At 46.7% G+C, this 57,671-nt stretch carries 46 protein-coding genes and 1 tRNA gene (2 of these 47 cut by a window edge); 44 read left to right on the top strand and 3 right to left on the bottom strand.

The window, feature by feature from the left end:
- The 13 genes from U5R06_05390 to U5R06_05330 form a co-directional block, all read left to right on the top strand.
- On the top strand, positions 1–498 hold the 3' end of the coding sequence (locus tag U5R06_05390) for a glycosyl hydrolase family 2 (GenBank protein MDZ7722263.1). Its footprint begins 2,481 nt before the window's first position; 498 of the gene's 2,979 nt are visible here — the last part of the coding sequence; the start codon falls outside the window, past its left edge; the stop codon is at positions 496–498.
- Positions 499–512: 14 nt separating this feature from the next.
- Positions 513–1,841, top strand: a complete 1,329-nt coding sequence (locus U5R06_05385) for a sulfatase-like hydrolase/transferase (protein MDZ7722262.1) — start codon at positions 513–515, stop codon at positions 1,839–1,841.
- Between the two features lie 15 nt (positions 1,842–1,856).
- Complete coding sequence (locus U5R06_05380) at positions 1,857–3,446, top strand: arylsulfatase (GenBank protein MDZ7722261.1); 1,590 nt, start codon at positions 1,857–1,859, stop codon at positions 3,444–3,446.
- A gap of 32 nt (positions 3,447–3,478) precedes the next feature.
- Positions 3,479–4,096: a sulfatase-like hydrolase/transferase gene (locus U5R06_05375; GenBank protein MDZ7722260.1), complete on the top strand. Its 618-nt coding sequence runs from the start codon at positions 3,479–3,481 to the stop codon at positions 4,094–4,096.
- Positions 3,978–4,949, top strand: coding sequence for a sulfatase-like hydrolase/transferase (locus tag U5R06_05370; protein ID MDZ7722259.1), 972 nt, complete (start codon positions 3,978–3,980; stop codon positions 4,947–4,949). Before U5R06_05375 ends, U5R06_05370 begins: the two co-directional genes overlap by 119 nt.
- 13 nt (positions 4,950–4,962) lie before the next feature.
- Positions 4,963–5,403, top strand: coding sequence for a sulfatase-like hydrolase/transferase (locus tag U5R06_05365; protein MDZ7722258.1), 441 nt, complete (start codon positions 4,963–4,965; stop codon positions 5,401–5,403).
- On the top strand, positions 5,381–6,262 hold the full coding sequence (locus tag U5R06_05360) for a sulfatase-like hydrolase/transferase (protein ID MDZ7722257.1): 882 nt from the start codon (positions 5,381–5,383) through the stop codon (positions 6,260–6,262). The genes U5R06_05365 and U5R06_05360 overlap by 23 nt, the downstream gene beginning before the upstream one ends.
- Position 6,263: 1 nt before the next feature.
- The gene (locus U5R06_05355; protein MDZ7722256.1) at positions 6,264–7,721 is read left to right on the top strand and encodes a sulfatase; all 1,458 of its coding nucleotides are present in this window, start codon (positions 6,264–6,266) and stop codon (positions 7,719–7,721) included.
- A 28-nt stretch (positions 7,722–7,749) separates the two neighbouring features.
- Positions 7,750–10,137: a GH92 family glycosyl hydrolase gene (locus U5R06_05350; protein MDZ7722255.1), complete on the top strand. Its 2,388-nt coding sequence runs from the start codon at positions 7,750–7,752 to the stop codon at positions 10,135–10,137.
- 12 nt (positions 10,138–10,149) lie between these two features.
- Entirely contained in the window at positions 10,150–11,739 is a 1,590-nt protein-coding gene (locus tag U5R06_05345) for an alkaline phosphatase D family protein (GenBank protein ID MDZ7722254.1), read from the top strand.
- A 53-nt stretch (positions 11,740–11,792) separates the two neighbouring features.
- On the top strand, positions 11,793–13,361 hold the full coding sequence (locus U5R06_05340; protein MDZ7722253.1) for a sulfatase: 1,569 nt from the start codon (positions 11,793–11,795) through the stop codon (positions 13,359–13,361).
- An 82-nt stretch (positions 13,362–13,443) separates the two neighbouring features.
- Positions 13,444–15,348, top strand: coding sequence for a glycoside hydrolase family 2 TIM barrel-domain containing protein (locus U5R06_05335; protein ID MDZ7722252.1), 1,905 nt, complete (start codon positions 13,444–13,446; stop codon positions 15,346–15,348).
- Between the two features lie 174 nt (positions 15,349–15,522).
- The gene (locus tag U5R06_05330; protein MDZ7722251.1) at positions 15,523–15,924 is read left to right on the top strand and encodes a hypothetical protein; all 402 of its coding nucleotides are present in this window, start codon (positions 15,523–15,525) and stop codon (positions 15,922–15,924) included.
- 126 nt (positions 15,925–16,050) lie between these two features.
- Here U5R06_05330 and U5R06_05325 read toward each other — a convergent pair whose 3' ends face one another.
- Complete coding sequence (locus U5R06_05325) at positions 16,051–17,310, bottom strand: hypothetical protein (protein ID MDZ7722250.1); 1,260 nt, start codon at positions 17,308–17,310, stop codon at positions 16,051–16,053.
- Between the two features lie 260 nt (positions 17,311–17,570).
- On the opposite strand from U5R06_05325, the gene U5R06_05320 reads away from it, so the two are divergent.
- The 27 genes from U5R06_05320 (at position 17,571) to U5R06_05190 (ending at position 51,829) form a co-directional block, all read left to right on the top strand.
- Positions 17,571–18,968, top strand: a complete 1,398-nt coding sequence (locus U5R06_05320; protein MDZ7722249.1) for a T9SS type A sorting domain-containing protein — start codon at positions 17,571–17,573, stop codon at positions 18,966–18,968.
- A 241-nt stretch (positions 18,969–19,209) separates the two neighbouring features.
- Positions 19,210–22,476, top strand: coding sequence for a carboxypeptidase-like regulatory domain-containing protein (locus U5R06_05315; GenBank protein MDZ7722248.1), 3,267 nt, complete (start codon positions 19,210–19,212; stop codon positions 22,474–22,476).
- 74 nt (positions 22,477–22,550) lie between these two features.
- Positions 22,551–24,713, top strand: a complete 2,163-nt coding sequence (locus U5R06_05310; protein ID MDZ7722247.1) for a hypothetical protein — start codon at positions 22,551–22,553, stop codon at positions 24,711–24,713.
- Between the two features lie 34 nt (positions 24,714–24,747).
- Positions 24,748–25,746 carry a PorV/PorQ family protein gene (locus U5R06_05305; GenBank protein MDZ7722246.1) on the top strand — a complete coding sequence of 333 codons (999 nt, stop codon included), beginning with the start codon at positions 24,748–24,750 and terminating at the stop codon, positions 25,744–25,746.
- Between the two features lie 261 nt (positions 25,747–26,007).
- Positions 26,008–27,174 (top strand): sulfatase-like hydrolase/transferase, encoded by a 1,167-nt coding sequence (locus tag U5R06_05300; protein ID MDZ7722245.1) that lies wholly within the window; start codon positions 26,008–26,010, stop codon positions 27,172–27,174.
- 258 nt (positions 27,175–27,432) lie between these two features.
- Positions 27,433–29,355: a glycoside hydrolase family 127 protein gene (locus U5R06_05295; GenBank protein ID MDZ7722244.1), complete on the top strand. Its 1,923-nt coding sequence runs from the start codon at positions 27,433–27,435 to the stop codon at positions 29,353–29,355.
- 92 nt (positions 29,356–29,447) lie between these two features.
- A complete protein-coding gene (locus U5R06_05290) occupies positions 29,448–30,059 on the top strand; it encodes a hypothetical protein (protein MDZ7722243.1) in 612 nt (203 codons plus the stop codon).
- Entirely contained in the window at positions 30,028–30,663 is a 636-nt protein-coding gene (locus U5R06_05285; GenBank protein MDZ7722242.1) for an enolase C-terminal domain-like protein, read from the top strand. The genes U5R06_05290 and U5R06_05285 overlap by 32 nt, the downstream gene beginning before the upstream one ends.
- Before the next feature lie 46 nt (positions 30,664–30,709).
- Positions 30,710–31,522 carry a DUF1961 family protein gene (locus U5R06_05280; GenBank protein MDZ7722241.1) on the top strand — a complete coding sequence of 271 codons (813 nt, stop codon included), beginning with the start codon at positions 30,710–30,712 and terminating at the stop codon, positions 31,520–31,522.
- The gene (locus tag U5R06_05275) at positions 31,519–33,027 is read left to right on the top strand and encodes a hypothetical protein (protein MDZ7722240.1); all 1,509 of its coding nucleotides are present in this window, start codon (positions 31,519–31,521) and stop codon (positions 33,025–33,027) included. The genes U5R06_05280 and U5R06_05275 overlap by 4 nt, the downstream gene beginning before the upstream one ends.
- 32 nt (positions 33,028–33,059) lie before the next feature.
- Complete coding sequence (locus U5R06_05270) at positions 33,060–33,218, top strand: hypothetical protein (GenBank protein ID MDZ7722239.1); 159 nt, start codon at positions 33,060–33,062, stop codon at positions 33,216–33,218.
- The gene (locus U5R06_05265; protein MDZ7722238.1) at positions 33,215–33,634 is read left to right on the top strand and encodes a sulfatase-like hydrolase/transferase; all 420 of its coding nucleotides are present in this window, start codon (positions 33,215–33,217) and stop codon (positions 33,632–33,634) included. Before U5R06_05270 ends, U5R06_05265 begins: the two co-directional genes overlap by 4 nt.
- On the top strand, positions 33,567–34,658 hold the full coding sequence (locus U5R06_05260; protein ID MDZ7722237.1) for a sulfatase-like hydrolase/transferase: 1,092 nt from the start codon (positions 33,567–33,569) through the stop codon (positions 34,656–34,658). The genes U5R06_05265 and U5R06_05260 overlap by 68 nt, the downstream gene beginning before the upstream one ends.
- A 27-nt stretch (positions 34,659–34,685) precedes the next feature.
- Positions 34,686–37,547: a family 78 glycoside hydrolase catalytic domain gene (locus tag U5R06_05255; protein ID MDZ7722236.1), complete on the top strand. Its 2,862-nt coding sequence runs from the start codon at positions 34,686–34,688 to the stop codon at positions 37,545–37,547.
- A 348-nt stretch (positions 37,548–37,895) separates the two neighbouring features.
- Positions 37,896–38,345, top strand: a complete 450-nt coding sequence (locus tag U5R06_05250; GenBank protein MDZ7722235.1) for a hypothetical protein — start codon at positions 37,896–37,898, stop codon at positions 38,343–38,345.
- Positions 38,346–38,463: 118 nt separating this feature from the next.
- Positions 38,464–40,815 (top strand): hypothetical protein, encoded by a 2,352-nt coding sequence (locus U5R06_05245; GenBank protein ID MDZ7722234.1) that lies wholly within the window; start codon positions 38,464–38,466, stop codon positions 40,813–40,815.
- A 165-nt stretch (positions 40,816–40,980) separates the two neighbouring features.
- On the top strand, positions 40,981–42,462 hold the full coding sequence (locus tag U5R06_05240; GenBank protein MDZ7722233.1) for a sulfatase-like hydrolase/transferase: 1,482 nt from the start codon (positions 40,981–40,983) through the stop codon (positions 42,460–42,462).
- Positions 42,456–42,809 (top strand): hypothetical protein, encoded by a 354-nt coding sequence (locus U5R06_05235; GenBank protein ID MDZ7722232.1) that lies wholly within the window; start codon positions 42,456–42,458, stop codon positions 42,807–42,809. The genes U5R06_05240 and U5R06_05235 overlap by 7 nt, the downstream gene beginning before the upstream one ends.
- A gap of 6 nt (positions 42,810–42,815) precedes the next feature.
- Positions 42,816–43,934 (top strand): hypothetical protein, encoded by a 1,119-nt coding sequence (locus tag U5R06_05230; protein ID MDZ7722231.1) that lies wholly within the window; start codon positions 42,816–42,818, stop codon positions 43,932–43,934.
- On the top strand, positions 43,846–44,703 hold the full coding sequence (locus U5R06_05225) for a GH32 C-terminal domain-containing protein (GenBank protein MDZ7722230.1): 858 nt from the start codon (positions 43,846–43,848) through the stop codon (positions 44,701–44,703). Before U5R06_05230 ends, U5R06_05225 begins: the two co-directional genes overlap by 89 nt.
- Positions 44,704–44,768: 65 nt before the next feature.
- Positions 44,769–46,139 (top strand): sulfatase, encoded by a 1,371-nt coding sequence (locus U5R06_05220; protein MDZ7722229.1) that lies wholly within the window; start codon positions 44,769–44,771, stop codon positions 46,137–46,139.
- A 63-nt stretch (positions 46,140–46,202) separates the two neighbouring features.
- Positions 46,203–47,708, top strand: a complete 1,506-nt coding sequence (locus tag U5R06_05215) for an alkaline phosphatase D family protein (protein ID MDZ7722228.1) — start codon at positions 46,203–46,205, stop codon at positions 47,706–47,708.
- 155 nt (positions 47,709–47,863) lie between these two features.
- Positions 47,864–48,607, top strand: coding sequence for a hypothetical protein (locus tag U5R06_05210; protein MDZ7722227.1), 744 nt, complete (start codon positions 47,864–47,866; stop codon positions 48,605–48,607).
- 1 nt (position 48,608) lies between these two features.
- Entirely contained in the window at positions 48,609–49,589 is a 981-nt protein-coding gene (locus U5R06_05205; GenBank protein MDZ7722226.1) for a DUF4980 domain-containing protein, read from the top strand.
- A complete protein-coding gene (locus tag U5R06_05200; protein ID MDZ7722225.1) occupies positions 49,528–49,878 on the top strand; it encodes a hypothetical protein in 351 nt (116 codons plus the stop codon). The genes U5R06_05205 and U5R06_05200 overlap by 62 nt, the downstream gene beginning before the upstream one ends.
- Positions 49,781–50,287 carry a GH32 C-terminal domain-containing protein gene (locus U5R06_05195; GenBank protein ID MDZ7722224.1) on the top strand — a complete coding sequence of 169 codons (507 nt, stop codon included), beginning with the start codon at positions 49,781–49,783 and terminating at the stop codon, positions 50,285–50,287. The genes U5R06_05200 and U5R06_05195 overlap by 98 nt, the downstream gene beginning before the upstream one ends.
- 15 nt (positions 50,288–50,302) lie before the next feature.
- Positions 50,303–51,829 (top strand): sulfatase, encoded by a 1,527-nt coding sequence (locus U5R06_05190; protein ID MDZ7722223.1) that lies wholly within the window; start codon positions 50,303–50,305, stop codon positions 51,827–51,829.
- A gap of 698 nt (positions 51,830–52,527) precedes the next feature.
- On the opposite strand, the gene U5R06_05185 is transcribed toward U5R06_05190, so the two are convergent.
- Positions 52,528–52,824, bottom strand: coding sequence for a hypothetical protein (locus U5R06_05185; protein MDZ7722222.1), 297 nt, complete (start codon positions 52,822–52,824; stop codon positions 52,528–52,530).
- Between the two features lie 99 nt (positions 52,825–52,923).
- Complete coding sequence (locus U5R06_05180) at positions 52,924–55,152, bottom strand: glycosyl hydrolase (GenBank protein MDZ7722221.1); 2,229 nt, start codon at positions 55,150–55,152, stop codon at positions 52,924–52,926.
- A gap of 140 nt (positions 55,153–55,292) precedes the next feature.
- Between U5R06_05180 and U5R06_05175 the strand changes: the two genes are divergently transcribed.
- From U5R06_05175 to U5R06_05160, 4 genes are all read left to right on the top strand, one after another.
- A tRNA-Met gene (locus U5R06_05175) sits at positions 55,293–55,366 on the top strand.
- 78 nt (positions 55,367–55,444) lie between these two features.
- The gene (locus U5R06_05170; GenBank protein ID MDZ7722220.1) at positions 55,445–55,696 is read left to right on the top strand and encodes a GIY-YIG nuclease family protein; all 252 of its coding nucleotides are present in this window, start codon (positions 55,445–55,447) and stop codon (positions 55,694–55,696) included.
- 924 nt (positions 55,697–56,620) lie between these two features.
- Positions 56,621–56,902 carry a hypothetical protein gene (locus U5R06_05165; protein MDZ7722219.1) on the top strand — a complete coding sequence of 94 codons (282 nt, stop codon included), beginning with the start codon at positions 56,621–56,623 and terminating at the stop codon, positions 56,900–56,902.
- A gap of 205 nt (positions 56,903–57,107) precedes the next feature.
- On the top strand, positions 57,108–57,671 hold the start of the coding sequence (locus U5R06_05160) for a RecQ family ATP-dependent DNA helicase (protein MDZ7722218.1). The gene runs 1,452 nt beyond the window's last position; the window shows 564 of its 2,016 coding nt (coding positions 1–564); the start codon lies at positions 57,108–57,110; its stop codon lies off the right edge, out of view.

The raw sequence follows: 57,671 nt of genomic DNA, 5'->3' as shown, positions 1-57,671 counted from the left end.
GGAAGCATTGGACGCAGACTGGAATTTGACGAATGGCAGGAAAGTCAGGCCTGGCAGGCATTCAGCGCCTATGAATCCATGCGCAAAGAACGGCTGCTGGGATATGACGGTTTTTCATGGTGTTGTCTGCACGGCGGCCCCAACACGGCCACCTATTGGAAACCGCTCATTGATTTTTACGGTCATGCCAAGTTATCTTTTTACATCAACCGTATGGCATTTCAGGATGTACTGGCAGGCAGCGATAATGTCGATATTGTTTACGGACCGGACGACACCCTCAAGCCGGTGATTATGAATGTGGGGAAAGCGGTTTCAGCGGATTTGAGCATTGTGCTTAAAAACAAGGAAAATAAAGTAATCTATCAAACCACCTATAAATCCATTCAGCTTCCTAAAGGACGAACCAAAGTTGAACTGAATAGCTTCAATCTTGAAGAACTTCAATATAACGGATTTTGCAGTATTGAATATATTGTGATAACAAAACAAGAATAACAGAGGAAAACAGGATGAATTCAGTTACCCGCCGACGATTTATCAAAAACAGTTTTATCTCGCTTGCAGCAGGCAGCGCAATTTTCAGTGCATCAAAAAACCTTTCTGCAGGTCAAAACCGAAAACCGAATATTGTTATCTTTTTAACCGATGATCAGGGCAGTGTCGATGTGAATTGCTATGGTGCAAGCGACCTGATCACACCGCATCTGGATGCGTTAGCTGAACGGGGCACGAGGTTTTCCCAGTTTTATGTTGCCTCTTCTATCTGCTCCCCCTCCCGCGCAGCACTCTTAACCGGACGTTTTCCGCAGCGGGCACAGCTGCCCGGAAATGCCATCGGCGGTGACGGCATGCCTTCAAAACAAATCACTATGGCGGAACTGTTCAAAGAACACGGTTACCGGACCGGCATATTTGGTAAATGGCATCTGGGAACCGCCCTGCCTTTGGGTCCCAATGAACAGGGATTTGATGAATTCCTGGGTCATAGAGAGGGCTGTATTGACAATTATTCACATTTTTATTACTGGCGCGGACCCAATCGACATGATCTGTGGCGGGACGAAACAGAAATCTGGGAAAACGGCACCTATTTCCCGGATATCTGCGTCCGCGAAGCGACTCGATTTATCAAGGAAAACCGGGTGCATCCGTTCTTCCTGTATGTACCCTTTAATGTGCCTCACTATCCCATGCAGGCAGAGCGAAAATACGTCGATATGTATGATCATATCAATGATCCCCAACGCAAACGCTATGCAGCATTTGTCAGTATGATCGACGACCGCATCGGCCAAATCCTGCAGGTTTTAAAAGAGCAAAACCTGTTTGAGGATACCCTTGTTCTGTTCATGAGCGATCATGGACATTCCGTTGAAGAACGGGCATTCGGCGGCGGCGGCAGCGCCGGACCCTATCGGGGCCATAAAAAAACCATGTGGGAAGGCGGACTGCGGGTACCATGTATCATATCCTGGCCCGGCCATATTCCGAAAAACAGTGTGCGGGATCAACTCGCCTGCAGCATTGACTGGCTGCCCACTCTGGCGGATTATGCCGGAATCGGAACGCCGGATTGGAAGGTTGACGGAAAAAGTCTTGTACCAATGATTAATGATAAAAACGCAAAATCGCCTCATAACGTCATGCACTGGATGCTCGGACCGCGCTGGGCTGTGCGCAAAGGTGTCTGGAAACTGGTTTTTGATCAGGAGCTGTTCCTGGCCAATCTGGACCGGGATATCTCCGAACAATATAATTATATCAACGAATATCCGGAAAAAGCGGAAATGCTTAAAAGCCTGCATCAGCAATGGGCGGAATCCGTTAGTGAACAATAAATTAAAGAGGCAAACATGTCAAAGACATACAACCGGCGAACATTTCTGAAACAAGCCGCCAAAGGAACAATTGCAGCCACGGCATTGACTCTAAATCGTTCGATAGCCAATGATAAAAACGCTGAGGATCGTCCGAATATTCTATTCATTCTCGTCGATGATATGGGCTGGTCGGATTTGAGCTGTTACGGCAGTGAAATCAAAACACCCCATATCGACAAGCTTGCAGAAGGCGGCCTACGTTTCACGCAGGCATACAATACGGCCAAATGTTTTCCTTCGCGTGCTTGTCTGCTCACCGGTGTTTACGCCCAGCAATGCGGTATGGATGAAACGCATGCCGAGATCAAAAATGCGGTTACCCTGGGAGAGGTTTTGAAAACTGCCGGATACAGGACCCTGGCTTCCGGCAAACATCATGGTGATGAGAATTTGTACAACAGAGGATTTGATCATTATTACGGACTGCGTGACGGCTGCTGCAATTTCTGGAATCCGGGTGAAAAACGTCCCGGAGAACCTGAACCCGCTCGGAAAAGAGTCCGGCACTGGTGTGATGATGAAAGACACTATTACCCCTATACTCCCGATGACAATAATTTTTACACGACCGATGCATTCACGGACAAAGCCCTAACCTGGCTGGAGGAACCTGAAACGCAGGAAAAACCATTCTTTTTATATCTCTCATACACAGCGCCGCATTATCCGCTGCATGCATGGCCCGAGGATATTGAAAAATACGAGGGTGTTTATGATTCCGGTTACCAGGCCATTCAAAAGGCACGCTATCAACGCCAGATCGACATGAACCTGATTGATCCGCAGAAAACTCCGCTGCCTGATTCACCATTTCCCAAATTATGGAATGAGGTAAAGGGACTGGAGCGTCAAAAGGAAATAAAGCGCATGCAGATTTACGCGGCGATGATGGACCGGGTTGATCAAAACATCGGTCGTATGCTTGACAAACTTGACAAACAGGGCAAACTTCTGAATACACTGGTTATCTTTGCTTCCGATAACGGCGCCTGTGCTGAAGAGCTGAATATTCCCGGAGTATCAAAAGACATTAACGATTTTGGAACAGTAGGCAGTTACGAATCCGTCGGACAGGACTGGGCCATAGTGCAGAATACTCCCTTGCGATTCTGGAAAACTTACACACATGAAGGCGGCATCTGCACACCGTTGATCGCCCACTGGCCGGGTCACATCAGAAAAGGCGGATTTTACAGGGAACCCGTGCATTTTATCGATATAATGCCAACACTGGTCGAAATAACCGGAGCAAAGTATCCTGATACCTTTAAAGGAACCAGGATCACTCCCATGCAGGGTTCAAGCCTGAAACCCGCCTTTCAAAATTGTCCCCTTGATCGAGAAAAACCGCTGTACTGGAAATGGAAACAAGGCGGTGGCATGCGTGAGGGAGATACCAAAGCCGTTTTTTATAACAAAGAATGGGAACTCTATCATATTGAATCGGATCGAAATGAAACAATCGATCTGGCTCAAATGCGACCCGATGAGCTCAAAGAGATGAAGAAACGTTGGCGGAGATGGTACAAATCTGTCAAAGACAGTGTCACATCCATGCCGTGAAAAGTTGAATGATAATAAAACAGGGAGATATCATGAAACGAGTTGACAGACGTGAATTTATTAAAAAAGCCGGTCTTTTCAGCGCATCTCTGCTGGCAGTCGGATGCACAAAAAAACAATCGGTCAAACAACCGAATATCGTTTTTATCATGGCGGATGATATGGGCTATGGTGATCCCGGATGTTATAATCCCGATTCAAAAATCCCCACACCTCACATTGACCGTCTGGCTGAACAGGGTATCAAATTCACCCGGGCGCATTCACCGGCATCGTTGTGCATTCCGGCACGCTATGGACTGCTCACCGGACGATATCCGTTTCGATCGGAAAAGGAAATTCAAGGCTACAGTCCTCCTGCGCTCATAGAACCGGGCCGAATGACCCTTGCATCCATACTCAAGAAAAACGACTATCGCACTGCCTGCATCGGCAAATGGCATCTCGGATTTGAAAACATTGAGAATTTCAATTATGATGAACCGTTGAACGGCGGCCCCTACGACCTTGGATTTGACGAATTTTTTCGGCATGCACGCTTCACTGGACATTCCGCCTTATTATTATATTCAGGACAACAAAGTGGTGCAGGCACCCACGGACAGCATTGCTGCCCATTATACAGAAGGCGTTACCCCGATCCAGGGTGAATTCTGGCGGGCCGGCAAAATCGCCCCTGATTTCAAGCATGAGGAAGTGTTGCCGAAATTCACACAAAAATCCATCGAGTTTTTGCATAAACAGAAAAAAGACCGGCCGTTTTTCCTGTATCTGGCTTTAGCAGCTCCGCATACGCCCTGGCTGCCTTCCGAATCGTTCCAGGGACAGAGCAGGGCGGGAATGTACGGCGATTTTACCGCACAGGTGGATGATAACGTGGGCAAAGTGCTCAAGGCCATCGATGACCTTGGATTGACTGACAATACGCTGGTATTTTTTGTCAGCGACAACGGTCCGGTTTGGTACAAACAGGACGAAAAAAAGTACGATCACCAATCAACGTCTTTTTTACGCGGCATGAAAGCGGATGATTTTGAAGGAGGACACCGCATGCCGTTCATCGCCCGCTGGCCCGGACATATCCCGGCTGGAAAGACGACGGATGAAGTCATCTGTTTTACGGATATGCTGGCTACGTTCGCTGCTGTTGCCGGTGATACCCTGCCCCCGGATGCCGGTGAGGACAGCTATAATATTCTTCCGGTGCTGTTGGACAAGAGTTATCCAAAGCCCCTGCGCGAGGCGACTGTCATCGGCAAAGATGTTATCATCAAGGGACAATGGAAACTCATCATTGGTTCCGGTTACGGCGGCATTTCAACACGCTACTCGCCTGAACTGCAGGCCAAAAGCAAACGCGAAGAAAACAGCGGTAAACTGTTCAATATTGTAAATGATCCGTCCGAAACCCGGAATTTGTATGATGAATACCCGGATATTGTCAAACAAATGAAACAACTTTTGCAAACCTACAAGCAACAAGGAAAAAGTGTAACCCGATAGAAAAAGGAGTAACATGCATCGAAGACAATTTTTAAAAATGAGCAGCGCAGCTGCTGTATCAACACTGCTGCTCTCACAATGTGCAACTACTCAACGCCCCAATATTGTTTTTATCATGGTGGATGATTTTGGATACGAATCCCTGAGCTGCAATGGCAGTATATCTTATCAAACTCCACATATTGATCAACTTGCAGAAACCGGGGTGCGCTTTGAACATGCTCATTCGACACCGCTATGCACCCCGACGCGGGTGCAGGTGATGACGGGACAGTACAATTTCCGCAATTATACGGAATTCGGTTCGCTGCCGCCGGGAGAATTCACATTCGGTCACCTGTTTCAGCAGGCCGGATACAAAACCTGTGTTGCCGGCAAATGGCAGCGTCGCCGGCAAAATAGAGGACACAAAATATCGGGGAGAGGGAACATTGCCAAAAGATGCGGGTTTTGACGAACACTGTCTCTGGCAGGTTCAACACAAAGGATCGCGCTATTGGGATCCAACGATCATCGAAAACGGGGTATTGCACGAGAAGCTCCAGGGAGAGTTCGGTCCGGATGTGTTTACAGACTATATTACGGATTTCATCACACGACATCAATCCGATCCGTTTTTCGTCTATTATCCCATGGCATTGACCCATAATCCATTCGTACCCACGCCGCAGCAGAATCCGACCGATACGGAAAAGAATTCGGACGATCCCTCTCATTTTAAATATTTCGTCGAATACACCGATAGTCTGGTCGGACGTATTGTCGAAACATTGGATCGCTTAAACCTGCGGGAAAACACCCTGATTGTGTTCACCGGTGACAATGGCACCAAAAACACCGTGACGAGCCGTATGCCGGACAAGAGCATACGCGGCGATAAAGGCAATCCAACCGTCTATGGCACGCATGTACCTCTGGTTATAAACTGGCACAACGTGATCGCTCCGAATCAAGTCAATGAAAATCTGATTGATTTTACTGATTTTTTCGTGACCTTTGCCGAAGCAGCGGGTATTGAGCCGCCTGCGGATTTGCCGCTGGACGGCCTGAGTTTTCTGCCACAGCTTTTGGGAAAACCCTGTGAAACCCGGGAGTGGGTGTTCTGCCATTATGAACCCCGCTGGTCGCGATGGAAACCGGCTAGATTCGTACACAACAAAACGTGGAAGCTTTACGGCGACGGTCGGATATTTAATATCAAAAATGATCCTCTCGAAGAAAACCACAAGAATTATGAGGATCTGGATACAGCGACAAAACGAACCATCGATACATTCAAAAACGTCCTGAAAACTATGAAAGGAGCAAAATGATATGAATACAAGACGTCAATTCCTGAAAAACATGACCGGCGCTGCGGCAGCATTCATCGCAGCTCCATCCCTGCTGTCCAAATCCGGCAAACAGTCCCCGAATTTTATCTTTATTTTAACAGACGATCAGGGCTGGACCGGAACCTCTGCGCGCATGCATCCGATACGCCCGGATGCGGTCAGTGATTATTATATGACCCCCAATATCAAAAAACTGGCTCAACAGGGCATGCGTTTTTCCAATGGCTATAGTCCTTCCGCCTTGTGCTGCCCCACCCGCCGCAGTCTGCAGTTCGGACACACACCGGTGCGCCAGGGTGATGACGAGAGGTTTGCCAAAAACTATCCACCGGGAAATGACCGGTTAACCATCCCCCGTCTTTTGAAATCCATTGATTCCCGTTACCGGGCCGCTCATTTCGGCAAATGGGACCACCGCACTGAGCTGGTGCCGCAGGATATCGGCTATGACGACAGCGACGGCAATACCCGCAACACGCACGGCAGTATCGGATCTCCTTATACGAAAGAAACCAAATGGAAAAAATGGGTGCAATACTGGACCCTGAATGATCCCAAACGCATCGACACAATCACCACACGCGCCAATGATTTTATGGAACGCCAGGTGCGGGAAAATCGGCCCTTTTATCTGCAGCTGTCCCATTATGCGGTGCATGTGGCCATGCAATGCAAAGAAGAAACTCTGATAAAAAATGCGGATCGCCCCCTCGGCAACCGCCACCGCAATATCCCGTTTGCCGCCATGACCGAAGATCTGGATACGGGCGTCGGTCATCTCCTGAAAAAAGTGGAAGAACTGGGCATTACCGACAATACCTATATCATCTATATGGCCGATAACGGTGCTGTAGGCTGGTTTCCGCCCACAGCTGTCAACAAACTGTCGCATCATGACGATGTCAATGTGCCCAGTGAAAATTTCCCCTTGCGCAGCGGCAAATGGACATTGTTTGAAGGCGGCATCCGGGTGCCGTTCATTGTCAAAGGTCCCGGCATTGCACAAGGCTCTTTCAGCAGCGAACCGGTGGTAGGATATGATATTCTGCCGACCATCGCTGAGCTGGCCGGATATCGAAAAAAACTGCCGGATGATCTGGACGGTGTTTCCTTTAAATCATTGCTGGATAACAAAGGCAAGGGCGAACTGGAACGTACCCATGGCCTGGTGTTTCACCGTTTTGCGGATTATTATTTGCATACCGCCATCCGGGACGGCCGCTACAAGTTGATTAAATTTTGGAACATGAAGGGACATTACCAGGATACGCCCTTTTGGAAAAAGGGAAAACGGGTTCTGTTATTTGATTTGGACAATGATCTGAGTGAAAACCAGGACCTGTCCGATTCCATGCCGGAAAAAACCCGCGAGCTTGAAGAAAAATTAATGAATTATTTACAATCGGTAGATGCCGAGGTGTTGAAAAAATTTGGATGAATCAAAGAGGAAAACAATGGTATTGAAAATGAATCACCATTCTAGTCTACACTATACCTTTATTTTGTGTATAGCAATTCTGTATATTTTGGGCATGAACCCTTTATCGGCAAAAGACCCGGTCGATCTGGTTGATCCGTTTGTGGATTCAGCCAATTCCCGCTGGTTCTTTTTCTCATCCGCCTGCCGCCCCTTTGGCATGGTCAATCTCAGCCCGGATAATCTGGTTGAGGGCGCCTGGGGTAGCGGATATCGGTATAATGTCGACCATATTAAAGGATTCAGTCATATCCATGCGTGGCAGCTGGCAGGAATTTCCGTACTACCGGTTGTGGGCGATGTAGACCCGCGTCAGGGACCGCAAGTCTATGGTTCATCCTTTGCACATGAGCGGGAGAAAGCGACGCCGGGTTATCATCTGGTGCATCTGTCCGATTACAATATCAAAGCGGAATTGACATCAACAACCCGTGTGGGAATGCATCGTTATACCTTTCCAAAGGACAAACCGGCCAAAGTCATCCTCAATCTCGGCCGCCAGCTGGGTCCGGCAGAAATGATTGACGGCCAGGCTATCAGGATCAGTGACACAGAACTGGAAGGATATACCGTCAATGGTCCAACCATACGCCGTCCCAAATCCTGTCCTGTTTATTTTGTCATGCAGTTCAATCAACCGATAAAATCCCTGGACGCCTGGCAGCGTGACACGTGGTATACAAATATACAGGATGTATCAGGCGACAGCTGCGGAGCTTTGGTTCAATTTGGAATTCTGAACAAACCCCTGTTGGTCAAGGTCGGCATTTCTTATGTCAGTATCGAACAGGCGCGTTTGAATCTGAATAGTGAACTGCCGCACTGGGACTTTGACCAGGTAAGGCAGGAATCGCGTGATGAATGGAACCGCTGGCTGAGCAAAATCGAGATTCAAGGCAGCAGCCACAAACAGCAAACGCGATTTTACACCGATCTCTGGCATGCCCTGCAGGGCCGGCGCATCATCAGCGACGTGAACGGCAAATACAGTGACATGACCGGACCGGAACAAAGAATCCGCCAGATCCCGCTGGATGAGAACGGCGAGCCGAAATTCAATCATTACAATTCGGATTCATTCTGGGGCGCTCAATGGACTCTGAATACATTATGGCATCTGGTTTATCCTCGCGTAACGGAAGAATTTTGCAATTCCATGCTCATGATGTACAAAGACGGCGGATTGATACCGCGCGGTCCTTCCGGCGGCAATTACACCTATGTGATGACCGGCGCCTCGTCCACCCCGTTTTTTGTCAGCGCCTGGATGAAAGGGATCCGCGGCTTTGACATCAAAACCGCCTATGAAGGATTGCGTAAAAACCATTTACCGGGCGGCTTGATGAGCAAAGTCGGTTATGAACATGATACATTTATCGGCGGTGGTATAGAGGACTATATCGAAAAAGGCTATGTCCCCTATCCCCTAAATGAACAGCGCTGGGGATTTCACCAGGACGGCGCCGGACAGACACTGGAATATGCCTATCAGGACTGGACCCTGTCACAATTGGCAGCCGAGCTGGGTAAAGAGGATGATGCAGCCCTGTTTCAAAAACGGGCGGAACATTATAAACATCTATACGATCCTTATACCGACTGGATGCGGCCGAAAAACCGGGACGGCTCCTGGCTGATTCCGTTCGATCCGTTACAATATGATGACGGCTGGGTTGAAGCCACGGCCGCACAATTCACGTATTTTGTGCCGCATGATGTCAAAGGCCTGATTAAACTGATGGATACCCGGGAAGCGTTTACGGACAAACTCAATACCGCCTTTGAAAAAGACACACAGCATAATTTTGTATCCGTTAAAACCCGCGATAAAGAAGAAACAACAAGGAACCGACGACGCTATATCAATTACGGCAATCAGCCGTCCATGCAGCTGGCCTTTCTTTTCAATTATTCCGGGGCTCCGTGGCTGACGCAGTACTGGTCCCGGCAGGTCATTGACCGCGTGTACAGTGATGTAACACCGCAAAAGGGGTACAGCGGTGATGAGGATCAGGGATTGATGGGAGCATTAAATGTGTTGATGAAAATCGGTTTGTTTGAAATGCGCGGCGGCGCGGCACGTGAGCCGGTTTATGAAATCGGCAGCCCCATCTTTGACCAAATCACCATCCATCTTGATGAACGCTATTATCCGGGAAAAACATTTGTGATAAGAACAAAAAATAACAGCAGAGAAAACCTGTACATTCAATCCGCAGAATTGAACGACCAGTCCCTGAACAAACCCTGGTTTTATCATAAAGATCTGGTCAAGGGCGGTGAATTGGAATTAACCCTGGGAGCCGAGCCCAATACAAACTGGGGCAGCGGTCTTGACAACGCACCGCCGTCCATGTCAGATGAAACAGAACAGTAAAAAGAGGAGCATATGTTTAGACTATACCTGTTATTCATTATTTTGTTTTCAAGCACTTTTGATTTATATGCGCAACTGGAGATCCCGCAATATAAAAAACAAAACCGGAATGTGATTGCAGACGTTGTAAACGGGGATACGCCCAGCGCCCAGGATTATTTCCAAAGTTATCTTCAAACACATGCCGGTGATCTGGAATCCATGTACGGACTGGCCCTGTGCTATTCGGTGATGAACAAACCGGATTCGGCCGTGTTTTATGTGCAGCAGGCCCTCAACCATGGACTGCCCTTTGGACGCTTTTTAGCCGGTCCGCGTGACCTTTTTAAAAGCCTGCACAAGCATCCGGATTTTAAACGTATGATCAAAGAGCGTGATATTGAACTCGTTCACGGTCCCATGCTGGGAAACGTCACGGACCGCAGTGCTTCATTCTGGGTGAGAACATTTAGGCAGGTACCGGTTCAAGTAACTGTATCGGATCATCAGGGTAACGTCATTCATTCACCGGTGGTTAAAACAAACCCTGATCATGATTATACGGCAATTCTGTCAGTCAACACCCTTTTGCCGGATCAAACCTATCATTATCAACTTTCCATTGGCGGCCATTTGCGTGAGGAGCGCTATACGTTTCGTACATTTCCGGCCGAGGGATATCCGGCACAATTCAGCATCGGATTCGGAGGCGGCGCCGGTTATACACCGCCTTATGAACGTATGTGGAACACCATAGCATCAAAAGATCTCATCGCATTTCTGCTCCTGGGCGATAATGTTTATATCGATCACCCGAAAATACCGCAAGTACAGCAGTACTGCTATTACCGCCGGCAATCGCGGCCGGAATATCGCTCCTTTGTCAGTTCGTCAAGCATTTTTGCTATCTGGGACGATCATGATTTCACTGATAATGACGGATTCGGCGGGCCGGAAATCGATACACCATCCTGGAAACGACCGGTCTGGAATACCTTTAAAAACAACTGGATCAATCCGTATTACGGCGGCGGTAAACCACAGCCGGGCTGCTGGTTTGATTTTTCAATCGGTGATGTTGATTTTATCATGCTGGACGGTCGGTACTATCGCATGAACCCCAAAGTCGAGCATCCCTCTCCCCCGTCCATGCTGGGTGAAGCACAGAAACAATGGCTGTTTCAGCAGCTTGCATCCTCCAAGGCCACATTTAAAGTTATTTGTTCCCCGGTTCCCTGGGCCCAAGGCGCCAAACCGGGCAAAGTGGACACCTGGGATGGATTTCCGCAGGAACGGGAAGACATTTATTCGTTCATCGAAAATCAGAAAATCGATGGAGTTATTCTGTTGTCAGCGGACCGGCACCGTTCCGATGCCTGGAAAATTGAACGGCCGGATGGATATGATTTTTATGAATTTGAAAGCTCGAAAATCAGCAATATCCATACCCATGATGTGTTACCGGCTTCACTGTTCGGATATAATGACAAATCCTCTTTCGGCCGGTTGAATTTTGACACCACAAAAGACGATCCCGTCGTCGCTTATAGCGTATACAGCATTGACAATGAGCTCGTGCATAAAATCACCGTTAAAAAGAGTCAACTTTCTTTTCAAAAATAAAAGGATACCATCTCCGGAGGAAAAAAATGCAACATCAAAATCGACGATGTTTTATGAAACATTTGACGGGACTCACTCTGGGCGTGTCCGGCGTCCTGTCGCTGCTCGGTAAAAGCAATGCAAAACCATTAAAACGTCCCAATATTCTGTTTGCCATATCCGACGATCAATCGTGGGCGCATACCGGCGCAAACGGCAGCCGGATTGTCAATACGCCCAACTTTGACCGCGTGGCCCGGCAGGGCACCCTGTTTGAAAACGCATTTTGCGCCGCTCCGCAGTGCAGCCCTTCCCGCGCCGCCATTTTAACCGGACGCAATATCTGGCAGCTTGAGGAAGCCGGCACACACGGCAGTTACTTTCCCAGAAAATTCACGGTATTCACAAATCTCCTGGAAGAGGACGGATATTTTATCGGCTACACCGGCAAACCCTGGGCCCCGGGCAACTGGGAGGATGCCGGATGGTCACGCAATCCGGTCGGACCGGAATATAATGAACACCGCCTGGAGCCGCCGTTTAGCGGCATCAAGGACTTTGATTATGCAAAAAATTTTAAAGAATATTTATCAGAAAAGCCACAAAACTCTCCCTTCTTTTTCTGGTTCGGATGCAAAGAACCGCATCGTGAATATGAACCGGGCTCAGGACTGGAAACCGGTAAAAAGCTGAAAGATGTCAAATTACCGCCGTTTTTTCCGGATCATGATTATATCAAAAGCGATATTCTGGATTATGCTGTGGAAATCGACTGGTTTGATCAACATCTCGGCAAAATGATTGATCTCCTCGAATCCCGCGGTGAACTGGAAAATACCCTGATCGTAGTGACCAGTGACAACGGTATGCCGTTTCCGCGCGCCAAAGCCAACATGTACGAATACGGCACGCGTATGCCGCTGGCAATCTGCTGGCCCGGACAGATTCCGGCCGGACGCAGGATCAAAGATATGGTCAGTTTCATTGATTTTGCTCCCACATTTCTGGAAATCGCCGGACTCACGGCTCCCAAAGAGATGACCGGATCTTCTTTGCTGAATATTTTGACCTCCCACAAACAGGGGTTGATTAATCCGGAGCGCGATCATGTACTGACCGGCAGGGAACGACACACTCATGCGCGACCGGATAATCTGGGCTATCCCTGCCGCTCAATTCGAACGCATCAATATTTGTACATTCATAATTTCAAGCCCGAGCGCCATCCGGCCGGGAATCCACCGCCGGAAGATGTCCAGCTTGATATTAACACACCCGATTTAAAGCCAATCGGAAGTGGATATAATGATATTGATGCTTCACCCAGTAAAGATTTTATCATTGAGCATCAATATGATCCCGGTGTGGCGCATTCGTTTGAACTCGCCTGCGAAAAACGCCCCGAGGAAGAGCTGTATGATATCGTCAATGATCCTGCCTGTATTGTCAATCTGGCAGATGAACCTGAATTTCAATCCGTGAAACAAGGTTTGCGAACACGGCTGGACAAAGCCCTGACCAAACAGGGCGACCCGCGCCTGCATGGCAATGGCGATATTTTCGAAAGTTATCCCCGGTTCGGGCGCATGCGCAATTTTTCGGGATTCAAGGAAAGAGGTGAATACAATCCAGAGTATCAATAATTAACAGGATGATCACAGTATAACGCAATTTTAATAAATCTTATAAATGACCTTTAATCACGACTAAAAACAAGAGACAGGTATGACTAAATTTTACAGACAGAGTTGGATCACGAGTATTGGCATAATTCTCATTTATATTTTTGCTGCCAATGCCGATGCTCCCGTTCCCCGCCCGGAACACCCCAAACCGCAATTTAAGCGGAGTGCATGGCTGAATTTAAACGGTCAATGGAATTTTGCATTCGATTTTGATGAGGTTGGGATTGAAGAAGAATGGCAGCGCCATCCATCCGTTTTTCAAAAAACCATAACCGTGCCGTTTTGTCCGGAAAGCAGACTCTCGGGTATCGAGTACACGGATATAATTCCGGCGGTTTGGTATCACCGTTCCATAACTATACCGGAAGAATGGCAGGAAAAGCGGATATTTCTGCATTTCGGAGGCGTGGATTATGAGTGCCGCGCCTGGGTCAATCAAAAGCCGGTTGGGCGACATTATGGCGGTGCAGTTTCCTTTGAATTTGAAATCACAGATGCCATGATAGAGGGCACAAACGAAATTGTTGTCTGTGCCACTGATCATGTTCGTTCCGGAATACAGCCTGTGGGAAAACAATCAAAACTCCCTGAACCGGATAGAGAATGGAGCGGCAAATATAACCGCACCACCGGGATCTGGCAAACCGTTTGGCTGGAGGCCAAAAGTCAGAATTTTATTTCCAGGGTGTTCATTTTCCCGGATTTGGACCAATCCCGGTTTGTGTTTCAGCCGATTTTCGACAAAAATAATCGCAACCTTGAACTTGAAACCACCCTCCATACGGAAAACGGAAAGATGGCCGCTCAAACCACAAGCCGGGCGGAGAGCGGTGTCCCGTTTTCGTTGATCCTGGACAATCCGCAGGTCTGGAGTCCTGATCATCCCCATTTATATGATATTTCGTTTAAATTGATCGAAAAAAACAAAATCATTGACGAGGTGCAAAGCTATGCCGGACTGCGTAAATTTCATACTGAAGGCAACAGACTGTTTTTGAACAATGAGCCCTTTTTCCTGCGTTTTGTTCTGGATCAGGGCTTTTATCCGGATGGCATATGGACAGCGCCAAGCGATAACGACCTGCGCCAGGATATCGAACGGGCCCTGGCTGTTGGATTTAACGGCGCACGTCTGCATCAAAAAGTGTTTGAAGAACGCTTTCATTACTGGGCCGATAAACTCGGATATTTGACTGCAGGTGAATTCTATGACAAAGGTATGGATTTCGGACAATCTCAGGCTATCCAGAATCATCAGCGGGAATGGCGTGAGGCGGTAATGCGGGATTTCAACCACCCTTCCATTTTGTTCTGGACGCCATTTAATGAAACAAGCAAAGAAGCCCAAAAGCATCCGGAAGCCCACCGCCGCGCGGTTCAATCCACGGTCGATTTGACCAGGCTTTTGGATTTGACCCGGCCTGTTCACGATGCCAGCGGCTTTGCGCATGTGGATACAGACATCTATTCCAGTCATACTTATCAGCAGCATCCGGATACACTGCGTAAAGATTATCATTCACTGCAATACGGCAGGTACGAGGGCGTGCAAACGCGGGATCAATATTCAGTTCCTTACGAAGGTCAGCCTTTTATTGTCGCTGAATACGGTGGAATTTTCTGGGACGAGGAAGCAAAAATCCCTTCTGATCCCCGGTACTGGGGCTTTGGTAAAGGAACCTATAACGAAGTCGAAAAACGAAAAAGACAGGGACGATGGTTTCAAACGTCAAAAAAACCCACAAAAACGTTGTTCCTTGATCTGTTAATGGAGCAGACAATGGCGCTGCTTGAAAATCCATATATATCCGGTTTTTGCTACACTCAGCTCTATGATATAGAAGGAGAGGTCAACGGTATCTACACCTATGACCGTAAATTAAAATTCGACCGTGATAGACTGGAGGCCATATTTACTGCACCGAACGTTATTTATCATCAATAGGTGTCAGGTAACTCTCAAAGGACTGCTGAGACGATGATTTCCTTTCTTTATATCGGATTGTGACAAGCGTTTTTTGCAGCCTTTCTTAGCGGTATGGACGGTTTTGGACTCGTAAATCATAAATTCTGATCACAACTATTATTATTTTAATTAACGAAAAGAGGAAAAGCAGCTATGAAATCTATCGTCATGTCTTTATTACTGTTCACGAGTGTTTTTGCATTCGCCGGACAGCCGGAGCTGGTTCAGGCCACCACCACCCCGGATACCGTTTCGATCGGTGATTCCGTCACAGTTGCAGTCGAGTTCACCGGCAAACCATCCGATCTGGATAAAGTATACCTGGTCGTGCGCGGCCATGAATACGACACCCAGCCGTTTTACTTGCAGCCCCGCGAATCATTGGATCAAAACGTATGGACCGCCAGGGAACCGGTTCCCTATAATGCATCGGCAGCAGTGTATCATCTCGACATTAACGCTATTGACAAGGGCGGCAAAGAGATTGTGACCGAGGGATATAAAGACAATGTCAGCGGCAAGGCAGGCAGTATAGATTTGACAGTCACCTATTGATATTATCGACTTTTCATCTCATTTGTGGCTCTATAGAAATGACAAATATAAAAACATCATTTCAAATCCCCCTCTTTTTGGGAGAAAGATAATTATTTCAAGAAAACCATGCAGTACACCGAGGTACTACCACAAATCAATATCCGGATCAATTCGGCGGTAGGCTTTGATTTGCGCATTAAAATCGGTTCGATAATAGCCGCTCACCTGAAAAACAAGTTCGAAATAATCGGGCATATGATTGTACTTTTCGATAAACATGGTTTTCAATTCCAGTAACTGGGCGGGATTGGTGAGATATTTGGCCACGCCCATGGTTCCGGTGGATGTGAAACTCGAGATAATGAGCACACTGTTGGCATTCGGCCCCGGCAGATGATAGACAATACTGTAATCATTGTGATGTTCTTTGAACGAGCCGGCGTGTTTGAAAATCAACGTTGAATCTCCGCTGCCCATTTTGGCGATTGCCAGTTTTTGATCCATATCAAAATAAAAACTCAACTTTTGGGTCACATCCTTGAAAACACCCAAAGATTGATAGTATCCCAGATAAATGATATTGTTTTTCTTGAGGTCTCCCGGTGTGATGGCCTGGGAACGCTGTAATCTGAAATTTTTACCGGACTGTGTGAACAAGGGCTGAACGTAAACCAGCGGGCCGATACTGTTCATCGTAAAACGGCCAGGTGCACCGGCTGGACACAAGTCGAACTGAAGCGATGGATACTGCTCCTCAAGTTGCTGCAAATCAGTCTCATTTTCAACAGATCCCAAACGGCTGAGTACCCAGGTGTCCAGTACAGGATCATATTTTTTGAAATGAAAGATTTCTGCCAAAGCAATCAAAGTTGGAAAGGAAGAGTCTAGAAAATTGGACCATATGGGATAGTGATCCAGTTTTTGCGGAAACGGCTTGACCTGATTGATTAATATTCGGTTTTGATTGTACAAATAAAGGCTGGAGACGGCCAGGAGTATGATAATCAGAACGGCCAGCCCGGCAATGATTTGAAGCACATGTGTTTTGGAAAATCGTCTGGTTTTTGCATAACGGATGAATTTTAGCGAATAATGTCCGGTAGGTATTTTAACCCGAATCTTGTCATGTTTTCCTTCATTTTGATAATACTTTGCCAGTTTTTTGCGCAGGTGATAGACATTAACGCGGACGGTGGTGTCTTCATTTGTATTGAATTTCCCGTCTTTGTTAAACACATCAAAAGCAATAGAGTGCTCGTGAGGGATTTCGCCTTTGATAGACGCATTAAACAGATATGTTAACAGTTTCTGATGTTTCTCAGAATGTTCAAAATCGGCGCTGGACAGGATTTTTTTTAAAATATCTTGTTTGGCGTTTTTATCGAGCATAGTCCATATTTCCAAGCTTAACTTGTCCTTAAAATATAATGGTAACGACTTGGATACGCAAGATAAAAAATGAACCGGTTTAAAAACAGGTGTTCAAAATCACTTTTTAACCGTTTTAAACGGTTGATTTAACAGTTTATTACTTGGTTTCAGCATTTAAATCCATTAATTATAGGGCAGTTCAAATTACCCGTAAATCTTTCACAGGAGGTGCAGTTCTTGACAAGGGTTTGACCTTTAATTCTAAATTATAATCATTTCAACAGGAGGTTCACATGAGAAATTGGTTTTTTGTTCTGTTGCTGGTTCCATTTGCTTTGTTTTCCGCAGAGGTTCAGGTCGAACCGGGTGACGCGACACTGAGCGCCGCTATAGCAGCTGCGAATAACGGCGATGTATTGGTGCTGCAGGACGGCGGCGAGTACCGTGAAACCGATCAGACGGTTCTGCCGATTGCTGTCGACGGCATCGAATTGACCATCAAGGCGGAAGACGGATACAGCACGCGTCCGGTGATTTCATTTCCCGCCTTCCCAAGCGGAGGTAACATTGCGGCAGAAACTTTTGGATTTGAATTGTCCGATTGCGATTTCACCGTTCAGGGTCTGGAATTTGACTGCGGCATGGCCGATACCAGTCAATATAAAGCGCTTGCTGCATTGTTTAACATCAGTTGGGAGACCACGCTTCAGATGATTGATAAATTCACCATTGATGACTGTTTTATTCATCATTTGTTCTGGCCGTGGGGTCGTGTTGTACATGGTGAAAGCGGTGATCACGCCAGTGCTTTTGTCGGAATTGATTCCTGCATCGTCACCAATTCTCTCTTTTACAAAGCGCCCAAAGCAATGACCACGAAAAATGCCATTCTCAATTTTCTCTGGGTTGAAAACAATACATTCTGGCAAAGCGACCGCAAATCGATTCGTGCGGAGGATCGGGGCAACGGCAGCAATCCCGAGATTCATATTCTGCACAATACTTTTTATGCGCTGGGTGACAGAGCCATGCAATTACGCTATTCTGTTGAAGACCCCAACAGCATCACGATCAAGAATAATATTTTCGCCAAAATCGTCGGCGATTTGGGCGCAGAACCAGGCGGCGACAATGTAAAAGATCCGATTCAAATCCGTGATAATGAAAACACGATGGTCGAGTACAATCTGTTTTACATGACGGATGCCATTAATATTGCGGACAGCACAGACGCCAAAAACAACTGGTGGGATGTGGACCCGAAATTCGCCAACGCGCCGTTGGCATTGGATCCAGGGCCGGACGCTGACTTCACGCTCGCGGAAGATTCACCGGCTTTGGGTGAAGCGGATGACGGCACAGCCCTGGGTGATGTACGCTGGGACCCGACAGCAACGGCTGTTGCATCCGAACCGGTATCAACACCAAACGGCTTTACCCTGAAACAGAATTATCCGAACCCGTTCAATCCCGCAACAACCATCGAGTTCAACCTGTCCGAGAGCGGATGGACCACATTAACGGTACACAATACTTTGGGTCAGATTGTCTCTACACTTGTTGATGAGTCATTGAATGCGGGCAGCCATTCGATTCAGTTTAATGCTTCTGATTTGCCCTCCGGGATTTATGTTTACCGGATTTCCGCTGGTTCACAGGTGGCTGAAAAGAAGATGCTGCTCATAAAGTAAAAACAACAAGCAGGATTAATTACATTGACCGGATGCCGGTTGATGTCACAGGGCATAAACAGCAGACCAGTCCATAGGACTGGCTGCTGTTTGATGCAAAAGCAGGATAGAATTATCGTCAATCAAGCTGATTTCCACGATTTATTGTGAACGCCATCTGATTTATTTTTTAAACTTAATTTTTCTTAATGCAATGGATGGCAGCTCATGACAAAATCATGTGCACACATGGAGGAGTACAATGGGATACAAGACAAGTAACAGACCTTATGTATTGTTTTCGGTTCTTGTCATCGCTTTGAGCATCTGTTTTCAGGCTGGTTTATTTGCAGCCACAACCGGAAAAATTGTCGGTATCGTTCGGGATGCGGAAACCAATGAAACCCTGCCTGGTGTGAATGTGGTGGTGTCAGGTACGCGTCTGGGAGCAGCCACTGATCTTCAGGGACGCTATGTGATCCTCAATGTCCCGGTTGGAGTTTATGAGATTTCGGCATCCATGATCGGATATGCCAAGCTGGTTAAAACCGATGTTTTGGTTTCCATGGGGCGCAATACCACACTCAATTTCGCCCTGAAACCAACGGTGATACAGGGCGAGCAGGTGGTTGTATCTGCCGAACGAGATATTATGCACACAGAGATATCATACAGCCAGGAAGTGGTGACCAATGAACAGATTACTGAAGCACCGGCAGTGCGGCAGCTGCAGGATTTTGTCACAAAACAGGCGGGTGTCTCCGGTGATCTATCGATTCGCGGCGGGTCCGCGGACCAAACCGGAACCATGGTGGACGGATTCACATTTGTCAATGAACGCATGGGAACCCCTAAAGCCTCCATCCCGCTTAGCGCTGTTGAACAGGTTTCGGTGATCAAGGGAGGCTATAATGCGGAATATGGCAATTTCCGCTCCGGCATGCTGGAAATTACCACGAAAAAAGGTGACAGAAAGCGTTACAGCGGTCGTCTTGATGCGTCGATGAATGTTCCGCATATGAAACGGTTTGGAAAATCACTGTATGATCCTTATAATTTTCTGCTGAGACCCAGAGTGGATCCACAAATCGCTTTTATCGGAACCGATCAAGCCTGGGCGGATAATCCATACGTATTGGCACAAAACGCCACCTTTGTCGGCTGGAATAAGCTGGCACAGCTTTACAATATGGGCAAATCTGAAGCGGAACAGGCTGCGCCGCTGGATCTGTATCTGTGGAACGCATGGATGCACACAACCGAACCGCCATTTGAAAAACTGGCAGAACTGGGATATGCGGTGCCGGAGGAGTTGCAGCAGAAATTTAAAGACCATACACATGAACCGGAAGGCAGTCATTCCGACTATAATATCGATTTTGGGTTCGGCGGTCCGATCCCGGTTATCGGCAAGTATCTGGGAGACGCCACCTTTTATCTGTCACACAATTCAAATGAATCCTATTATACCCAACCCAACAGTCGTCCCAGTATCAATAAAAACGTTTCGACTTTGACCATCCAGTCCAATCTATCTAAAAGCCTGAAACTGACGCTGAACGGGTTGTACAGCGAACAGTACGGCATGTTTTACGGATCAACCAGCAACTGGCGGCAATCGGGTGTCATCGGCAACGCCATACCCTTGAATAATATCACGAATGTGACCGCGGGCAACGAAATGTATATTTTCATGCCCGGCTATTTCAGCCCCATGGACAATTATACTTCTCTTTTGGGTCTGAAATTGACCAAAACAGTGAATCCGAAAACATTCTGGAACTTTTCCATCAGCGGAGAGTCGCATAAAACTGAAGCCTATCCGACATGGGCCGAGTATATTGACCTGGATGACTTTTTAAGAATAAGTGTAGACGAATTCCATGAAAACTACAGCAAACGCAGTTCAGAGCCGGTTGCTGAATTTGGTCCGATCAAAGTCAATGAAATGCCCTATTATTACAGTGCGGGTTCGGACATTGTGGATGATTTTGCACACAATCAATGGAACCAGCCGTTCGGCACTACGGACCGTCGGTTTTCCAGAAAATCACCCGCCTGGTTTGACAGCACCCAGGTGCAGACCATACGTTTGAAATTCGATATCAACAGTCAATTGACTTATCACCATTTGGTCAAAGCCGGTATTGACGCTAATATCACGACAAATTTTGAGCACCGGGTTCAATCATATGTCCACAATAATTTCGGCGGACACAATGTATTTAAATGGAGCAAAAAACCCTTTTCCGCCGCCGTATATGTACAGGATCAGATCACTTATGAAGGTGTGGTGGCCAACATCGGTCTTCGCTGTGATTATTACGATCCCGGCGGTAAATGGCCGCAGGGTGATCCGTTCAGCGCTGATATTTTCGGTATTCATGCTGAAAGTACGATTGAGGATTACGGACTGAATGAATTCGAGGTCTGGGATTCGCTGGGAATCATGCAGCCGGTGAGAACACATTTTACTCTGAGTCCGCGTCTTGGACTGTCATTTCCGGTGACTGAGCGTTCCAAATATTATTTCAATTACGGGCATTTTCGCTCCCTGATCCCCTGGCATGAACAATATATTGTCAGAGCCCGGCCCATGAAATGGGGCGTTCAGGAACTGGGCAATCCCAATCTGGCCCCGCCGCGCACGATTTCCTATGAAACCGGAATGGAATATAATTTACTCGACCAGTTTTTAATCCGTATCAGCGGTTATTATAAAGATGTGACCGGCGAACACGGCAGCGTTCATTATGAAAATGAGACCGGTTCTGTGATGTATGACAGTTATCTCAATAATAATTATGAAGATATACTGGGCGCTGAAATCAGTGTGACCAAGAATTACGGGCGCTGGATTACCGGATGGGCCAATTTTGATTTTCTGTACAAAAAATCAGGTCATGTTGGACGAAAAGCGTTTTATCAAGATCCTTCAAAAGAAGAGCAATTCGGACTCTACCAGGGGCAGGAAAGCACCCTGCTGCCGCGTCCGAGTTTCAGAGCCAATGTCACCTTTCATGTGCCCGAACGGTTTGGTCTGAGGATTCTGGGACTGCACCCGCTGGGCGGATGGCTGATCAGTGTGATGCCCATGTGGCGCGCCGGCGGATATTTTACCTGGAATCCGCTGGGTAAACTGCACCTGCAGGATAATTTGCAGTGGCCGGATTACCACAAAGTGGATGCCAAACTGGGAAAAGAATTTGAAATATCCGGACTGCATCTGGAGGCCTATATCAATGTCACCAATCTATTTAACAACAAGCATATGATTATGAATCGTGGATTCTGTTTTGACGGCAGCGGTGATCAACAGGCTTATTTTTCTTCTCTGAAACTGCCCATTTATAATTCCTCCGATTTCGACGGATTACGAGTTGCCAATCCCGGATTGTATGAACCCGGAAAGGACAAACCGGGTGAACTTCGCTCGGATGAAAAGCCGTACATTAATGATCCGAATAACAGTCTGTGGCTGTTTGATCAACCGCGTGATATCTGGTTCGGCCTGTCTTTGCGATTCTAAAGCATATGATTTTAATAACCGCTTTGAAAGGAATGATGAGGCCGTATTGTAAAGCGATAATGAAGGAGATAAAAATGCGATATAATTTTATACAGATAACACGGTTTATCTTTTTGTGGATGCTGTGTTTCAATTTAGCGTCAGCGCTGTTTGTTTCCCCCGTCCACGCCCAGGATAGTCAGACCGAACTGATGAAAACGGGTCGAATCTGGGCTGTGGTTAATGTACCGGGAAATACCATGGGAGCCGTCAGCAGCGGCTGGTTTCCGGCAGAATTTAATGTCTACGCTTTCGGACAGCATCGGCATCTGTTGTCAGGAGGAGCAAAAGATGTATCCATCCATATGTATGATTACATACCTCCCGACGGAGAGGTTTACCCTCAAAGTGTTTGGGCGCCGGTTATCGCAGAAATCGATACCCGCCCCAATATGGTAGAACCGCTCAAAAGTTATGTGCGCTATGGTTACCCAGAAAATCTTGTCAATGATGAGCATGTTGGTTCCAGTGTATTGGGTGAGGTCAATCCTGATGAAATGATCGGCAACAGTGACCAGATTGTGACCAGCACATTCGATTATCCCAATGGCGTACGTGCAGAGCGCAAGGTGTTTGCGTTTCATAATCAGAATCATGACGATTATATTGTCGCAGACTGGACGTTCACCAATGTCACACATCAGGTGAGCTATGCTGAAGAACAGACATTCAAGAACGTTGTTCTTTCGCAGGCCTGGGATGAAGCATCGCGTGCCTGGGGAACCGTTCCGGAACCTGAAGGATTGAGTCCCGAACATTATTTATGGTGGCATTATTACGGCGCCATGTTGGCTGACAGTCAGCGGGTCTATTATTACTACCATGCTGATGATCCCAAGCAGAGCGGTGATACCATGGGCAATCCCTGCTTTGGTCAGGAAAACCGGCTCATTCAGCCCGGAGCGCCGTTTTGGGGATTTCTGCATGTTTCGAAAGAACCGTATTCAAATCCGGCGCAGGATGTGGATGATCCGGTTCAGCCGATTACGACATTCGTTGCGAAAACCATCGGCGGCGGCAGCGGTGATTACTCTCATCCGGATGAGCGAACGTTTGAGACGTTTTACGGCGCTGAATCAGACCGACATCCAAAGCCGGATTCGCCCGCAGGAACGCATCATCATATTAACAATGATGAATTTGGAAACCCTGATTTTCAGGCATTTTCCCAGATGGTTTCTTTTCATTCCGGCAACCATGTGTACGCGGCCATAGGGCCCTATGATGAATGGGCGCCAGGTGAACAGATCCGCTATGTGTATGTGGTCGGAGAATCAGGACTTTCAGTGCAAAAAGCAACCGAGATCGGCAGGAAAATGCTGGATCAGACACTGGAACCGCCGCAAGGCTTGCCAGATCCGGAGACAGGTTTTTTCCCGGACAACTTTGCCTTTCCGGAAGGCGCCACACCAATGGACCTCAATAAAGACTTGTGGCTGAGCACAAGTATTGATTCGGTGCATAACGCCATGTACCGGGCGCGCTGGAATTTTGAGCACGACTGGAAAGTCCCCTCTGCCCCACCGGCTCCGAATATGCAGGTCAAGCCGTTCGGCGGCTATACCAAACTGACCTGGAGTTGTCCTGAAGCTGAAGCGTTGTCGAATTTTTCCGGCTACCGAATTCTGCGCCGCAAATCCAATATGGACACAGCGTCTTTTGATGTCATCGCCTCCCTCACACCGGATGAATTACAACGACTGGAACATACCTACGAGGATGATGATGTTCAATTTGGTGCTTCTTATTATTACTATATTCAATCCGGAATAAGAATCTCGGAAAACAACATGAACGCCCTGCCCGAACAGCGCGGTAAAATGCTTTGGAGCGGCCGATCCTTGTTACCGACGCCGGTTTCTGTCAAACCCATGCGCGGCGGCACAGAGACATTGAAAGATATTGTGATTGCGCCGAACCCTTACAATATCAATGACCCCCGGGTGATTGCCCAGGGATGGACGGACTATCGCGGCATTGTATTTTTCAACCTGCCGGCTTTTTGTGAGATCACGATTTATACCGAAGACGGCGACAAGGTCTATTCGTTTGTACACGACAGTCCTTTGGAAATTGGTTCGGCCTATTGGGATATGCTTACGGATTATCAACAGGTGATCTCCAGCGGGGTATATATCGCCACGTTTGAGAAAAAGGATGGTGAAGTGGCGTTTCGTAAATTCGTGGTCGCTCGATAATTGCGCAAACGAAAGCTAAAGGGAGACTGGTAAAATGAAAAAACTGGTAAAAAGATCTATAATCATCATATTTTGTTTCGGTCTGTTTTCCGTTCATGCCCAGGTCGGAATAAAAAAAGTCGCCCAGAGCACCATGGGATTCCTCAAAGTGGGTGTTTCGCCAAAAGCGGCTGCAATGGGCAATGCGTATACGGCAGTGTGTAATGATGTAGAGAGTATGTTTTACAATCCAGCCGGACTGGCCGAGATACCGGATGCCGGTCTGAGTGCATTTTTATCGCAAACACAATGGATTGCAGATATCAACTATCTGGCCGGAGGTTTGGCCCGCAATTTCGGTACTCTGGGAACGTTTGGAATCAGTTTTTTATCCGTGGATTACGGCGATATCCAGGGCGTGGAACTCGTGTCCTTGTCCGATCCCCAGGGCTACCGGTTGACCGGAAATCTGGATATCGGTGCATACGCACTCGGCCTGGCCTATGCCAGGCGCATCAGCACACAATTCTCCATGGGAGGACTGGTGCAGTATGTCGGTCAGAATCTGGGAGATTCCAGGCTGGACAACGGCACGGTCGAAAATTCTGTGGACAAGGTGATCTTTAATTTCGGTATTAAATATCAAACAGATTTCAAACGTTTTCGTTTTGCGATGGCGATCCGAAATTTTTCCACCGATGTAAAATATGAAGAGATCAGTGTACAGATGCCCATGGTGTTTATGGTGGGTATGGGCATAGATGTCTTGCAGGTGATCAGTCCGGATTACCAGGGTGATCCGTTTTTGATTTCTGTTGAATTTTTGCATCCGAATAATTATACCGAACGCGTGAACATTGGTAGTGAATACACACTGATAGGGGTGTTGGCGCTGCGCGCCGGTTATGAGTTCAACCGGGATCTTGCCGGTTTTTCAGCCGGATTCGGGATCCGGCCCGAAATCGGTGGTAAACTATTCGAACTCAGTTACTCGTATTCAGATATGCAGGTGTTTGATGCTGTGAATCGGCTGTCGTTTACGTTTGCGCTATGATTCGATATTAAAGGAATATTATTGAACTGTCAGTCAGGTTGCTGAACATGATAAAGCAAGATATTATTTTTTAATTTTTATTGCAATTGAGGATCAAGATGAGTGAAAAAAACACTTCACGTCGCCATTTTATAAAAATAGCGACCGGAATCATTCCATTTGTTTGTTTATCTTTGACTAAAGGTCAAACATTACAAAAAAGCAAGCCCAATATCATTTTAATCATGGCCGATGATATGGGGTATGAATGTTTAAGCTGTTATGGTAGCACATCTTATTCGACCCCGGAATTGGAACAAACTTGCAGGAACCGGAATTCAGTTCATGCATTGTTATTCCCAGCCGTTGTGTACACCTTCGAGGGTACAGATCATGACCGGACAATATAATTTCAGAAATTATACAGGCTGGGGCACTCTTGATCTGCACCAAAGGACTTTTGGAGATGTCATGAAAAAAGGAGGTTATGCCACATGTCTTTCAGGTAAATGGCAGCTTAAAGGTGATTTAAATGCTCCGCAAAAGGCAGGTTTTGATGAATATTGTTTTTGGAATATTGGTTCTGGATTTGCCGCAATAAAAGGATCACGCTACGCAAATCCGACTATCTATCAAAATGGCAAAAAATTAAAAAATCTGGAGAACAAATATGGTCCGGATGTGTTTTGTGAATTTGCCACACGTTTTATAACAAAACACCGCAATGATCCATTTTTTGTCTATTATCCCATGGTTTTGCCTCATCGTCCATTTCGGCCTACACCTGATAGTCTTATAAATTCAGAGAACACTGGCGCTTCTGAAAGGAGCTCAAATCAGAACTTTGCCGATATGGTTGCTTATGTGGATAAAATTGTCGGATGCATTGTTGATAAATTAGACACACTTGGTATCCGTGAGAATACATTGATTTTATTCACAACTGATAACGGAACGCATGAACAAATTGTTTCAAAACTCGGCAAGGTTTCGATTCGAGGTGGTAAGGGGCAAACAACAGATGCAGGAACACGTGTGCCTCTTATTGCAAATTGGAAAGGCCATACTCCAGAGGGTATGATCAGTAACGATCTTGTCGACTTTACAGATTTTCTTCCGACCGTGGCTGAATTAGGCGATATTCCGCTGTCCACCGTCATTCCCATCGACGGGGTCAGTTTTTTTCCACAGCTTTTAGGTAAACAAGAAAATCCACGTGAATGGGTATTCTGCAGTTTTAATCCAAAAAAATCGGGTTATTCGAATAAAGAAATTCGCTTTGCTCGTGATCAACGTTGGAAACTTTATGATAGCGGACAGTTGTTTGATATTAAAAACGATCCATTGGAAAGTCATCCTGTTTCAAAAAATAATCAGACACCAAAAGCAACCTCAGCAAGACAGAAATTGCAAAAGGCTCTCGCATCTTATCAACATGTAGAGTATTAGAAAAAAACCTGGAATTTACTTTAACGGGATAAATATTTTATGCAATATCGGGAAATTATATATATTCTTTCAAGTATAGTTATTATAATAAACTTCAAGAGAGAAAAGCCTTTTTTTGATATTGTTGACAAACCTGATATTACAGAAATAAATCAATCATATATTTCCATGCCCAGGCCGCTCAGGCCCTGTTTTCTGTTAAATCTGCCTGTCGGCAGTGTTCACGCCGGAGGATGGCTGAAAACACAGCTCGACTTAATGACAGAAGGATATACAGGCTACCTTTATGAAATCAGCCCCTATCTGCAGGAAAACAGCGGATGGCTCGGCGGCGATGAACGCGGCTGGGAGGAAGCGCCGTACTGGCTTCGCGGATTCTATGATCTTTCGGTGTTGACCGAAAATTCACGGATTGATTCAGTTGCTGATAAATGGATTGAAGCGGTCATCAATTCTCAGCAGAACGACGGCTATTACGGCTCTGAGACGAACAAACTGATTGTTTCAGAAGCTGTGAGTGACTCGATGACGGATTTGTGGCCGCATATGGTAATGAATGATGTGTTGATCAGTCATTATGAAGTGACAAAGGATGAGCGGGTTATACCGATGCTGACCGGCTTTTTCCGGTATTGTGCTGATTTGCCTGAGGAATTGTTTCTTTCCCGATTTTCGTGGAATTTTGAAAAAAACAGTCAATATCTTGATAAACATTTCAGTTCAAAACAGCGTGTCCAATTGGCACGTGCGGGTGATTTTATACCGCAAATCTATTGGCTCTATGCTCGTACAAAAGATGAATGGCTTTTGGATTTGACTCTGAAAATTTACCAAAAAATCCAGCCACCGCTCAGCCAGTGGCTGGATCATCACAATGTTCATTTTATGCAACGGTTCCGCTATCCGGCACAATTGTATACATTGACAGGTGATGAGTATTATCTGAATCAAAGCCGCTATTTTTATGATCAGATGATGCAGACCTGGGGCCAAATGCCGCGCGGCGCTTTTGCCGCGGATGAACGTATCAGAATCGGTAGAATCGACCCCAGACAGGGATTTGAATCCTGCGGCATTGTGGAAGGTAATAAAAGCTTTTATATCCTCGGTGACCTGACCGGGAATATTGAATATGCGGATAAAATCGAAGATCTTACGTTTAACTGGCTCCCGGCTTGTCATACTCCGGACTTGAAAGCGGTGCGCTATTTTACAGCTGCCAATATGGCCTATTCCGTACGTGATATGGATTACCAGAAACAGAACAGACAGAGAAAACCCTTTCACGGAACGTCTGTCTTTGCAGCCAATACCCATCGATGCTGCCTGCATAATACGGGCATGGGCTGGCCGTGGTTTGTCAAAAATATGTGGAAGGCATCAGCGGATAACGGATTGATCGCTTGGTTATACGGACCGAACAAAGTTAATGCCAAAGTCGGTGAATCGGGTGCCGATATCCAGGTTATCAGCCGCACGGCTTTTCCCTTTTCGGATCAAATTCTGTTCAAATTTGATTTGGAAAAAGCAGTCCATTTCCCTCTTTATCTGAGGATTCCGTTATGGGCGGATCGATTAATTCTCGTGATTAACAATGAACAGAAATTGATCAAAGATGAACCGGGACGATTTATCAAGATTGAAAGGCAATGGCGTGACGATGATGAAATTATGTTAGAGTTCAAACCCAAAGTCACACTGACTCACTGGCCGCGAACAAAAAGTGTAACCGTCAATCGGGGTCCTCTGAGTTATTCGGTGCGCATCCAAGGGAATTGGATTAATAAAATGTCCGGTGCGTCCGGATGGAGTGATAATAAATGGGAACTTTTACCGGCATCTGACTGGAATTACGGTCTGGTCATCGATAAAGATATTCGTATCCATATCAAAGAGCAAATCCCTGATCAGCCCTGGGATGAAAAATCCGTACCTGTTACCCTGAAAATTCCGGCCCGAAAAATCCCCGGCTGGAAGGCGTCTGTCAAACATACTGTTGATCCCCTGCGTCAGGGACCTGTACACTCTGATGAAAAAACCGAGTGGATAGACATGATACCCATGGGAGCGGCGCATCTCCGAATAACCTGTCTGCCGGTGATATCAAAAAAGCAGGATGCCCGGTATTGGCAGGATATTCCTGATCCAAATGAGTTTATGCTCGAACGAATCGGTGACTAATAAATTATTCGATGTTCATGTTATATATGAGCCGACCTTTTTGTATGATAAATCGGATATCTGATGATGACAGAAAATTCTTAGGAATGATCATGAAAAAACGAAAACAGCGGTCCCGGACATTGAGCGACTTGATTTGCTTCCTGGTTTTCTTATTGTTTGTTCTTTCGAGTTGCGAACAAGCAGAAAACAGGACATTGCAGATCGATACTATTGAATTATACCGTGTGGATGTGGAAAAAGCCCGCCATTTCAGTCACAGTACATGGCAGAACCGTCAGCATGCATTTTTAAAGCTGTCAGGAGACGGCCATGCCGGCTGGTCTGAAACAATTGCGGATAAAAACAACCCTGATCTTGATATTTGCGAATGGGGTCACTTTTTGCTGGATCTGAAAGGAGCATCCCTTGATGAGGCCTTTGCCATTTTGGAACAGCGGCGCATGGACAGTGCATGGGACAAACGTCAGCTGGAATTCACGGAACTGGCGTTGATCGATCTCGCAGCGCGTACTGAGGGCATATCAGCAAACGAGTATCTGGGTTTGACCGGTGATGAGCCGGTCTCCGGTTTGTTTACCATACTGGAGGATAATCCAAAAAAAGCGGCAGAGCAAGCGCAACTGGCCAAAGAGCAAGGCTTTACCAGTCATATAAAGGTCAAGTTATTCGGTGATCAGCAACCTGGACCAGCAGGTCGTTGAGCAGGTTCGGAAAGTGATGGGTCCTGACGCTTTTATTCTCGGTGATGTCAACCGGGGTTATACATCCTTTGACTCGCTGGATGATCTGGCTGTAATCTTGAGATCGTTATATGATCACGGTTTGGATGCCTGTGAGGACCCGGCTGAATTGATAAACCGGCAATGGGTTGAGCTGCAGGAAAAAGTAGACGGTCTCGCACTGGTTCCGGACCGGCCAACCCGGACTTCATGGCTTGCACTGGAGAGTCTGATCCCCGATATGGGGAGATATTATAACATGCATCCTGCAGGACTCGGCAGTATTCGACACATGATACAGGTCACTGAACAAATCAAACAATGGGGCCATGGCATTATGATTGGCGATGCAAGTCTGATCGGTCCCGGCTGCAGTGCCTGGCAGCAGATTGCCATAGGTGTAGGCGCTTCGTGGGTGGAAGCGATTGAAAAACCCCAGGAAAGTGAGGTGTTTTTAAAAGCCATCATTTCAAAATCGACATTTCAAAAACACGGCCTGATTACCATGCAACCCAAACCGGGTTTCGGGCTTGAAGTGGATGATCAGTTTTTAAGAAAAATGGCTGATGACTATTGCTCCTTATAAGGCTGTCCCGGATGGTTAATAATTTAATATGATTAAAGGATCAATAATGAACTCAACATGCAGGACTTTTCGCAGAGCTGCCGGATTTTTACCACTTTTGCTTTTTCTAATTGCCTGCACTGGAGGCGAAAAATCGGAACAGATTGATCCCCTTATTGATCCAGGCGCTGTTGATCCATTTGAACAGGCCAAAGGCGACCTATTGTATAAAAACCCGATGTCTGACTCTGTTCTGATGGCAGACTGGGTCATGGAAGGTCCAGGACAATTAGAATTCAAAGACAGTTGGATGCACATGCATGCGCACGACTGGCATTGGATTCAATGGATTTCTACTCCCGGTCATCATGTATTCTGGTGTCCCATGGATTTTCCGGATCGTTTTATCGCCGAGTGGCAGGCCCAAAATATAAAACCCAAAGCCGGATTATGCATTGTGTTTTTTGCGGCACAGGGTGTCAACAGCCGGAGCATCTTTAATCCGGCATTGCCGGAACGCCAGGGCCGATTCAAATCCTATATCAACGGCCGGATCAATAATTACCATATCTCCTATTATGCCAATGCGCCGCACAATCCCGACCGCCGCAGATCGCATCTGCGCAAAAACAGCGGCTTTCATCTGGCTCAAATCGGCTATGAAGGCATCCCGACAGCCTCTAAACGTATTCATCATATGAAATTAATAAAGGACGGCGGACATATTGTCATGTACGTGGATCACAGATGCATCATCGACTGGACCGATGATGGACAAATCGCGGGTCCGATGCTTCGGAACGGCAAAATCGGATTCCGTCAAATGCGCTGGTCGCATTTCCGCTATCGGGATTTCAAAGTATGGAGCATCAAAGATTGAAACGTATTCAAAAGAATATTTTGCGAGGTCTTGCCGCCGTTCCCCTTGTGTTGCTGGCGATATTTTTCATTTTCACCTTATTCCTAAATCAGAGTAACAGGCATCCTATTAACAAAGGCAATATAGAGATCCCGGACAAGCGCACCTATGTCCCCAGACCAAACTCGGCATTACAGCAGCAGCTGTTTCACTATTGGACGGATTTCGACTTGTTCGAGTGGCAGGACGGTGAAAAAGTGGATGTCAAAGTCCCTCGAATTGTGCTGAGCAATCTGTTGCTCGGCATCCGCATCGATGAAATCAATCAGTATCTGATGCGGCAACAGGCCACCGGGGTATCCGGGTCACGCTGGTTGTTGAATCCCAAAGGCGGCTACAATTTCAACACCGCGGGATTTACACCCCTGTTGTATTTATTTGATGAAAAGCCTGATCGTCTGTACCCTCAAACCCGAAAGCACCTTATCGATCATATCCTGACTATAAAAGGAAATGGCTTCAGCCGTAATGTTCCTTTTACATGGATACAGGATTCGGAAAATCATATTCTTATGACAGGGAGTTCAAGATATCTTGTAAACCAATGGATGTGGAATCACGGCTACAAGCAGCGCGAATACAACAACAAAGAGAACGGCGTGAAGAAAGGGTTGGTCAATTATTTACGGGAAATTAAAGAATGTGGATTTTATGAATACAATTCCGATCCTTATTTGGGCTATACATTCTGCGCGTTGCTGAACCTTGAAGCCTTTGCTTCAGGTGAGGTTCAGAAACTGGCGCGCAAACTGCTTGACCTGGCAAACTGGTATTATGCGCTGGGCAGTTTTAAATTCAAACATTTTCCGCCGTATCGCCGGTTGTTCCGGACAGATTTTCGCACAGGCCTGAAAGTGGATTATCATACCGCCATGATGAAGGTCTGGACAAGTTTTTATACAGATACACTGGATTTACAAATTGAACGCGGACAACATCATGCATTATGGGCGGCCATGCTGCCGTATCGCCCCCCGGACAAGGTTATAGACTGGACATTGAGCAAACCTCTCCCCTATTTCGTCAAAATCGGACACGGAACCAATTCCTGTCCCGAGATTTATTCCGGCGATCCTCATTATTTGCTGTCAGCCGGCGGCGCCAATCAGGGCAAACGCTCTCTGATCGTGGCCAAACCCATTACTTTGCTGCTGGATGACAATGCAAAGACGCTGGAGCAAACCTTTCACATGTCAGGACCCGGCCAGCAGATGTTGGACTGGAACAACACAGGTGTCTATAAACGATTTGCGTGCACGGCGGGACCGGTGCAGGTTCCGAACGCCTATCATCCCGTGGAAACCGATGAAAACTGGAGTATTTACCGGATTGCTGCAAATCGCCTGCTGGCGGTCTATTCTCAAACCGGATTTGGGCATTTTTTACATCCATCATGGAAAAGATGCACAAAAGCTGCTGAATGCCCTCAATTCAGCCAATCCGGAAAGAAAGCAATTATACACTGAATTTCAATATCCGGATGAAATTAGGATTGGGTATGATTTGTCAGTCGGCACACGACCGCTGGGTGATTACCCGAATAAACGGTGTACCTGTGCAGCGGCACTTTGATACCTGGCCTGCGATCGATGGCGATATCAACTATATGAAAACAAAAACAAAATCGACAATTCTGACTAGAGGAGATTTAAAGTGAATCCATCATCCAGACGTCAATTTATCCGTTTCATGGGAATAGGAACAGCATCCATGTTCCTGCCGCTCAGCGCCTGCGGCCGAAAAAAACATCCCCCGAATATTCTCTTGATTATGGCGGATGATCTGGGTGCCAAAGAACTGGGTTGTTATGGACATCCGCACCATCAAACACCGAATCTGGACAACCTGGCAGAGACCGGTATCCGCTTCCGTACCTGTTACGCCGCACCAGTGTGCAGTCCCACTCGAGTGATGCTGATGACCGGTCAATACGGATTCAGAAACGGTTGGACCGATAACCGCTATCGCGTAGGTGGAGCCGGGGATTCGGAAAAGGCACAAATCGGTGATTATCATATTACATTTGCGGATATCGTTCCAGGAACAGGGCTACCACACAGCGGTCGCCGGTAAATGGCAGCTGCCGGGGCAACTTCCGACCCTGGTTTATGATACGGGATTTGACAAGTATTGTATCTGGATGAACGAGATACCGGATTCTATCGAGTATTCAGGTGGACTGGAAAAACCAGGGAAACCTTCGAGATTCCATTATCCCGGTATTTTACAAAACGGAAAACAGCTGCAGACAGAGCCGGATGATTACGGTCCGGATATGTATACGGATTTTATTATTGATTTTATGAAAAACGGCGGAGACCAGCCGTTTCTGGTTTATTATCCCATGTGTCTGACTCACTTGCCCTGGGATCCCACACCGGATCAGCCAGATATTCAGAACGCACCTGCCCCTGAACGGCTCGCGGCAAATGTTGAATATATGGACAAAATGATCGGACGTCTAATTCAGGCTTTGGATGAATCCGGACTGCGTGACAATACTATCATTCTATTCACAGGTGATAATGGCACAAAATATAATGGCAAGTATACACCGACCGAGCTGGGTGCACGCGTTCCCATGATTGTGAATGCGCCGAGACTATTGCAAAACGGTGTGGTCAGCGATGAATTGCTGGATTTGTCGGATGTCATGCCCACGATTGCGGATTTCACCGGCGCTTCCCTCCCGACTGATCGGGTGATTGACGGTCACAGTTTTGCCCATATTGTCAAAGGAGAGCCGGGGCCGGTGCGGGATTGGTGTTTCAGTTTTCTTTCCGATAAACGTGTCCTGCGTGACAAACGATGGCTGCTGGAATATAACAGTCCGGATGAGTTTGGCTATTTTTATTACTGCGGAGACAGCCGCAACGGTGAAGACTATAAAGAGGTGACCCATTCCAATGATCCGAAGGTGATTACTGCCAGAAAGCGGTTTATTAATATTTTACGAAACCTGCCCGCACCGCAGATGACCGGAACAGAAGCGGATGAGTACCGGCAAAAAATGATGCAAAAGATGAAGGCTTTGCCTGAACGTCTACGGCGGTTTTGTGCGTGGATTGATTTTGATTTGCCGTATGATGATTACTAGGCATCACTTTATTAGAAAGGTTGAATAATGAATTTGCATGTAATTAGTAAAATATCAACTCTGGTTCTTAAAAACGTATTGATCTTTTTCTCTCTGGCTTTTCTAACAGGCTCTGTTTACGGTGATACTGGAAGCACGTATGTTATCGATCTTAGATGTGAATATTTCGATGAACCGCTGGGAATCGATACTCCGGAACCACGCTTTTCATGGATCATTAAAAGTCCGAAACGGGGCTTTATGCAATCCGCATTTGAAATCCAGGTATCAAAACAGAATAATTTTTCAAATTCACATGAGCTCTTTGTCTGGAATAGCGGAAAAGTTCATTCTCAAAAATCAATAAATATTACCTATAAAGGTAAAGCATTAAAAAGCGGAACAACTTACTACTGGCGCGTCCGGGTTTGGGATGATGAAGGACATACAAGTCCATGGAGCAAGGTTGCTTCTTTTCATATGGGATTACTGGAACAATCCGATTGGAAGGCCAACTGGATTGCTTCAACCGATACTAAAGATCGTTCGCCACTTTTACGGAAAGAATTCACTTTAAAAAAAGTTAAAAAGGCTTTCGTTTATGTCTCTGGAATTGGAAATTACGAGCTCTATTTAAACGGCAAAAGAGTCGGTGATTTTGTTATGGAGCCTGGACCTAGTCAACACGAACGCCGAGTGTTATACATGACGCATGATGTCACTAATTACCTGAAAAGCGGTAATAACGCTATTGGACTATGGCTTGGAGAAGGCTGGGGAGCCTATAGTGTAAGTGATAGCAGCCGGTTTTATCAAAAGGCGAAAGCTATCGGTCCGTTTGACAGACCAACGGCCATTTTACAGCTGGATGTGATTTTATCATCAGGAGAGGTGCAAAGAATAATTACGGATGAGACCTGGAAGACCTCTTCAAGTCCGCTTACGTATAATAATTTTTTTGGTGGGGAAGATTATGATGCCCGACTGGAACAACCCGGTTGGAACACTCCCCACTTTGAAAAGAAATGGGAGCCTGTCCTGATAAAAAAAGTGAAAGCCCAATTGTCAGCTCAATTATGTCCTCCGATGAAGGTAATGGATGTATTAAAACCCATTAAAAAAACACATCCACAGAAGAATATCTTTGTCTATGATTTTGGTCATGTTTTTGGCGGATGGTTCCGTGTGGCTGTCCAAGGAGAAAGCGGGGTCCGGTTGAAAATTCGCGGTTCGGAAACATTGGGAAACAGTAAATTTCCTCAACCATTAAATAAAAACCTGACTTTGAATTTTTCACGAAAATGTTTTCGGGAATGTCAGAGTCAGTATATATTACGAGGTGATGGTATTGAAGTTTATGAGCCAAAGTTTTATTATAATGGTTTTCGATACTTGCAAATTGAAACAGACCACCCGAACGCATTGGATTTTTTAAGTGTTAAAGGCTGCATCATACATTCTTCAATAGAACAAACCGGATATTTTGAATGTTCTACAAAAATATTAAATGATATTCATAGAATGAGTGTGGGAACATTCAAGACGATTTTTCAGGGATTGCCTGGCGGCAATACAAATGATGAAAAGTACGCCTGGACCGGAGATGCGCATCTGTTTTTTGGAGCGGCTGTCCAAAATTTTGACATGGCCGCATTCTGGACAAAGTGGTTGACTGATGTTGCGGATGCACAAAGTATGTTTAAATCAGGGGTCGTACCAAATGTAGCCCCGCATTATCATAAAATTGTAAAAGAGAAACCGCTTAGAGCAACAACCGCAGCTTGGGGAGCGGCTTATCCAATTGTTGCATGGGCGACATATCAATATTTTGACGATGAACGAATCCTGGCTGACCATTATAAAGGCATAAAGCGATATTGTGATTACTTGACATCAATTTCCAGAAACTACCTTATTAAAGGTAAAATAGGGGATCATAATGCGCCGGGAATATCTCCACAAGGGGAATATATAGATCAGGGAAAACCTTTATGGACAGCAAACTTGGCTGAATCGGCTTATTACTTTCGTTGCATTCATATTCAGAGTCAGATTGCGGGTGTTTTGGGAAAAAAAGCTGAAAGCCTGAGATATGCAGAGTTGGCCGAAAAAATTAAATCCGCCTTTAATGATAAATATTTTGATCCGGAACGTAAGATCTATAGAGGTGGAACACCTGCCCCAGGGTTTTTCCCTCTACAAGCAATAAATTTAATCCCTTTACAAATGGGACTAGTGCCGATAGAATACCGGCAGACTGTCTTGAATCATGTCATAAATGACATCAGTAAAACACACAATTACCATCTTTTCACCGGAATTCTGGGAAGCAAAGCCATGGTGGATGTGCTGCCGAAATATAAATATTCCGATGTGCTCTATAAGGTGGCCACACAGAAATCATTTCCTGGATGGGGATACATGCTGGAAAATGGCGCAACAACATTGTGGCAGCACTGGACAGGACACAAAGGCGATCATGCCCATGCAATGTGGGGAGTAATTGACGAATTCTTTTTGCAAGATCTGGCAGGAATAAAATCACCGCTAAACGACGAAACTGCCATTGGATATAAAAATATTGTAATAAGACCTTCTGCTGTTAAAAATATGATTTCTGCAAATGCATCAGCAAAAAGTGTCCGAGGAAGGATTGTCTCTGATTGGAAGAGAGATGAGAATAGATTTACTTTAAAGGTTCAAATACCAGCAAACAGTTCTGCAACTATTTGTGTACCGCGATTCCATTTTTCTGATTATCAGATCAAAGAAAATGATAAAATTATTTGGGAACAAGAAAAGTTTATACCCGGAACTGAGGGTATCTATCATGGTAAATTAAATGGAGATTATATTGAATTTTCAGTTGGTTCAGGCAGATATCAGTTTCAGTATGAGCCTGATATATAAAACCTTCAAGTCCTTTAAAAAATGAAATCAAAAAAATTATTGATAAAAAGGATGAATTACAGCAGTATCAGCATTGAATAAACTGCAAAAATTATGCATAGACTGGTAGTAATCCAACTTTTTAAATCAACGGATATGCGCTTGAACCGGAGCAGGGCTATTACAAGTGGACCAGCCTGGACTCTGTTGTACAAGGACTGAGAGAACGAGGAATGAAGCTGTTTATTACATTCGATCGAGCTATGGCAGGGCGAGTGCGGTTATCCTTCGGCTGCCAATAGTGCGAGCTGGCAGGGACGCGGACCCTGGTGTGAATATATTCAGGCCAAATGGCTGCTGCGGCGGTTTATGGTGGATTTATATCAGGATATGCCGGTATCGATCTATTTCATATTACGAGAACCACCGGAAGATGAACGAATCAATGCCAAAGAACTGCTGCGGTTCCCGACCCTGGAACCCAAACCTGCTTTTCGGGCCCTTCAACATGTAACCTGTCTGTTTAACCAGGATTTGAATCAGACTCATGATCTTGAATCCAATATTCAGGTCATTGACACCGGCTTTTTTTACGGAATTCGAGGAGAGTATCCGGAGAGTTTCGGCGTTCCCTATGCCAACGCCAAAGCGCCCACTCCTGTTGAATTGTTCAGCATAGAAGGAAAAAGCGGACAGGCTGTCGTTTATTGGCTGCCCTGGCGCATGCAGGAGATTATCAGTCCGGCAAAAATTAATCTGAAACTGCATACAACGATCAAAGAGCCGGAATTGGTGGATATGCTCACCGGGACTCTATGATATAAACTATAAAAAAACGGCCGATTCTGTTCTTTTCACAGAACTTCCGCTTACGGATTATCCGCTGGTGATTATTGATAAAAAAGTGTCAAATAAATATATCTGATAATGAGGAAGCATGAAAACAGTCCATCGTGCGGCAATTATAAAAATATTGATCGTATTTATTTTACTTTTGAATGTCAGTCCGGGATTAACTCGTGTTGACATGGATATCGATTGGCAGGCATTCATGTCGCGCCATGACATGGTCTGGAAAAAACTTCCGGTCAACTGGAAGCAGGCACCCTGGTTCGGCAACGGTCTCATCGGGTCTATGATTTACAAAGATGGAGGAAAAAATCGATTCAAAATGCAGGTGTTTCGCAGCGATGTACAGGAGCACCGGCCGTTTACTCAGGGTCATTCCGGTTATACACGCGCCCGGCTGCAGATCGGATCATTTTATTTTGAGCCCAAAGGACAAATTACCGGCTGCGACTGGCGGCTGGATGTGTACAATGCGCAATTGACCGGTACGATTACCACCACAAAAGGCCGGATCAATATCACTCATTTTACGCATACAAATGACATGATTCTGTACACTGAATTGACCACAACCGGTGATGAATCATGCACCTGGACCTGGGAACCTTCTAATGCCTGGCCGACGCGGCGCGGATTTGCTGATTCTAAAAAGAATTTATCCAATTCGCGTGAAAAGTATCATTCCCACTATCCAACAAAAGTTTTTGACCGAAATCCCGATCCTGTTTTGAAATCTCATGGAGATATACAGGTTTGCCTGCAAAATCTGAAACACGGCGGACAGCACGCCACGGCCTGGACAGACGTCAGAAAAGGGAACACACAAATCCATCTGGCCAGTATTGCCAAATGCTGGCCTAAACAGGTGCAGACAGCAGACACGGACGCCATTGACGAAATCGAAGAAATTTTGACAATTGCGGATCGCCGGACGTGGAAACAAAAGCATTACAATTGGTGGCACGATTATTATTCCCTCAGTTTTGTGTCATTATCCGACACCCGGATTGAGACCGATTACTGGACGCAAGTGTACAAGCTGGGTTCAGCTTCGCGTCCTGATTATCCGGTGATGGACACGCCGGGACTCTGGGCTGTGCCCACAAAATGGCCATTCATCACCTGGAATCTGAATATCCAGTTGTGTTACTGGCCGTCCTTTCCGGCCAACCGCATCAGTACAGGAGAATCCCTGATTAATAATCTGTGGAAATATCGGCAGAATTTGATCAAGAATGTGCATCCGGAGGACTGGCAGGATGATTCGGCCGTGGTTCCCCTGAACACCGGCATTGATATGGAGCAATGGTGGAATGTGGACAACCGTTCCAGTTCTACCACACTTGGCAACCTGGTCTGGACACTGCACAATGTGTGGCTGCATTATCGTTATACGATGGATAAAGAGCTGCTGCGGCATAAACTGTATCCCCTGTTGAAACGCAGCGTCAACTGGATGATCCACCATCTGGAGGAACGAAACGGCACTCTGCACCTGCCACCGTCCAAATCACCTGAATATGGCATGGCGCCGGACTGCAATTACGATCTGGCTCTGCTGCGCTGGGGCTGCGAAACATTATTGAAATCTGCAGACCGTTTGCAGATCTATGATCCGTTAATCCCGGAATGGAAAAATGTGCTGGAAAATCTGATCGATTTTTCGATGAATGAAAACGGCTTTATGATCGGCGCCGGTGTTCCCTATGACAAACCGCACCGCCATTACTCGCATCTGCTCATGTTTTATCCTCTATATCTGGTCAATGCCGAGCAGCCGAATACCCGCGATTTGCTGTTAAAATCCGTACAACACTGGATGTCGTATAATGAAAACCTGTTCAAAAAGACCGGCGAATGGGGAGATATATCTGCATATAGTTTTACAGGCGCGTCTTCTATGTATGCTTCACTGGGCGACGGAGAAAAGGCATTAGAGTATCTGAACGGTTATATCGAGTATCCCGATGTGTTCAGCAACAGTCTGTACGGCGAACCGGTGCGCTACAGCAACGGTCCCACACTTGAATCGCCTCTGTCGGCGGCCCAGTGTGTGCACGATATGCTCCTGCAAAGCTGGGGAGATAAAATCCGCATTTTTCCGGCCGTTCCTGCAGCCTGGGAAAATGTGGTGTTTCATAATTTACGAGCTCAGGGCGCTTTTCTGGTCAGTGCTGAACGTAGCGACGGCAGAACCCGATGGATATGCATTAAAAGTCTGGCCGGTGAACCCTGCAGAATTGCCCCGAATATCAGCGATGGTATCAAAGTAAAAGGATCGCGAACATTTTATGTAAAGCGGGTATCACAGGATGTTTATGAAATTGACTTGAAACAGGGAGAAAACGTTTTAATATATCAACCCGGAACCCGTCCGGATGTCAAAATTCAGCCGGTTCCGGCTGAACCGTCGCAACACAACGGATACGGATTGAAATAAAGAGACGGATTATGCATAGAAACGATTTATTACCAGGACAGAATTTTAAAGGCAGCAGGACAATTGCCGGTGGACTTTTCGCAGCTTTTTCTAAATATCAAAATGTAAACTGCATAGATATTATTAATAATTGAATTCTTTTTCAAATTTGATAAAGGAGTACCCATGACAGAAAAATCCAATCTGACAAGACGCAATTTTATCAAAACAACAGGCGCGGCCGCAGCTGCGGGAATCATAAGCGCTTTACCTGCAGTCGCCAGAGAAAATTCATCACAACGTCCCAATGTGGTATTTATTATATGTGATCAAATGCGCGGCGATGCCATGGGCTGTATGGGCAATCCCAACGCCCGCACCCCCAATCTGGATCAGCTGGCCAAAGACGGTATCCTGTTTGAAAACGCCTTTGCCAACGGACCGGTTTGCGTCCCGTCCAGGATTTCCATATTCAGCGGCCAATATCCGCATCAACACGGCACATTGACCAACAAACCGGCCAAATTTATCGATAAAATTGACGGATCCCTGCTGCAGCATTTCCATGATCATGGCTACAAAATCGGATGGATCGGTAAAAATCATACTCTGACCGATTCTTTGATCAACAGTCTGGACACCTGGATCGAACGCAAACGCGAGTCCTTCCGCCGGTATAATAAATATGTACCGCCCTGGTGGCACAGTGACATGTTGTGGCCGACTGAGGAGTGCAATGCCCCCAGGAACACCCGGGATAGTATCGAGTTTATCAAACAATGCAAATCTGATCAGCCGTTTTTTCTGCACATCAGCTATTTCGATCCGCATCCGGCATATTTTGCGCCGTCTGAATATGTCAGCAAATACTGTTCACGCGATATTCAGCTGCCTGAATATGTGCCGCCGGAAAATCTGAGTGAACGTCTGGCTGAACATGCCCGCGCCATGCATTTTGACCGCATCAGGGATTCGGATCTCACGGAAACCATGCGTTATTATCATGCATCCGTGGAATGGGGTGTGGACCATCAGGTGGGACGCGTCATCGAGGCTTTAAAAGAGCAGGGATTGATGGATAATACTATTGTGGTGTTTACCTCGGATCACGGAGATTTTATGGGCCAGCACCGCATGGTTCGTAAAGGTGAATACCTGTATGACGCACTGCTGCACGTGCCCATGATCTGGTACGCACCCGGATATATCGAAAGCGGGTTGCGGGTGCCGAATCTGGCTCAGGGCGTGGATATCTTTCCCACGCTGGTGGATTTGGCCGGCGGCGCGCCTGATGAAAATCTGTCGGGACGCTCGCTGAAACCGTTTTTAACAGGTGAACCGCGCGAGGAGCCGGAATATACCATATTTGCATCCACGGCCTATAGTGAACTGCCGCCGAATTATTTCGAAGATCCGGAGCCGTTTATTCCGCCCAAAGAGGAGGATCCGTTTCATTCGCGGGTACAGAATCTGGTATCCAGACCGAAACAGCGCTGTGCCATGGCGCGCACGCGCGATTGGAAACTCATTTTAAATGAAAACCGTCCGCCTGAGCTGTATCACATGAACGGCGGCTGGATCGAGCGGAAAAATGTGGCGGACAACAAGGAGTTTGCCGCGATACGCGGGAAACTGGAAAACCGCATTCGGGAGACCTGGGCATGGTAGGTCAATTAAAAATAAAAAAATCGAAAATGTTTTTCGGACTTTTATGGTGTACTTTATTTATCAACGGAATCTTGCCGTCTATGAGTCAAGCCCGGGACAGACTCTTTTTGGATTGGCCGGCTGATCCACATCCAAAAGACTGGACGGTGCGCGGTTATGCCTTTGGCACCCAGACACCCAATCCGGAGATGCGCCAGCGGGCGGCCGTTCCTACTGATAATCAGCAGCAATTCCAGACCGGCGAGATGATTTCACCGGGATTTGTTTTGACTACGGATTATTTACGGGTCACCTGTTCCGGGGTTTATCATCCCACCCGGTGTGCGGTGCGCTTGATCGTGAGTTAAACATGCGTGCGATCTTGTTCACCGGAGCCGGGCTCGGGCTTTAAAAAAAAGGGGCAAAAGCCGGCAACCTACTGGTTTGATCTCCGGCCTCTGAATGGCAAAAAAGCAAAGATTACAGTAAAGGATGATCATACCAATGGTTTTCTGGACAGTGTCAGGATTGTTGCCACAGATAAAACACCCCCAAAAGATTCAAAGATCATTCAATCCGCTTTCAGCTGGCTGCCGGACTCTGTTCAAATCCGTATAGATGGTGATTTTCTGTTACTGCCGGTCGGTCCTCTGGCCGGTACACCGCTACAGTCCGTGACCTTGAAAATTGCCGGGCAGCATAAATTGACAACCGATCTGCCGCTCGCCTTCGGTTCCATCCCGCTCGCCGGGTATCTGCCGGTATATGATCTGACCGGGTATCAGGATGAACAGTTAAACGTACGCTTTCACAGCTTTTCCGGACCTAAACCTGGAAAAGCCTCTGCTCAAATACTGGTTCAGAGTGACATCCCGGGACGCATTTCATCTGAAACGCTACCAGCTTTGCATGTCCATCCGCGGCTAGGACTGCTGAATGATCCGAACGGTCTGGTGTATATGAACGGCACCTACCATTTGTTTCACCAGTACAAGTATAATATTACCGCCTGTTCCTGGGCACATTATGTCAGTACGGATTTGATACACTGGCAGGAACGGCCGATCGCACTGTTCCATGATGATATGGGCTCCATGCATTCCGGCTCTGCTGCCCTGGATGTGATGAACACCTCGGGCTGGCAGCAAGGAGAGGTTCCGCCGTTGATTGCCGCCTATACGGCATCTCTCGGATTGGGCGGCAAAGACAAAATTCAGATGCAGTGCCTGGCCTACAGCACGGACAGCGGCAGGACTTTTACCAAATATGACGGCAATCCGGTCATCGGTCAAGATGAAATTTATGCAAAAGGCTCCTGCAACAACCGCGATCCCAAAACATTCTGGTACTCCCCGACCCGGGGCATGGATCCCGATCCCGACGCGAAGGATGGACATTGGGGTTATGGTGCTTTATCAGCGCAGGCAGGAAAACGGGCATACAATATTCACTTCAAACAACCTCAGAGACTGGACCGAACAGAGCCGCGTTAACGACCTCAGAGAATGTCCCGAACTGTTTCCGCTGGCTATAGACGGAGATCCGGATCGAATCCGCTGGATTCTGCACGGTTCAAAAGGTGATTATCATATCGGTACATTTAACGGCAAGGTATTCAAGCCGCAAACGGATGCAAAGCTCCCGATGTTTTACAGACAGAACATGTCTGCAAGACCTGTTTTGTATGCCGCCCAAACGTTTAACAACACACCGAAGGGATACAGCGGACAGCCGCGACGGATTCAGGTCGCCTGGGTCCGCAAGGGTAATCAGCTGTCTATGGCTGCCGAATTGAAATTACGATCGACGCCGATTGGTCTGCGGCTCTGCAGACTGCCGGTCAGGGAAATTGCCAATCTTTATACAAATACACATTCATTGAACGGATTGACTCTTTACACACAGTCTCCGAATCCGCTGGAAGGGATCAAAGGCGGACTCTATGATATTGACATACAGGCTGATCTGTCGCATGCAGAACAGCTTGAACTGACTGTACGCGGTGCCGCCCTGGTCATTAATGTCACAAATGATGGTCTGTCTCTGAATGAAATGAGGATTCCGGGAACAAAGCAACTTGAACTTCGGGTGCTTGTTGACCATACACTGGTGGAGGTGTTTTTCGGAAAGCACGGACTCTATTCCTGTCCTGTCGGTTATCAGTCAACATCAAAAAAACTGGCTGTAAAAGTGCGTGGTAAAAAGGCCGTTTTTAACCGGTTTCAGGTGCACGAATTGGAATCAATATGGGAGTCAGAATAGTCCGCTTGTTCTCGGGATTCAAGAGGACATGAATTAGATGTTTTAGAAAAAAAGGGAAAAACAGGATGAAGATCTGTTCAACACGACGGCAATTTATTAAACAAAGCAGTCTCACGGCATTGGGTATTGGACTCGGATTGACCGGCGGATGCAGAAAATCGAATGCTGTAAATAAACCGAATATATTCTTGTTTCTATCGGATGATCACGGTATTTTTGATACCAGCTGTTATGGAAATATTACGGCGCAGACGCCGCACATTGACCGTTTGGCAGCGGAAGGTATGTGTTTTTACAACATGTTTACTTTAGATGCAATGGGACCGCCGTCCAGAGCTACATTATATACAGGATTGCATCCGCATCGGCACGGCCTTTATATGACCGGCGGTAGTGCACAAAATAATGTAAAAAGTCTGCCGCATTATTTGTCAGAGCTCGGATATAAAGTTGTACTGGCCGGTAAATTTGACATTCAGCCAAAATCCGTTTTTCCGTTCACTTGCATTCACATAGATCAGGCACAGGAATTTCTTCAAAAATCTCATAATCAACCGTTTTGTCTGATCATGGCAACCCGGGATCCGCATGCCCCATACTTTCCAAAATCAGTGAGAACCGGAGGCATAGACCCGGATGAACTGCAGCTGGCTCCTTATATAGTAGACGGACCCAAAACGCGCCAACTGGTGGCGGCCTATTATGCCAATGTCCAAAACATGGATGCTGAACTCGGGGACTATATCGAGCTCATCAGAGAGACGGGATTGGAGAATGATACGATGTGCATTTATACCAGCGATAACGGCCCCGGATTGCCGTTTGCCAAATGGACCCTGTATGATGCCGGACTGAATGTGCCGTTTGTGGTTAAATGGCCGGCCCGCGTTGAATCGGCTACCGTCTCAAAAGCGCTGGTGAGTTTTGCCGATGTGCTGCCGACCTTGATCGAATCAGCCGGCGGCAGAGAACCGCAGGAACTGGACGGCCGCAGTTTTTTGCCGGTTTTAAATGGAGAAACCAACGTACACCATGAATTTGTCTATGGAGCCCATACGCACCAGGGTGTGACATCCGGCGGCATATACCCCATTCGGTCGGTCCGTTCAATACGCTACAAATACATTCGAAATTTGCAGCCGGATAACCTGTTTACAAACAAAATTACCGAGGGATGTGAATGCTGTTCCGGAATTGATGCGGATCAGTGCTGGGCAGAATGGAAAAAACTGGCTGAAACCAATCCACAGGTCGCCAAACTGGTTGAAAAATACCAAAAGCGCCCGGCTGAAGAGTTTTATGACTTGCAAAACGATCCGTTTGAATTGAATAATCTGGCAGGATATACGGAATATCAGAAACCAATGCTCGAATTGCGTAAGCACTTGACTATTTGGATAAAAAAACAGAACGATCCTCTGGCGCATCGTATATAAATAATGTGTTGATAAATAATGTAATAAATCAGGTGTAGTGTTTAATACTTTGGAGAACTGATTATGAAGGCAATGGAAAAATGGATAAGAGGTTTGATTTTGTGTTTAACGGTTTTCAGTTGTTCATACAGCGCTTTGGCTGCCGTACCGTTCCAGGCAACCGGCATACGTATCGGAGAGGTATCTGATACACGCGCGATTGTATGGACGCGTTTGACTGAGCATGAAAAGCCTGTCGGCCTGGATGCTCCTGTCCCCGATGTATATTACATCCAGCCAAAGACTGGAAAACTATTTACGCGTGAACAGTGCATGGCAACAGACGGCGTACGCAGCCGACCGGACTGGCAGCCGCTCGTTCAGTATCCCGATGGCTATGATGTGGATACAATAGAAGGAGCCGTGCCGGGGGCAACCGGCAAAGTCCGGGTCCTGTACAAGCCGAAACAGGAACAGAAATGGCAAATGACTGCCTGGCAGGCGGTGTCCCCCCTGAAAGATTACACCCGGCAGTTTGTTTTGACTGATTTGCAGCCCAATACCTCCTATGCACTCAAAACAGAATGCAAATCTTTAAAGGGTAAAGCCGGTGAAACGATCAACGGTCGTTTTATCACCGCTCCCCCACTGGACGAATCAGATCGAGTGGTGTTTGCGGTCTCAACCGGACAAAAATATAAAGATCAAGATGCGCCGGGCGGCGGATTTAAAATTTATCCGCAGATATTGAAACTGCAGCCTGACTTTTTTGTGCATACCGGTGATATTGTCTATTATGACTATTATGCCAAGACTCTGCCTTTGGCGCGCTGGCACTGGGCGCGCATCTATAGCCTGCCGACCAATATTGAATTTCACCGCCAAGTGGCCAGTTATTTTATCAAGGATGACCACGATACTTGGATGAACGACTGCTGGCCGAATCTCAAAACCCAATTCATGGGCCGGTTTACCTTTAAAGAAGGACAAGAGGTGTTTTTGGAACAGTTTCCCATGGCGGATTCCATCACGTATCGCACCTACCGCTGGGGCAAAGATCTGCAGATATGGCTGGTGGAAGGCCGCGATTACCGCAGTCCCAATACCATGCCGGACGGCCCGGAAAAAACCATCTGGGGAGAAGAACAAAAAGCCTGGTTTAAACGCACCGTAGAGGCCTCGGATGCGACGTTCCGCGTACTCGTCAGTCCCACACCCGTGGTAGGTCCGGACCGCACCAGCAAACGCGACAACCACTCGAATCAGGCATTTGCTCATGAAGGACAGGAGCTGCGACGTTTTCTTCGTTCCCAGGATAATATGGTTGTGGTGTGCGGAGATCGGCATTGGCAGTATGCATCCCGCGATGCGGATACCGGCGTGATGGAATTTTCCTGCGGTCCCGCCAGCAATGAACACGCCGGCGGCTGGAGTGAGGATCAGCGCTATCCTGAACACAAGTATCTGAATGTCATCGGCGGATTTCTTGCCGGTATAGTAGAGTATGAAAATGGAGCGCCGGTTTTGATCTTTCGGCATTACAGTGTCGATGGTGAAGTACTGAATGAAGAACGATTAACTGCAGAATAGAGATTTTTGTCCACTATTGACATCCATACATGATATCCGAAAATCAAAAGTATGCAAAAAAATATACAGATTAACAGAACAGGTTTGATTGAATTCAGTATTCCGGAGGCAGCAGATTTTAAATTTATTAAATACAACAGGCGGTAAAAACTATCATGCAAAAGACTCAATCCTATTTGATGGCAATATATTTTTTGGCGTTTATCGTTTCGACCACCTTCGCATCTGCACCCGTTTCACTGATGGATGTGGATTTTGAATCCCTTGTGTCGCGTGCGGATTTACACTATTCTGAAACCGTTGACAGAAGCGAGGCCGGACTGCCGCTGGGCAACGGCAGGATGGGAAGCCTGGTCTGGACCAGTCCCGCCGTCCTGAAACTGCAAATCAACCGCGTGGATGTGTTTGCTGTCAATCGCAATACGCAGAGTTTTAACCAGCGCGATATGGATTATGCGGCCGGATGCGGTTATTTCGACATCAATTTTACCAACTATGGAGATGATGTGTTTCCGCACACCGATACGCGCCAGCATTTGTCCCTGTATGATGCGTTCTTGACCGCGAACGGCAACGGCGTTCAAACGGAAATGCTGGCCTGGGTGCATCAGGATGTGATGGCGTTCCGGATTGATGATCAGCGCAGTCAGCCTGAACCCGTGCACGTCAAGCTGCGGATGCTGAGACCCGCAGAAGTGTATACCAAGCATCATTCCGCAATTTCCCGGTTATTTGAGCAGAATGGGTATATCGTATTAACCCAGATGTTCAAAGAAGGTAATTTTTACTGCCAATCCGCTGTGGTCGCAGCGGTAGCCGGTCGCCCTGCCAGAGCCAGACTTTCAGATGCCACAGGCGGCAAAATACCAAAAGTTCAGGAATATGTTTTGGGAGAATAAAATGAGAAATACTATTTTTTTAGTTATCTTGATTTGCATAGCGGCCGGCCTGTTTAACAATGTACCGGCTGATAACAAAGAGAAAAGTGTTCAGAAAACAAAAACCTTGAAATTAACATCCCGTTATCTGAATTTACCCGTGCAAAACAATGCTCCAATGCAGGAAATGACGGTGGATGTGAACCATGGACCGGTGCGCGGGTTTGAGATTGAGCTGGCTGTGGATACGGTTGATTTCTGGGTGTTCATGGATATGGGCAGATACAGGGGAAAAACAGCTCTGTTAAAGCTGCAAAAAGCGCCTGAATCGTCCCGGGGATTTGATCTCATTTACCAGAGCGGGCAAATTCATCATCAGGACTCGTTGTACAGGGAAAAATTGCGGCCGCAGTTTCACTTTTCTTCAAGACGCGGATGGAATAATGACCCGAACGGCTTGGTGTATTATGACGATGAATACCATTTGTTCTATCAGCATAACCCCTATGGCTGGAACTGGGGCAACATGCATTGGGGACATGCGGTCAGTCCGGATTTGATTCACTGGCAGGAGCTGCCCATCGCCCTGTATCCGGATGAACTGGGAACCATGTTTTCAGGATCGGCCGTGATTGACAGTCAAAACACCAGCGGATTTCAAACCGGCGATGAAAAGGTCATGGTTGCCGCCTATACCGCAGATGGACCGGAGATGCAGGTGCAGTGCATCGCATACAGCAATGACAAAGGGAGAACCTGGAGCAAATACAAAGGGAATCCGGTGATCGGTGACAGAAGGGATATTGTGGGCAGCAGCAACATACGGGATCCCAAAGTATTCTGGCATGATCAGACAAATCAATGGATCATGGTGCTGTTTGAAGGAACCGGATTTTCCATATTCAATTCCGATAATCTAACAGACTGGCAGTATAAAAGCCATGTCAAAGGATTCTGGGAATGTCCCGAATTGTTTGAACTGCCAGTGGATGGGGTATCCTGACCGTAAAAAATGGGTCATGTATGGGGCGTCCGGAACGTATATGATCGGTGATTTTGACGGAGAAACGTTTACGCTACAATCGGGTAAACACCAGTACCACAAAAGTGTCATGTATGCAGCGCAGACCTATAACAATTCCCCTGACGGCAGACGAATCCAGATCGGCTGGGGCCGTGCTGCCGGCACCGGATATGCCGTTCAACCAGATGATGACCTTTCCGACGCAATTGTCGCTGCGCACGACTCATCAAGGCATTCGGCTTTTCTCCGAGCCCGTACGGGAAATTGAAAAGCTGCATGTTAAAAAGTATCAGTGGCAGAATCTCAAAATTAAGGGAAAAGCATTCCAATTACCGCAACCGGTCAACGATGAGCTGCTGCATATCAAGGCAGAGTTTGAAATTCAGTTGGCGAGACGTTTTGGTATCAGAGTACACGGATACACGGTGAAATATGATCTGAAAGACAACCTGCTGAATGGAGAGTTTGTCAGTCCGGTCGATCATAAAATTTATCTGGAAATACTGTTGGACCGAAATTCGATCGAAATTTTTGCCAATCACGGCAGATTTTATTTGGCTGAAGCCTATAATTCAGTTGATCAACCAAAACACATAGAATTGTTTTCAAGAAATGGTGTTACCTTGTTAAAAAATCTGGAAATCTACCCACTGAAATCAATTTGGAATCAAAAATAATTTACAGGAATTCTCATGAAAAATCAGAACAGGCGCGTCTTTTTAAAACATATCGGCCTGGCAACTGCGGCTTTTGCGCATCCCCGCCTGTTGCTGCCGGCTGCTCAGAATAAACAACCAAATATTCTATTTATCATGTCCGACGACCACGCCGTGAACGCCGTCAGCTGCTACGGCTCACGACTGCAGTCGGTGATGCAGACACCAAATATTGACCGTCTGGCAAAAGAAGGTGCGCGGCTGGATCATTGCTTCTGCACCAATTCCATCTGTGTACCCAGCCGGGCAACGATCATGACCGGTCAGTACAGTCATGTTAACAAAGTATACACCCTGCGCGATAAATTGAATCCGGCCAGTCCCAATGTAGCCAAACTGCTGCAAGACAACGGTTATCAGACAGCTCTATTCGGGAAATGGCATCTTTCAGTTGATCCGGATGGATTTGATGACTGGAACGTCCTGCCGGGACAAGGCCGCTATCACAATCCGGTGCTGATTGACAAAACCGGTCATGAACAGGTATATAAAGGCCATTCCACAGACGTGATCACCGATCTTACCCTGGCCTGGCTGGAGAACCACGAGAACAAACGACCGTTTTTTCTCATGTGCCAGTTCAAGGCGCCGCACGAACGCTGGGAATATGCCGACCGTTATCGGAATTTCCTCAAACATACGGATCTGCCGGATCCTGAGAGCATGTGGGAAGATAAAGGCCATCGGTCTCCGGGTTCACGCGAGTATGGTTATACCCTGGAGACCATGGCCGGCCGGCTGGCGCGTGAGAATTATCACACAGAGACGGCTCTTGATACCAGTGATTTAAATAACCGCCAAATCCGCAAAGCGGCTTATCAGCAGTTTGTCAAAATGTACCTGCGTACCATCAAAGGTGTGGATGATAATGTTGGCAGATTGCTCAACTATCTGGATGATCATCAATTAACTGAAAATACAGTTGTGATTTACACCTCGGATCAGGGGTATTTTCTGGGGGAACATGATTATATTGACAAGCGCTGGATGTATGAGGAATCGCTGCGCATGCCGTTTGTGGTCCGCTATCCGAAAGAAATTCCTTCAGACAGCGTGAATAAAGATATCATCATTAATCCCGATTTTGCACCGACGTTTCTGGATTATGCGGGAATGCCAACACCGGATCGTATGCAGGGCCGCAGTTTTCGAAAGAATTTATCCGGTCACTCCCCTGAAGATTGGCGTCAGGCCATGTACTACCGCTACTGGATGCACTGCAGCCGTCCTGCACATATGGGCGTGCGCACGCAGCGCTACAAACTGATCTTTTTTTACGGTCAACCACTGGATATGACTGGTACTGATCCCGAACCGACTAAAACCGGATGGGAACTGTATGATCTGAAAACCGATCCGCTTGAAATGCAGAATCTCTACTCTGATCCCGGTTATCGGAATATCGTGATTGAGCTCAAGCAGGAACTGAAACGTCTGCGGCAGGATCTGGGAGATACGGATGAAAATTATCCGGTAATGCAGGAAATTTTTAAAGCCTATTAATCATAGTGTTGTTCAATTATCATCTATGCCGGGTTATCGGACACACCAGTGAACGTTACAACATTTACTATTTACAAAATCGGACCCCCTGTGCTACACCCGCTGGCAGCGGCCGGCCGCCGTGACAGACCAGGCTCATGTAAATTTCGGTGATCTTGTGGTCGATTCTCCGCAAAACGTTCGATTGATTCTGCAAACGGCATAGAAATATTCCATTTGCCGTCATGACCGAAGATTTGGACAATGATCTGGGTGAAACCCTGGACCTGTTCGATTCCGGGCCAGCCAGGGTTGCAGATCTGGATAAGAAATTGATAATTTACCTGAAATCCGTGGATGCCGAGGTGTCGAAAAAATTTAGATAGGTAAAAGATAAAAATAACCCGCTATTATTCTGTTATCAGCAGACTGGCACCGTTCTGATACCAGGAAAATTAAATGATCGGATGGATATGATTTTTATGACTTTGAAAGCAAAGATTACCAATATCCACTCCCATCCATATGACGCATCCCCAGAGGTGTCCCATCTCAACATTAGCGCCAATTGACAAAGACGGCAAAGAGATTGTGACCGGGCGATATAAAGACAAGGCCGGCAGTATAGATTTGCGGTCACCTATTGACATCACCGTTTCCGTTTGCCGATTGGCGGGAACTTTCAAATCCGGCTTTTCGTTTACACCTCTCCCCACGTGTTACTGCGCAACGGGAATAAGCCGCACCGGCCCCAGTAATCCGGACGGGGCCACCGGCCAGTCAGACGCATCAAATTCCTCATAATTCTGATCAACAAAATTGATATCATAAAAGCGTTTCCAGTTCACGCCGCGCCGATCCAGGTCGCGAATACGGTTGGCGGAGAGATTGGTGACTCTGATCTCAAGCGTATTGATTCCCTTTTGAATGTATTTTCCGACTGACAGTTCAAACGGCAGACACCATAGCGTTCCGGCGTATTCATCATTCACATAGATTTCAGCGCTCTCTCTCACCTCCCGGGATTGAGAATCCAGTCGTCGCTCCTATCCTGGATCTCAAACGTTGTTGAATAAACCGCGGTACCGGCAAAGCGTTGCGCTTCAGGCCCGTATTCAGTCCAGGACCCCAGACGCTTTATGCTGCAGGATTCCGGCAGCTCCGGTCCGCCGTTGATAAAGCGCACCTGCCATTTCGCCTGTGACCGGCACCGGTTCATCGCTCGCTTGCATCACCGGCCAGATATCCCCGGTTATAGTTTTATCCTTAAACGTTCTTACAATCAGACTTTGTCCGGGTTGCAACTGTAAAAAAAGCTGCCGCTCCTCCCGTGGACCGCGCGACGGCGCCACACCGGTTTCTGCTGTTAAAGGATCCATGATCCGGGCGGATTGAAACGCAACCGCCGGAGATATCCAGTCATTCACAGGCTCTGCAGACAGATTTGCAATAAAATAACTCATGCCGTCCGGGTGCCGACGACGGATAAACTCGAGTCCGGCCCCACACATATCCTCACCCGCAATGCCGATCCGGTTGAACAGTTCAACAGCCAGGGGGCTCTTGTAAATACGGCCGTTGGCATGGGTCGCGCGGTGCTGCCTGTCTTTACCCGCTCCTGCATTTTCAAACCTTAAAGCGGATACCAGCGTCTGCAACGCTTTTCTGCGTTGTTCCCACTGATAGAATCCGGGAACGTCCTTTGGCAGATTCTCGATAAACACAATATCCGCACCCTGTTCAGCCAGGCTCAGCAGCCGCCGCAGGGTTTGCACCGGCATGTGCTGCGTTTCGGGGATGAGCACGGTCTGATACGGCACATCCGCAGTCCAAAGATGCTCCCCTTCAACCCGAACAGTCCGCAGCTGATGATCCGATATATAATCAAATGCATACCCGTGCTCGATCAGCCATTTTGCGGTTTTCCCGCATTCAGATTCTTTTATCCAGGCCGGGTCATGCACCTTGAGTTGTTTCTGCAATCCGTCCGGATCATGCCAGATATCATAAACCGGCCAGTAGAGCAGAATATCATTGGCGGGTTTCCCGGACTGCAGCACAGACTGACAGCGGGCAATATAGTCATTCAGCGGTTTGACATCCTTCCAGATGGAATTTCGTGAATTCATTTGTATGGAGGCATAAAACAGCCAGCCCGGCCATTGCGCCTCCTGAGGAGAGTAACAATATCCATGATAAATGACCTGATTGACCCCGCAAAGAAACAATTGGTCGATTTCCGGTTTGATCTGCGACAGCGCTGTGTTGAAATGATTGCGCAGCCAGGTGCAGGACTCTGAAGACACCCGGGTCTTGCCGGTCACATGCGCGGCCGAAGAGGCCATGCGCATGACCAGGGGTCTGGGTTTATCCTGCCGGCTCACATTCGTGGAATCCCGGCGCAAACCCGGGATATCAAACTCGGAGGCGCCAAAGGTTTCCGTTTCCGGGATATCACAGGCCGCATACACGTCCAGCAGATTGGCCGGAGCGCCGTGCGCCTGGTTGCGCGTCAAATGGCCGCGTCGGTTCGACCAGCTATGCCAGGTGTTCATATATTCCAAATGTAATTCGGATAACGTTTTTCGATAATCGGATTTGATCCGGGCCCGGCTTTCAGGATCACTTCCACCAAATAAAACACCAAGATGGGGTTCAAGATCATAGTCCCGGCGCGCTTTGAATTCCTGAAAAAATCCGGTGCACCAGTTGCCGCTATATTCAAAGGAATCATGATATTGCGCGCGCAGATTTCCTGTATTGATAGTATTCAGCACGCTGTCGAACCGACTCAGATAGCGGCGCATGGCCGCGGGCGAATAGGGATTAATGGAAAAACCTTCACCTCCGGGTGCGGCACGTTTTACTTTTCTTCCTGAAAAGCGCTGTGACAGTTCTCCGTTCTCGTAATGCACCCGGGCATCCGCATCGTTCAGAGTCACATGCGGCCCCCCGTACGGCCATCCCGTGCCGGTGCTCATGTCCACCCACATCCCGAGACGCTTTGTCTCGTTCAGCGTATGCTGCAACATATTCAGCCAGTTTGATGATAAAAACGGGATAAACTGATCCTCATACCCCTTGACGCCATAAATCGGCACAATCGACACCCCGCCGATCCCGGTTGCGTGCATAGTGGTCAGAATCCGGTCGATATTTACAGAATCCACTGCATTCCCCGGCCACCACCAGAAACAGGCGGGTTTGTGATGGTTTTGAATCTCAGGCCATACATCCAACGCCTGCCCGCTTTGCGCATTTACATAACCCGGCAACAGTGTACATATCACTATAGCTAAAATCGTAACGTTTAACGATCGGATTCGATACAGACTAAGGTTCATCCGGCACCTCCTTTTTATAATGTATTCAAATTTTCTACAAATCAAAATATTTTTTAAATTAAATCACAGTTTTACACCGGATATGGCCAAAAATACCTTGACATTTAATAAATTTTTCTTATATTATATACTCACAATGACGCGGGGTGGAGCAGTCTGGTAGCTCGTTGGGCTCATAACCCAAAGGTCGCAGGTTCAAATCCTGCCCCCGCTACTAGGAAAAAAGGAGATTCGATAATGGATCTCCTTTTTTATTGGTCTATACTTTTTTCACATCAATTCCAGGGGATGTATGTTTACTGTCTATGCTTTATACTCATCAAAGTATGATAAAATCTATATTGGCTACACCTCAAATTTGCAAGCCCGCTTCAAATCTCATAACAAATTGGCTACAAAAGGATGGACAATCAAATTCCGGCCATGGGAAATTTTATATACTGAGGAATACTTGACGAAATCTGAGGCCATGAAACGAGAAAAGCAATTAAAATCTTATAAAGGCAGACAGTTTATAAGGCATTTAATTAATAATCGCAAGTAGCTCGTTGGGATCATATCCGCCAGTAGGCGGACCTGTCCGCCAACCGGCGGACACAGGTTCAAACCCTGCCTCATCCTCTGTCTTATTTTTCAGTTCGTTTTATTCGCTGCCCGTTTTCATCGCACACCATGACCGAAATACAGAAAATCCGGAATCCATAGCCGGACCTCCCATCCTTGTGTCGAGCTCCGAATTAAGTAGGGTGGGTTCATGACTCACCTTGCTTCATTACCTATTAATAAATTTTTCCAAATCATGAACCCACCCTACCCCTGAACATTTTTACAATCAACGCCGCCTAGTATACATCATGCCCGAGCACATTTATACGTCATGCACGCGTGCTTTTATACGTATAAACTGGCTCAATCCTTACGTACAAATTTTTAAGATCTGTGGTGAGTACCCAGGCAGCGCAGGCAGAGATTCAAATTCGTCTCATCCCCTCTCCGATTTTTCAGCTCGTCTCGTTCGTTTTGTTCGCTGCCCGTTTTTTCATCCTGACCGCAATCCAGCATCCCGGCGTTCCGCTCGTATTTCCCGTCCTGTCATCCGCTCTGAAAAGTTCCGGCGCCATCGTTTTTTGGAGTGCAGCAATCCGCGATGCTAGCGTGCAGGGCAAGAGCGGAAATCCCGGTTGCCAGTCCAGCACCTGCCCCAACCATTCGTAGCACAACAAAAGCAGTTGTACGACAAAGACGCTGCTAAACATTCAGGAATTCAGTCGCGAATCCGGTGCAAAAGCAATCAAGTGCAGGGTCGAAATATACGTAACGTCACCGAATTGATTGTCCTGTGTGGGCCAGCAGGCGGTTGCCGATTGCCGGTCGTTTCTCCTGCTTTATAATTTGAAAAATGTCTTGTAAACCATAATCAAATTTCTTATTTTCAACAGGGCGTCCATGGGAATCACGGGGAGTCCTGATGTTCAATTTTTTATCATGGGAGGATTTTGCAAAAATTGGCTTACCTTTTATTGTAGATAATGATCACCACGTGCAGTTTTTTCCAGGCTCAATACAGGGTAAAAGTGAGCCGGAAATGAAAACAGAACGGGCCATCAACGTAATGAACAACGGCAGTACGATGGACACCACATTCGATTTTCGGTCGGACGCACCCTTGGGAACAGCCTTGGATACCTGGATCCTCTCTTTACAGATATCATCAGCTTTTATTGGAATAATCCTTTGCCGAACAGTATAGTCTTTGATCTCGTTCAAAAAAGTGCCCTATAATACCTGCATCACGGTTCGGATATAAGTAAACTCTGGTAATCGAGTGACTCTAATCCCTTTGTTCTGTTGGTACTCACGCATAAAGGAAATGGTAACTGACCCGGAACCAGGTGACTTTTGCTATGGGTTAGCCTGCTTATAAAACATAAAAAAATCAACTCACGGAAGCAAAAATGACAAGAACTGAAGCCGAAAGTAGATTAAAACGCATATTCAATTTTGACAAATTTTATGATGATCAATGGGCTACGATCTCAAGAATCTTAAATGGTGAACGATTGTTGCTAATTGAAAAAACAGGTTATGGCAAATCATTATGCTATCAATTTCCCGCCACCCAATTCAAAGGATTAACTGTCATTTTCTCACCATTAATAGCTCTTATGCGAGATCAGGTAAATTATTTAAAATCTATTGGTATCAAAGCAGCATGTATAAACAGCGAGCAAAAGCCGGAAGATAATAATAGAATTTTAGCAAAAGCAAAAAGCAATCAACTTAAAATCCTTTACATCGCACCTGAGAGACAAGACAACCAGGAATGGCTTGATGCTGTTCGCAGTTTTGATATATCAATAATCGTTATTGATGAAGCACATTGTATTTCGGTGTGGGGTCATGATTTCCGTCCTGCATTTCGAAGAATCATAAATCTGGTAAATTTATTACCCCAAAATTTCCCTGTATTAGCCACCACGGCTACTGCTACAAATCGTGTTGCGAAAGACATAATGAAG

Source organism: candidate division KSB1 bacterium (genome assembly GCA_034521575.1).
GTDB lineage: Bacteria > Zhuqueibacterota > Zhuqueibacteria > Residuimicrobiales > Krinioviventaceae > JAXHMJ01.
The sequence above is the reverse complement of the archived record's forward strand: the minus strand, read 5'-3'. Positions and strand labels throughout refer to the sequence as shown.

Bases quoted from the DNA above. Each gene is read 5' to 3' on its own strand.
- U5R06_05215 (MDZ7722228.1), top strand. From the start codon at position 46,203: ATGAAGGCAATGGAAAAATGGATAAGAGGTTTGATTTTGTGTTTAACG.
- U5R06_05190 (MDZ7722223.1), top strand. From the start codon at position 50,303: ATGAAAAATCAGAACAGGCGCGTCTTTTTAAAACATATCGGCCTGGCA.
- U5R06_05205 (MDZ7722226.1), top strand. From the start codon at position 48,609: ATGAGAAATACTATTTTTTTAGTTATCTTGATTTGCATAGCGGCCGGC.
- U5R06_05370 (MDZ7722259.1), top strand. From the start codon at position 3,978: ATGCACGCTTCACTGGACATTCCGCCTTATTATTATATTCAGGACAAC.
- U5R06_05195 (MDZ7722224.1), top strand. From the start codon at position 49,781: ATGCCGTTCAACCAGATGATGACCTTTCCGACGCAATTGTCGCTGCGC.
- U5R06_05240 (MDZ7722233.1), top strand. From the start codon at position 40,981: ATGACAGAAAAATCCAATCTGACAAGACGCAATTTTATCAAAACAACA.
- U5R06_05210 (MDZ7722227.1), top strand. From the start codon at position 47,864: ATGCAAAAGACTCAATCCTATTTGATGGCAATATATTTTTTGGCGTTT.
- U5R06_05280 (MDZ7722241.1), top strand. From the start codon at position 30,710: ATGAACTCAACATGCAGGACTTTTCGCAGAGCTGCCGGATTTTTACCA.
- U5R06_05300 (MDZ7722245.1), top strand. From the start codon at position 26,008: ATGGTAGCACATCTTATTCGACCCCGGAATTGGAACAAACTTGCAGGA.
- U5R06_05250 (MDZ7722235.1), top strand. From the start codon at position 37,896: ATGGTGGATTTATATCAGGATATGCCGGTATCGATCTATTTCATATTA.
- U5R06_05200 (MDZ7722225.1), top strand. From the start codon at position 49,528: ATGTCAAAGGATTCTGGGAATGTCCCGAATTGTTTGAACTGCCAGTGG.
- U5R06_05220 (MDZ7722229.1), top strand. From the start codon at position 44,769: ATGAAGATCTGTTCAACACGACGGCAATTTATTAAACAAAGCAGTCTC.
- U5R06_05335 (MDZ7722252.1), top strand. From the start codon at position 13,444: ATGACTAAATTTTACAGACAGAGTTGGATCACGAGTATTGGCATAATT.
- U5R06_05255 (MDZ7722236.1), top strand. From the start codon at position 34,686: ATGAATTTGCATGTAATTAGTAAAATATCAACTCTGGTTCTTAAAAAC.
- U5R06_05380 (MDZ7722261.1), top strand. From the start codon at position 1,857: ATGTCAAAGACATACAACCGGCGAACATTTCTGAAACAAGCCGCCAAA.
- U5R06_05385 (MDZ7722262.1), top strand. From the start codon at position 513: ATGAATTCAGTTACCCGCCGACGATTTATCAAAAACAGTTTTATCTCG.
- U5R06_05270 (MDZ7722239.1), top strand. From the start codon at position 33,060: ATGATTTGTCAGTCGGCACACGACCGCTGGGTGATTACCCGAATAAAC.
- U5R06_05290 (MDZ7722243.1), top strand. From the start codon at position 29,448: ATGAAAAAACGAAAACAGCGGTCCCGGACATTGAGCGACTTGATTTGC.
- U5R06_05180 (MDZ7722221.1), bottom strand. From the start codon at position 55,152: ATGAACCTTAGTCTGTATCGAATCCGATCGTTAAACGTTACGATTTTA.
- U5R06_05235 (MDZ7722232.1), top strand. From the start codon at position 42,456: ATGGTAGGTCAATTAAAAATAAAAAAATCGAAAATGTTTTTCGGACTT.
- U5R06_05245 (MDZ7722234.1), top strand. From the start codon at position 38,464: ATGAAAACAGTCCATCGTGCGGCAATTATAAAAATATTGATCGTATTT.
- U5R06_05310 (MDZ7722247.1), top strand. From the start codon at position 22,551: ATGCGATATAATTTTATACAGATAACACGGTTTATCTTTTTGTGGATG.
- U5R06_05320 (MDZ7722249.1), top strand. From the start codon at position 17,571: ATGAGAAATTGGTTTTTTGTTCTGTTGCTGGTTCCATTTGCTTTGTTT.
- U5R06_05315 (MDZ7722248.1), top strand. From the start codon at position 19,210: ATGGGATACAAGACAAGTAACAGACCTTATGTATTGTTTTCGGTTCTT.
- U5R06_05295 (MDZ7722244.1), top strand. From the start codon at position 27,433: ATGACAGAAGGATATACAGGCTACCTTTATGAAATCAGCCCCTATCTG.
- U5R06_05365 (MDZ7722258.1), top strand. From the start codon at position 4,963: ATGCATCGAAGACAATTTTTAAAAATGAGCAGCGCAGCTGCTGTATCA.
- U5R06_05345 (MDZ7722254.1), top strand. From the start codon at position 10,150: ATGTTTAGACTATACCTGTTATTCATTATTTTGTTTTCAAGCACTTTT.
- U5R06_05355 (MDZ7722256.1), top strand. From the start codon at position 6,264: ATGAATACAAGACGTCAATTCCTGAAAAACATGACCGGCGCTGCGGCA.
- U5R06_05340 (MDZ7722253.1), top strand. From the start codon at position 11,793: ATGAAACATTTGACGGGACTCACTCTGGGCGTGTCCGGCGTCCTGTCG.
- U5R06_05330 (MDZ7722251.1), top strand. From the start codon at position 15,523: ATGAAATCTATCGTCATGTCTTTATTACTGTTCACGAGTGTTTTTGCA.
- U5R06_05350 (MDZ7722255.1), top strand. From the start codon at position 7,750: ATGAATCACCATTCTAGTCTACACTATACCTTTATTTTGTGTATAGCA.
- U5R06_05170 (MDZ7722220.1), top strand. From the start codon at position 55,445: ATGTTTACTGTCTATGCTTTATACTCATCAAAGTATGATAAAATCTAT.
- U5R06_05305 (MDZ7722246.1), top strand. From the start codon at position 24,748: ATGAAAAAACTGGTAAAAAGATCTATAATCATCATATTTTGTTTCGGT.
- U5R06_05375 (MDZ7722260.1), top strand. From the start codon at position 3,479: ATGAAACGAGTTGACAGACGTGAATTTATTAAAAAAGCCGGTCTTTTC.
- U5R06_05225 (MDZ7722230.1), top strand. From the start codon at position 43,846: ATGGTGCTTTATCAGCGCAGGCAGGAAAACGGGCATACAATATTCACT.
- U5R06_05165 (MDZ7722219.1), top strand. From the start codon at position 56,621: ATGTTCAATTTTTTATCATGGGAGGATTTTGCAAAAATTGGCTTACCT.